We start from the raw sequence: 54,357 nt of genomic DNA, 5'->3' as shown, positions 1-54,357 counted from the left end.
CTTGTTGATGCGCACCGTTCATGCCGATTGGCGCTTTCTCAATCGTGACGTTCATGGCGAGTTTGATGCGGTGATCTGCCTAGGCAATTCCTTCACGCATCTATTTCGTGAGCAAGATCGACGCAAAGCGTTGGCGGAGTACTACGCCGTGCTGAAGCACAACGGCATTTTGATCCTGGATCACAGAAATTACGACCGCTTGCTGGAGGGCAACTCCAAAAGCGGAAAAAGCAACGTGTACTGCGGGAAGGATGTTGAAGTTGGTCCGGAGCATGTCGACGACGGACTGGCTCGCTTCCGCTACGCCTTCAGCGACGGAAGCACTTACCACCTAAATATGTTTCCGTTGCGCCACGGCTATGTAAGACGCCTAATGCGTGAGGTTGGATTTCAACGGATCAATACCTTCGGGGACTACCAACAAGGCCATGACGATCCTGACTTCTATGTGCATGTTGCGGAAAAGGAATATCGCTTTGACACAGACATGACCGAGATTTAGATCATGGCTGAATCTTCTTTTTCAAAGGCTGCCTCCACTGCCGCTGGTTACTACGACAGCAACGATGCCGACCGCTTTTATGCCGAGGTTTGGGGCGGAGAAGACATTCATATCGGGCTCTACAACGCGGAGTCGGAGCCGATTGCAACCGCGAGTCGCCGCACGGTAGAAGCGCTAGCCGCTCTCATTAAGGAGCAGCGCACTGACTCCTCTAACGAGAGCTGTTCCATCGTGGATCTGGGCTCTGGCTACGGCGGAGCGGCTCGCCACCTTTGCCAAAACCCCAAGGTCAACGTAGAAGCCATCAATATCTCTGCCGTCGAGAACACCCGTCATCGTGAACTCAATCATGCGGCCGGCTTGGAAGGTCAAATCCAGGTTCATGACGCCTCTTTTGAAGCCGTGCCTCTTAAGGATGCCTGCGCCGATGTGGTCTGGAGCCAAGATGCCATCCTTCACTCGGGAGATCGCCAACAGGTGATGAAAGAAGCCGCAAGACTTCTTAAGCCCGGTGGCGTGATGGTGATGACAGACCCCATGGCGGCCAACGGCGTGCCCTCAGGGTCACTCTCCAAGATTCTGGAACGCATTCACCTCTCCGATCTGGGCTCCCCAGAGCGATACAAAAGCTGGGCGACCAACGTTGGGCTTCAACGCGACGTTTGGGATGACCGCACGCCAATGTTGATCCTCCACTACAGCCGAGTTCGTGACGAGCTCCAACGGCGTCATGACGAGCTGAAACTGAGCATTAGTCCTGAGTACCTCAAAACCATGAGCGCAGGTCTTGAGCATTGGGTTGAAGGAGGCAAAGCTGGAAGGCTCTGCTGGGGCCTGATGCGTTTCCACAAACCAAAAGAGTGAATCCAATGAACGAACGCAACGCATCTGAGGTCATTGAGAAGCTGGTCGAGGAATGGAAGCTGCAACCCCATCCGGAGGGCGGCTGGTATCGCGAGCTGCATCGAAGCTCTGCTCTTGTGGTTCGCCCTGATCAGCAACAGCGCTGCGCCATCAGCACAATCTTGTATCTCTTGGATGCAGGATCGCTCAGTCGCTGGCACAGGGTGAGCCATGCCGATGAGGTGTGGACCCATCTACAAGGAGCACCACTCAGTCTGTGGTGCCTCGAACCAAAGGCTGATCAGGCCACGCGAGAGGTGTTGTCGATGCACAACCCTGTTCAGGTGATTCCAGCGGATCACTGGCAGGCCGCTAAAGCTGAAGGTCCTTACAGCCTGGTGAGTTGCTGTGTTGGGCCTGGATTCAGCTTTGAAGATTTCACCATGCTCAGAGATCTTCCAGAAAGCGAGCGTCCAACGGCAGCGCTTGTTGATCTGATCTGAGCTCAGATCAGATCAACAGTGAACCCGACTGATTACGCTCATCCCAGCAGGGAGACCCCATGGGCAGCAGCTTCGGAGAACTGTTTCGGATCAGCACTTTTGGGGAATCGCACGGTGGAGGTGTGGGCGTCATCGTGGATGGCTGCCCGCCAAGGATGGAGTTAGACCTTGAGGCCATTCAGGCAGACCTCGACCGCAGACGGCCTGGTCAAAGTCGTATCACCACACCGAGGAAAGAAGAAGACAAGGTCGAGATCCTGAGCGGATTACTGGATGGGGTCACCCTTGGCACTCCGATTGCAATGGTGGTGCGCAACAAGGATCAACGACCTCAGGATTACAAAGACATGGAAGTGGCCTTCCGCCCCTCCCATGCTGATGCCACGTACCAGGCGAAGTACGGCATCCAGGCCCGCAGCGGCGGCGGCAGGGCCTCCGCACGGGAAACGATTGGACGGGTTGCAGCGGGAGCCATTGCCAGGCAGCTGCTCAGAAAAGCCAATGGAACCGAAGTGATTGCTTGGGTGAAGCGAATCCACGATCTCGAGGCGAACGTTGATCCCAGCTCAGTCACACCCGAACAAGTAGAAAGCAACATCGTGCGCTGCCCTGATGCAGGGATGGCCGAAAAGATGATTCAACGCATTGAAGCGATCGGCCAAGAGGGAGATTCCTGCGGCGGGGTGATTGAGTGCGTGGTGCGGCAAGCAAGCACAGGGCTGGGAATGCCCGTGTTCGACAAGCTGGAAGCTGATTTAGCCAAAGCCGTGATGTCACTGCCCGCCACCAAGGGCTTTGAAATCGGATCGGGCTTTGCCGGCACTTTGCTGAAGGGCAGTGCCCACAACGATGCCTTTCTACCCACCAAGGACGGAAGCCTGCATACGGCCACCAACTATTCCGGAGGCATTCAGGGAGGGATCAGCAATGGAGAAGCGATTGTGATCCGCGTGGCCTTCAAGCCAACGGCCACCATCCGCAAGGAGCAACAAACCATCAACGCGGTAGGAGAGGCCACCACGCTCTCAGCCAAAGGACGCCACGACCCTTGCGTCTTACCAAGAGCCGTTCCGATGGTGGAAGCGATGGTGTCCTTAGTACTGGCCGATCACCTGCTCAGGCAGCAAGGGCAATGCAGCCTTTGGTGATCCAAACCAGCCTTAGCTTCTGGCCGGCGACTGGATCCCACTGCTGCTAGCCAACTGTGCTGCCGCTTTCGCCATGCGGCCAGCGGTGGATCGCGCTGAAGTGGACTCAGTAGTCGACTTACGGGCACGGCGCGCCTTACGAGGCTTCCCAACTGACGCCAAGGAGGTTGTAGACGTTTCGGTTGTCTTGGCCACCCGTGCTTTGGCAACCCCTGCAGAGGAAGAAGCTCGTTTTGTTTTGGTTGAGGTTGTGGTGCGAGCAGCGGCAGGCTTTTCAACTTTCACAGCTTTGCTTGTTTTGCTGGCTTGACGCGGTTTGGAAACTTGGCGATTGCGATGACTCAACACCATCACCCATTCCTCATCCGTCAGGGATGCAGGCTTGCTTCCATGCGCAGTGGCTAGCTTCGCCGCTTTCTCAATGTCTTCAATCAGATTGACCCAAGAAGTGGCAAAGCGCTTGTCGGACTGAGACCTTGCGCCGCTTTCAACCAAGGTCTCAACAACACCAGCTGCCGTGACCTTTTTACGGCGACGATTAAAGATCTCTTTCTGCAATTGCGCGATCAGAGCATCCGCCTTGTCGCTCAGCTTGATGGATAACTGAGACATTCGAAATGAATTCACTATCCCATCTGTAGCAGATAAGACTCACGTCAACCAATGGCTTAGGTCGGCGATGGCGTTTGTTGTGCTGAGAACGCCACGACCGAGGGCAATCGCGTCGTAACCAGCCGATAACCACGGATCCAAGTCGGCCACACTCAACCCTCCGGCGGCAATCATGAAGGGCAGATCCCTCATTGGGGCGGAAATCTGCCGGTGATAATCGAGGCCCAGCACCACCGCTGGAAACAGTTTCACAACATGGCAACCAAGAACCCATGCCTGCCGAATTTCGGTTGGCGTCATCACACCAGGGACGAGACAACAGTTGTGTTGCTGGGCCATAGAGACCAGACCCTGATCCAACAGCGGCGACATGGCATAGGGCAGATCAAGATCGATGACCGCTTGGAGACCGCGTTGAGACGTGACAGAGGCCACTCCCAGCTGAAGGGTTGGATGCCGCAGACGAATGGCCGCTATCAGGGCACTCCAGCGAGAGTGATCCATCCAGGCAATTTCAATGTGATGGACGCCCAGATCAACCAACTGATCGAGGCGTTGACACAACAATGACTGCAAAAACGGCCCAAGGAGATCACTCTCCCTGGGCCGCAAAACAATGATGAGTGGCTGACGGCGCAGAGAGGCCATCAACCACTGCTGACGATCAGACGTACTCAGCAATTCGTACATCGCGTCGGATCAAGAGATCCTGAAGTTCCTGTGAATCCACAGTTTCGCTTTCAACCAGCATTTCAGCGAGCTCATCAAGGACAGAACGGTTGTCGTTCAACACCTTGGTGGCACGGTGATAGGCGACGTCGACAAGATCCGACACCTCGGAATCAATCGTGGCTGCCGTGTCTTCAGAGAAATCACGTTCAGCGGCGATATCGCGACCCAAGAACATTCCACCTTGCGCACGGCCAAGAGCAACCGGGCCAAGCTTGTCGCTCATGCCAAAACGGGTCACCATTTGACGGGCTACGGAAGCCACCTGCTGGAGATCGTTGGAAGCACCCGTTGTGACTTCGTCTTCTCCGTAAACAATTTCTTCTGCAACCCGACCACCCAAGGCCACGGCCATCTGGTTTTGAAGATAAGTCCGTGAGTAAAGGCCAGATTCCATCCGTTCTTCGCTCGGGGTAAAGAAGGTCAAACCGCCCGCATTCCCGCGGGGAATGATCGAAATCTTCTGGACGGCGTCGTAGTCAGGCATCAGTGCACCCACGAGCGCATGGCCTGCCTCGTGATAAGCAACCAGACGCTTGCGACGCTCGCTCATCACCCGATCCTTCTTCTCAGGGCCCACCATGATGCGCTCAATCGCATCACTGATCTCGTCGTTGCTCACCTCAGTGAGTTGACGGCGAGCCGCAAGGATGGCCGCTTCATTGAGAAGGTTGGCCAAATCAGCACCGGTATATCCAGGGGTCCGGCGAGCCACCTTGTCGAGGTCCACGTCCTTCGAAAGGGTTTTGCTGCGGGCGTGAACGCCAAGGATTTGGAGACGACCAGCGTAATCAGGCCGGTCAACCGTGACTTGGCGGTCGAAACGACCTGGACGCATCAAGGCTGAATCCAACACATCAGGGCGGTTGGTTGCCGCAATGATGATGATGCCTGTATTGCCTTCAAAACCATCCATCTCCGTAAGGAGCTGGTTCAAGGTTTGCTCTCGCTCATCGTTACCACCACCGAGGCCAGCGCCACGCTGACGACCGACAGCATCAATCTCATCGATGAACACGATGCATGGTGCATTTTTCTTGGCCTGTTCAAACAGGTCGCGAACACGGCTGGCACCAACACCAACAAACATCTCCACAAACTCAGAGCCAGAGATCGAGAAGAAGGGAACACCTGCTTCACCTGCCACTGCTTTGGCGAGCAGGGTTTTACCTGTACCCGGAGGGCCAACTAGCAAGCAACCCTTAGGAATTTTTGCTCCTACAGCGGTAAAACGATCTGGATTCTTGAGGAAATCAACCACCTCAGTGAGCTCAAGCTTGGCGCCCTCAATTCCAGCAACATCACCGAATGTGATCTGCGTGGTGGGCTCCATTTGGACCCTGGCCTTGCTCTTGCCGAAATTCATGGCTTGGTTTCCACCGCCGCCGCCGCCGCCCTGGGCGCGACGGAACAGGAAGAAAAGACCTCCGAGCAGCAACAACGGGAAGATCAAGCTGGTCGCGGCTTGCTGCCAAGCGCCCGGCTGACGTGAAGGCTGCACAGCGATGTCGACGTTGTGATCCGTCAGCATCTTCAGCAGATCCTTGTCCGGAGCGAGGTTGACCTCCGCACGACGACCATCGGTCTCAACAATCTGAGCCGTTCCACGATCGGGAGAGAGCAACACCCTGCTGACCTGATCTTCCTGAACAGATTCAACAAAATCGCTGTACCGCAGCGTGCGTGCCGCCGTTGCAGGGTCGGGGCGATCAAGGAACGCCGTACCCACAACGATTACTACCACTACGAGCAGGACATAAAGCCCCACATTGCGCCAACGCTTGTTCAAGGTTCTTCGCCTCTGATGAAGGAATGTTAATAGAAATCGAAAAAATTAGGAGGCCCGAAGGACCTCAACCACGCTGCGGAACGCAAACCACTCTGGGATCTCCTCGCCACTGCGAAGCATCTTGCGGAATTGGGTGCCGCTGAGCTTTTTGACATGCAGACCGCGGGCCTCTGCATGTTCCGCAGTGACATACCCCTCTTCATCGGTGAAGACGAGATTCAAGGAAGGCACCGTCTCCATCGTCAGCTCAGGAGCACACTCTTTGGCGAAATTCTGCGCGTCATAAGGGCCGTAAAAATCATCCCCAGAAAGAGAGGACTTACATCCAGCCATATCCCGGCCAATGATGAAGTGAGTACAGCCGTAATTCCGGCGAATAATCATGTGCTGCAGGGCTTCACGCGGACCTGCCATATGCATCGCATACGGCAGATAGGCCCAACGAATGCGCGAGTTGTCCACTTCTGCGGCCAGGCGTTCATAGGTCTGGAAGCGAACGGCGCCAGGGATGTCGTCCTGCTGGGTGGGGCCACAGGTGGGGTGCACCAACACGACAGCATTCTCACTGACGTTTTGGGCGTGCAGTGCACGGGTAAAGAGCTCGTAGTGGGCGCGGTGAATGGGATTTCGGCACTGGAATGCCACCACGTCTTCGCCGTCAGGGAGACCGGCGCGCACCTCTGCAGGTGTCTTGCAAGGGAAGACGCGCTCCGGAAGCTGCAAGCCCTGAATCAAGCCACCGAGGTAGTAACGACGGCGCTCTGTGGCGATCATGCGCACCGCCGGGTGCTCTAGCGAGGTGGTGCCGTAACAACCTTTGGCCTCGATAACTTTGTCGGGTTCCCACTTGTCTCCAACGGTGAGAAGAGCGAGGTCCTGACCCTTGTACGTCAACAACACCTTGTCACCAACCGCCACGTCCTCACGGTCGGTATCCATCACGATCGGCAACCCAAACAGGTATCCAGACGTGGTGCGGTGCCCGGCCACAACGGAGTCGTAGTCGGCCTGATGCATGAATCCTCGTTCTGGAGAGAATCCACCCACCACGAGCAGCTCAACATCACAGGCATTGCGATCGGAACATTCAATGCTTTTGGAGGCAGAAGCCTTCAGTGCGGCATGCTCCGTGGCTGACACCATCAAATCCACCAAGGTGCCTCCGTAAGGAGCAATCACCCCGGTGCGCTGCGAGGACGAGGAACTGGCAGTCATCGGCGATTCATGTCTGGATCAGGGATGGCGAAATTCTCCCAGAAGACACAAAAAAAAGAGGGCCTCGGCCCTCCTTTTGAATCAATGCGTCTGAACAGCGGAGGTCAAGCCTCCTCAAGACGGCCGAAGACCTCTCCGCTGATCTTCACGTCAACGATCTCCCGGCCGCCCATATCGGAGTCGGAGGGTTGAATCGCTGTGAACACACCGCCAAACTCACCGGTCTCAGGGTCGATTTTGGTGATTGAAAAGCTCATAATGCCAGTGCCATCGATGTAGCGCTTGACGTTTTCGCTTTCCAGTTCTTCGTAGTCACCACCCAAGGCCATCAGGCCCTGCGGATAGTCCACACCGGTTGTCAGCGCACGACCCTTGGGATCGATGAAGTTGCTGGTGCGGTAGCTGGGTGTGCGGTAGGTGCCGTTGAAGTCGGTACTGGTGGTGAGTGCAGCACCATCAGCGGTGGCTTGAAGGTTTTTGCTGGAGAAGGTGAAGGGAAATTCCTCACCACCAGGAACCAAGACGGTGATCGGCTGGAAATCGATGCCGCCCTTTTCGCTGAAGCTCAGGCCGTCCTCACCAACGATGAGATCACCAAAGACTTCATCCAAACTCGAGGTGTAGCGGGTGAGAATTTTGCCCTCAACGAATTGCGCCTCTTGACGCTTATTCGCAGGCTCGCCTTTGACGAAGACCTGGGAGGGATGCATGCAGATTCCGCGCAGTTCATAAGCAGCGCCAGCCGTCAGGCTGATGGAACCACGGGCCGAATCAGGCAGGGTAGGGCAATCATTGGCCTTGCCCGTATTGCGGATGTCGTCATAGGTGACGTTGGATCGATCTATGGCCTCAGCACCACCACTGCAGGCGGTTACAACAAAGAGACAGAGGGCTAGCACCATGGCCAGCAGGGGACGGATGCGCATAGAAGAAGACTGATTAGCCGGACGAAGACGGTATCCACCGATTTTTCGATCCTACAAGGGGAAAACGTGGGTTCCGGCAAGCCTTTTGCAGCTCTCAACAAGGCTTCGCGTTGCGGGTCCTAAAAGAAGCAAATTGAAACCGATAAAAGCGCCAATTTCACTGTGATTGAGACCGATCTCAGAACATCACAGAGCTGAGTCAACGTCGGGCGAATTGAGGGGATGCGCTGCGGGCAGTTGCCTGGCGATCTCATCCAACAAGCGATTGGCGAGCTCGAGCTTGCACTGGGGTACGCACTGCTCCTGAGTGCCATCACGCCTGAGCAACCAGCCTCCATTGAGATCAGAGCCAAACCCCTGATTGGGCTGATCAATGGGGTTGGCAAACAACAGGTCGCATTGTTTGGCGGAGAGTTTGTGACGGGCACGCTCCAGCAATGAATCAGCTTGACCACTGAGAGCCGCAAATCCCAAGAGCACTTGACCCGGCGGTCGGCGCTCAGCCAAGCCGGCCAAAAGATCTGGCACAGCCTCCATTTCGGCCGAAAGAACGCTGGCCAAGGCGGCCTTCGCGGGTTTCTCCGGAAGCGCTCCACCACGACGGCGCAGATCGGCCACCGCCGCGGCCATCGCCACCGCATCAACACCCGGCTGCAGATCAATGAGTGCCGACTCCATCGCTTGCGCCGACTCCACAGGGTGGCAACACAACCCTTCAAGCCAGGCGTCAGGCAACTGCAAGGGGCCATGGATTAAGTCAACCCGGGCACCTCGCCAACGGGCAGCTTGAGCGAGCATCACGCCCATGCGTCCGCTACTGCGGTTGCTCATCGTTCGAGCAGGATCGAGCGCTTCCACCGTTGGGCCAGCGGTGACGAGCAAGGAACGACCGCTCCAATCACGCCTCAACTGGCGTTCCTGGCTCCCTTGCTGAAGCGCATGCAGAGCCGCCAATTGAATCAAAGCGGGATCGGCCATTCGCCCCTCCCCAATTCGATCACAAGCCAACAACCCAGGCTCTGGCCCTAGGCAGAGCACCCGTTGATCCTGTTGCAAAAGCTCCCAGTTGCGTCGGACTGCAGCATTGCCCCACATGCCTGTATTCATGGCTGAGGCTGCCACCACAGGCCGCTCGCAAGCCAACAACAAAGAGGCCAGCAACCCATCTCCAAGCCCCTGGGTCCAACGGGCCAAGCTCGTGGCGCTTAAGGGAGCCACAACCACGAGATCTGCCCATTCAGCAAGCTCCACATGCAGCGGCCGAGGCTGCGATGGATCCCACTGATCCTGATCTTGCAAACACGGGCGACGACTCAGGCTTGCCAGTGCCACAGGGCTAACAAGGCGAGAGGCGCTAGGGGTGACGACACAACGCACCTCGGCCCCTGCCTTCACCAATGCACTGACCAGAAGTGGGGTCTTAACCGCAGCGATGCTTCCCGATGCCGCTACGAGGAGGCGACGCCCCTCCAGAGGCCTTGGGGCCTCAATCTTCATCGAATGGTTCCTGATCAACTAAATGAACGTATGGACCCGTGAGCTCCGGCCGGTGGATCGCCAAGGCACGCAACAGATGCCAATCATTTAAGCCATCAAAAGGGGTGGGGTAGTCGTCGTCTTCAAGGCGCTTCGCGAGCACAGCCACTTTGTCGTCATCAAACGCGTCCAGAGATTCCGGCGTGATCGGCATGCTGGTTCCCTGAAGCGAAGACCCCATTCTGCCTCGGGCAAGAATGAGAGTGGCGCTAAGTTTCGAGCGACGGGGTCTTAGCTCAGCTGGTAGAGCGCTGCGATCGCACCGCAGAGGTCAGGGGTTCGAATCCCCTAGTCTCCATGCCTTTCAAGATGTTCAATTCATAAATTGAATTGAAGAAGGTGCATCTCGTGACGGCATTGGAGTGGGTCCGTCATTCGCACTTCATCACAGCCAAGCAAAAGCAAAAAGCTCATACAATTTTGCTGAATGGACCAAAAATCAGGCCCTCAAATTACTGGTCATAAAGGCAATTTACAGCAGGATTTTTCACAGGCAAGGAGCGAAAACAGCAACACGGAGCCACCCCATGTTTGTAACAACAGAAACAACCAGGAGCAGACTTTCCTCGTAAGTGTAAAACCCCTATGAATTGAAAAGCACAATATTGGGCTCAGGATGAATACAACGATCCAAGCTCATGCCTTTTCAATGCATCAATTAAGAAATCACTTCATGGATGTCATTGATCTCTTTCCACGATCGATCGTGCAAGGAGAGGTTGAGCCCAACCTTCGCAATCAACTGCTCCTCCATTGTGAGGACGTCCTCCAAAACCCAGAAGCGAGTACCGACGCTTCGATACGCCTCGCTGGCCAACTCAACCAACAACGAGAACTGAATCCAACACAACCCGCCGTTCGGGAACTTTGTGAGTCGGTCCTGCTCGAAGGCTGCGAGCGCTGGATCCGTCACGTGATTGACCAGCAGCCACCTCAGGGACGTGGCCCATGGGTGCCAGGTCGCTACCAACTAAGGCTGATTGACATCTGGCTGAATTGCCAAATGGAGGGCGATTACAACCCGATGCATACCCATGGAGGAAGTTTTTCTGGGGTTGTCTTTTTAAAGGTGCCATCACAGATCAACGGATCAAGTTTTGATGGTCAGCTTTGTTTTCACGGGCCTGAGGAGTATCACCTTCAATCATTTCGTACGGGAATGGCAAGGTATGTGCTTCCCAGCCCGGGCGATTTTTATATTTTTCCAGCCTGGCAACCCCATTCCGTCATGCCTTTCCGGGGGAGCGGAGAACGCTGGTCTCTCGCTTTTAATGTTGTCGCACAACCCACGTCTGGGCATCCACAGCCCCCTGAGCAGAACCAAAACATTTCGCTTTCGAGTCAGCGGCCACGAGCGAAAGGGTTCTGAGATTCAATCTCTCAGAAAATTGCCTTAAGATTAACTTTCACTTTCAAGGACAGCCATGGCCTGGAGCCTTGAAAAGCAACTTTTCCTCGTGAGCGCTTCAGGCGCTCACGAGCTCCAGTCTTTTGCACTGGGGTCTTGCTGATGTTCCCAACAAGCACTCACTTCACAAGACACATCCCCCTGTTTGCCGGCCTTTTGGTTCTTGTTTTGGTCTCAACGCTGGCAAGACCCAGTGCCTTAATGACCTATGGCCTTATTGCACTGGCTGGTGGGCTCGTCCGTCGCTGACATCAATCGGGACAACCATGCGGTAAAAGGGATGTCAGCAAAGCCAATAGACGATGTCGCAATCCAAACGAGAACAGGTGGTCAGCCACCTGCGCTACATCCGCCAAGAGTTGCGAGAAATGCACCAAGGCGTGATGGAAGACGGACTTCTCCCTGAAGCAGGTGAAGTGAGAGGCGTCATGGCCCAGATGGAGGCACTGCTTGAGCTGCTGGAGGGGAAATCCTCTCGCAAAGCGAAGGCCGATTCAGATTGAATGTGGTCAGGCGTAAGTGATTGGCCCAAAGCAAATCTTGTTTCAACAGGAAATGCTCAAAAACCAACAATTGCTACTAGAAATTAATAGAGATCGAGTATTAATAGCTCGGCAGGTTGCCGGCCGGGTGATGGGGATCAATTGGTGGCACACCTGTTACAAAGAAGCTTGAGGGGTTACATTCATGACCGCTCGACTTCAGAAGACTCGGCTTCAAATTAGTTTCGGAGAAGCCACTGCAAGGCTTGACCGGTGGGCTGTCAATCCCTGGAGAAGGGCATCGTTGATGTTGATTGCCCTCGGAGCAAGCTTTGCCTTGGGAAACAGCATTGGAGCCATTGCAGGTGCTTTGGCCTTGATGGATCCAGTGTCCGCGCTGATTACGGTGGGGATCTGGGAGTTCATGGTGCGAACCAGGCGGCATTGGGCACGAGACAAGAAAAAGCATCTTGGACGTGATCTCTTGGACATGTCACGCATTGGGTTGCTCTATGGCCTCTTATTAGAAGGCTTCAAGTTGCTTTAAAGAACTCACAAATCCAGACAATCTTGAAGGGGATTCATAGCCTGGATTTAGATCTGCTGTTCGTTGGAACATGGCCGCTGAGCGTTTCTTCCTCGAACTCGAACCACCAGAAGAACGTCTTCGCGATGCCCCTCATGTGGTGATCGTTGGAGGAGGTTTTGCTGGAGTGCGGGCCTGCAAAGCACTTGCTCAAGCCGACGTGCGCGTCACGTTGATTGACAAGCGCAATTTCAACCTGTTCCAACCGCTTCTTTATCAAGTAGCGACAGGCCTGGTAGCCCCTGGCGATGTGGCGACACCGCTGCGACAGCTTGTTGGCAAGCAGCGCAACGTTCAGGTCCTGCTGGGAGAAGTGACGGGCTTAGACGCCAAAAAGCAGCAGATCCATTTCGGAGACAAAGCTCTCAACTACGACCACTTGGTGCTGGCAACGGGCTCAGGCAGCACCTATTTCGGCCATGAAGAATGGCGCACCTTTGCGCCACCGATGAAAATTCTTGAGCACGCCCAAGAAATTCGTCGTCGCTTGCTGATGGCCATGGAGCAGGCAGAGCAAACACCCGATCCCGCGGCACGCAAATTTCTTCAGACCGTCGTGATTGTGGGAGGGGGGCCGACAGGATGCGAAATGGCAGGTGCCACCTCCGAATTGATGCGCAACGCGATGCGCCGTGAGTTCAAGCAGCTTGATCCTGATGATTCAAGAATCATCGTGATCGACCCGGGCGATCGCTTGCTGAGGGCGATGCCTGAGTCGTTATCGGCCTCTGCGCAAAAAACCCTGGAATCTCTTGGGGTAGAAACTCTCTTCAAAGGGCGGGTTCAGAGCATGCAGCCGGGAGAAGTCACCGTTGGCACTCCAGATGGCGAGCAAATCATTCAAGCCGCAACCGTGATTTGGACGGCCGGAGTGCGCCCGTCTCACCTCGGCAAGACCCTTGCAGGCTCAATCGATTGCGAATTGGATCGCGGCGGAAGAGTGGTTGTTGAAGCCGACTTCAGCGTGAAAGACCATCCAGAGATACGAGTCGTTGGCGATCTCTGCAGTTACAAACACACCTCCACGGGCAACCCACTGCCCGGGATGGCAGGTCCAGCAACCCAAGCGGGTGGCTTTGTTGGCAAAGACATTGCCGCGATCATGAGTGGTAGCAACCGTCCGAACTTCAAATGGTTTGATTTCGGCAGCATGGCCGTGCTGGATCGTGTTGCGGCCGTTGCTGATCTCCGCGGCTTCAAATTCAGCGGGAGCCCAGGTTGGGCGGTTTGGGCAGCCGCACACCTTGCCTTCATGCCCGATCGAGAAAATCGCTGGTCCTTGCTGATCAAATGGATGTTTGCGGTTCTGTCACAGCAACGTTCATCGATGCTGCTCACAGGCATGCCGAGTCAGCACATCGGTCTCGACTCTGCAGACGCACCGTTCCCAATGAAGAGCGGCAGTGGCCCCTCGATTGCCGCTCCAGATGCGGCACTCAAAGCAGCCATGAATTACTACGCCAAGTCCGTCTCGGGAGTGCGTGTTCAGGATGGCGAAGCAGCCCGCGATGAATCCGCTACAGGATCAGACGCCGCTATTAAATAAAGCAGCGCCATCCGGATCGGGATTCCATTGCGAACTTGATCCTCCACCAAGCAAATCGAGCGGTCATCCAAAAGGGCACCGCTCATTTCAACCCCACGATTCACAGGGCCTGGATGCAGCACAGGGCCTGAAAAAGAGCAGCGTCGCAACCGCTCATGGCTGAGCCCATAGTCACGGTGATAGCGATCCAGATTCGTGAGCAGGTGATCGGTCATGCGTTCTTGTTGCAAGCGCAACGTCATCACAGCGTCCGCACCCGACAAGCATTCATCCAGGTTGCGGCTGATCTGCAGCCTTCCACGCTGAGGAACAGGATCAGCCGCTTGCCCAGGCGGAGGAGCATCCAAGAAGTCAGCAAACGCATCGGGCACAAGACTGGGCGGCCCGCACAGCACCACCTCCGCGCCGCAGGCACTGAGAGCCCAGAGGTTGGATCGCGCGACGCGCGAATGCAACACATCGCCAACAATCCCGATGCGCTTGCCCTGCAAGGCCTCGGGTTGAGGGCGATGGGGATCGAAATGGTGCGCAAGCGTATAGAGATCGAGCAAGCCCTGGCTGGGGTGGCTGTGCTGACCATCGCCACCATTCAGCACGACAGTGCGTTCTCCAGCTTGATCCAACTCATGGGCCAACTGCGCGGGCACATCGGTGCAGCGATGGCGAATCACCAACACATCTGCCCCCATCGCCACATAGGTACGCGCTGTATCGAGCAACGATTCGCCTTTGCTCAAAGAGCTGCTCGACGGCGAAAAACTCTGCACATCAGCGGACAAGCGCTTCGCGGCAAGCTCAAAGCTGCTGCGCGTGCGCGTGCTGGGCTCAAAAAACAAGGTGGCAACCAGTCGCCCTTGCAAGGCCGGAAGTTTGCGCGCGCCGGTCACCGGCATCGAGCGAAAACGATGGGCAAGCTCGAGCACGGTGGCGTAGTCGTCTCGCGAGAACGCAGCCAAATCGAGCACATGCCGGTGCGACCAGCCACTCATCGCTTCAACTCCAGAGTTGGAATGAAGGACTGAGGCAAAGCAGGCATCCGATCACCTCGGGCACGCCGGCTCACGCTGCGAGAGGCCTTCAGGTACCAACGCCAGGGCAAATCCTGGGCCTGAGAGATTCCGATCCGCGTGGTGGTCACAAGCTCTGGGCTATTGAGAACGGAGGGCCTTGGGGCCAACCACATTTCATTCTCGCCACAGGCGGAGCTGTTGTCATGACCGCGGCTGATTTGAAAGTGCCGAGACAGCAAACCAGGCCCCGCAGCCACCCGCTCAGGCTCGCCAGGCATGGCAACAGCACGAAGCAACACTCCGTTGGCCCAATCGCTCCGACCCGTCACCACATTCACGCAGTGGTGGATGCCATAGCTCACATACACATAAAACCGCCCCGGCTCTCCAAACAGCGTTTCGTTTTGCGGTGAGCGGCGGCGGTAGCCATGGCAGGCGGGCTCATCCTGGGAATATGCCTCTGTTTCCACAATCACGCCCCAGAGCAAGCATCCGTCGTCTTGGCGTTTCACCAGCCTGCAGCCCACCAATGCAGGTCCCACCACCTCTGCGGGTCGGCAGAAGAAGGATTGAGGGAGAGCTAAAAATTCTCGGGTGATGGGCTGGATGGCTCAAAGAGTTGCTGGAGAGATTGATCCATGGATCCACCACTCCGCTCTATGCATTGTCATCAAGAAAAAGCAATCCAGCTGCGCCATCTCAGATGGAATGTCAACACAACCCGAATGACCAGACTGTCAAGACGCAAACGATGAACGACGAACCCATGTCGGCATCACCCACAACCACCACAAGCCAAATCCAAGCCAGGCGAGACCTGGTATTTCTGGTACTGGCCGGACTCTTCCTCGGCACCCTGGGGATGCTCAACATCTTGGGCCTGACACGATTCCTGGCCCTTGGACAGATTGGTTCATGGCCAATCGTGGTGGCTGTTGGCGCCCTTCCCTACCCCGTCACCTTTCTATGCACCGATCTCATTAGTGAGCTGTGGGGAGAGGAGAGAGCCACTCAAGTGGTGTGGGTGGGTCTCCTACTCAATGGTTGGGTGGTCTTGATTTTGTGGGTCGGAGGTCTGATGCCAGGCCTGAACGGCGCTCCAGAATCCACATTTTTTGAGATTCAACGCCTGGCCTTTGGATCTGTCGGGGCATCGATGGTGGCTTACCTCACGGCCCAATTCGTAGACGTGCGCTTGTTCCACTTTTGGAAAGAACGCACCAATGGCAAGGCCCTCTGGCTCCGCAACAACGGCTCCACCTTGGTGAGCCAGTTAGTAGATACCAGTGCCGTGGTGTTGATCAGCCACTACGCCGCCCATGTGTTGCCCATTCGAGCTGGGGAAGCGGTGCTTCCTCAGCTCGGAGCCTTCATCGCCAGTGGCTATTTGTTCAAAGCCCTCGCGGCTTTCGCTGACACCCTTCCTTTCATCTGGCTCACCGCCTGGTTACGCGATTGGTTAGATATTCAGGGCGATGGCAAGGAAATTGTTCCCTGAGGGCCTTGCCACTCAGGTGACGATCAGCGCACCAAGACAGCTCAGACTGCAAGACCTTGGCATCATGAGTTCACTGACCTCGCAACCATGGACGCCGCCCTCTCTAGCTTCAATCTCGGGACCGTCTTGGTCTTTGGCAGCGGACTGTTCGTAATTGCCACCTTTTATTTCGGGACCCGAGGCGGCTACTACAACACCGACAAGTACGACGGCAACGGCACCGCGCACTAGGGCTCGAGCTGAGCGATCATCAAGCCACTGATCGAGATGGCATGAACGCCACCCTGCCCGGCCCAGCAACCAACACCCAAGCCATTCGTTTAGCTCTCCAAAGTTGGCCCGATGTGGAGGCCTACCTCAAAAGCTGCAAAGGAATCATCATCCCTTTGGGTTCCACAGAACAGCATGGACCCACGGGTGCGATTGGGACTGATGCCCTCACAGCAGAAGCTGTAGCGCTTGAGCTCGGTCGTCGCAGCGGAGTGCTGGTCACTCCTGCTCAGGCCTATGGCATGGCCGAACACCATCTCGGCTTCGCGGGGACGATGAGTCTCCAGCCCGCCACCCTGATGGCGGTGATGCATGACCTTGTGTTGTCGTTGGCCACCCATGGATTCGAGCGAATCTTTGTGGTGAATGGCCACGGAGGCAACATGGCCACGACCAAAGCAGCCTTTGCCCAGGCCTATGGAACGGCCGCCAGCCGAGGGCTTCCGGTGGCATCAAAATTGCGCTGCAGACTCTCCAACTGGTTCATGGCTGGGCCTGTGATGCGCCAAGCCCGAGAGCTCTATGGCGATCGCGAAGGCCAACATGCCACCCCTAGCGAAATCGCTGTGACCCTCCATCTTCACGACAGCCTGATCGCCAAGCAACGGCCCCTCCCTGACCCCGCCCCATGCGGAGCCATTCACGGCCCAGCCGATTTTCGCCGGCGCTATCCCGATGGCCGCATGGGCTCTCACCCCTATCTCGCGACAGCCGAACACGGAGCAGGGTTGCTGGATACGGCGGTCACGGCACTGCGCGAGGATCTTGAAACCTTTCTCTCCGCTACATGAGCAAGATCACCGCCGACGACGTTCGCAAGGTGGCCCAACTTGCCCGTCTTGACCTGCCTGATGACACCATCGCCACCTATACGGGGCAGCTTGAGCGCATTCTCGATTACGTGGATCAGCTGCAAGCGGTGGACACGGAGGGGGTTTTACCAACGACACGTGCTGTGGAGGTGGTCAATGCAACCCGTGAAGACACTGTTGTAGATACAGATGTGCGCCAAGACCTCCTAGATCAGGCCCCCCAACGCGAGGGAGATTTCTTCCGCGTTCCCAAAATCCTCGCGGATTAGGCCCAAAACATCCCAATAGCGGCACGTAGGCGTTACGCTCTAGAAACGCTGACGTGCCGGGGTGACGGCTGTGCGCCGCAATAACGTGAGCCAGGCTCGCCTCAACCTCCTGCTAGGCAGAAGCTTGGCAACCGGACGCATCTTGCTGCCCCTTGGTTTATGACTGCGAACGCCAATCAGAATGTCGTAGAAAAAATTGACAACGTCAGAGCGAGTTTCAAAGATTCCGAGCCTCTGCGGTGATTCTTTTGCGTCAAGAAGGGGCTTGGTCGCTTCATAAGCAGGCTTGTATTCAAACCATGGGATAGAAGGCCAAAGATGGTGCACTAAATGATAATTTTGCCCCATAATCAACCAATTCATCGTCCGGCCCGGATACACACGAGCGTTCTGCCAGCGATTTCTCGACAAGAATGGTCTATGGGGCAGATAGTCAAAAAACAACCCCAGAGTCACCCCCACCATGAGAGCGGGCGCAAACCAGCAATTAAAAATAAAAGGTAAAAAGTCGAATCGAATTGCTGCAGCAATGATCGTAAAAAAGATGGCTCGCTCGAATCCCCACTGCATCAACTCCCAACGCTTCCAAAGCTTGCGCTGAAAGAAGAAAAACTCGTGATAAAAAAACCTTGGGGCAATAAGCCAAAGAGGGCCAAAGGTACTCACGATGTGATCAGGATCATTTTTGGGATCATTCACGTGGGAATGATGTTGCAAATGCACCCGTGTAAAAACGGGAAAACTAAATCCCAACAACAAGGCTGAGCCATGCCCCATCGCTTGGTTGATCCAGGGAACCGGATGAGCCGCGTTGTGACAGGCATCGTGGACAACCGTGCCCTCTAAATGAAGCGCTAAGAATCCGCAGATCAAGAGCAGTGGCAATGGCCAGCCACCGACAAACCAGCCCCAAATCGACAAGGCTGCTAATCCGTACCCCCCTAAAAACAAGCCAACAGTGGGATTCCATACAGAAGGTGGATCCACAAACTCCTTTGGCACTGACCGAAGCCGGGGCGTCGATCCCGAGCTCTCCGGTTGTACGAGTGCCTGAGTCATCGAAAGATTCCTGTGTTGCCTGCTGCTACAAGCAACACCAATCTAGGAAAAGGAATGCCCACCGCGAGACTTGAACTCGCACAACCGAAGTCACTGGTACCTAAAACCAGCGCGTCTACCAATTCCGCCAGATGGGCAGAAGCGAATCCTAAACATCGACCCAGAATGGCGACAACGTCGACACTCGATTCCCCGATGCTGGCCACTCTCACTGGAGACCTCTGTTTGCTGGCAGGCCTTGCCGTGCTGCTGCTGCCACTGCTCGCTACAGAACTGAGTCGTCCCCGCGATGGCGCCTGGGGAGCCGTCGTCCTGCTGCTTGGGCTGGTCCTCGTGACCAGCAGTGATCGCTTGCGGGGCGCTCCCATGCTTGGAGTGGCCTGCGCTGGCTTGCTGATCAGCCGCCTAGGGGCAGAAGTAGGGCAAGCCCGCTGGCAACAACTCAGCGATGAGGAGCGACACAGACTCGGCTCCCGGGAACGCTGGACCACGAGCCTTCAACAACTCACCACCGTTTTGGCCAGCGTTGTGAGCGCAACAACTGACACGCTCAAAAGCTTGAAACCTGCCGCTAAAACCGGAACCAACAAACGTTGGGTGCGACCTGAGCAGCCATCCACAGGCGAAGCAATAGACACTCCTCCCAGCGGTGAGAGCAGTGAGGCCAGCAACGACAAGGACGCCACAGCTGAAACACCAGACACCAATCCACAACGCAAGAAGCTCTGGGTCCGTCCAGATAGCCCAGAACCATCGCCAGAAACACAGGTGGTGAGTTCAACATCCAGCGGCTCTGAAGCCCAGAGCGAAACCAAGGCTGAAACGAGCACTGAAACGAGCACGGACAGCATTGAAGACGGAAGTGCTGACAACGCCATCGAAACAGCCTCAAATACAGCCGCGAGCACAACTGAAAACACAGAACGCACCGACGAAGACTGATAATCCCCTTTGCTGCAGCGCCAACGTGACCCAGCAGACAGGCCAGGACGCTGATAAGCGACCGTCCTACAAAGACACCCTCAACCTGCTGGAGACGGGGTTTGGCATGCGTGCCAATGCCATCCACCGCGAACCGGAACTCCAGGCCTTCTGGAAAGAGAAAGGCATTGACCTGGATCTGGGACGCAACAATCCCGGCCCGGTGTTCACCCTGCATGACGGCCCTCCGTATGCCAACGGCGCCCTGCACATGGGCCACGCCTTGAACAAGGTGCTCAAAGACATCATTAATAAGCATCGCCTGATGCAAGGCCGAAAGGTTCGTTTCGTGCCTGGCTGGGACTGCCATGGCCTCCCGATCGAGCTCAAAGTGCTCCAGGCCATGAGCCAAGAGCAGCGTCAAGCGCTCACCCCGATCAAGTTGCGCAAAAAGGCTGCGGTCTACGCCCACAAGCAAGTTGCAGGCCAAATGGCTGGCTTTAAGCGCTGGGGCATCTGGGCTGACTGGGAGCACCCCTATCTCACGCTGCAAAAGGACTACGAAGCCGCTCAGATCGACGTCTTTGGAACGATGGCGCTCAAGGGCCACATCTACCGAGGGCTCAAACCCGTGCACTGGAGCCCCAGTTCACGCACGGCCCTGGCCGAAGCCGAACTGGAATATCCCGACGGACACACCAGCCCCAGTGTCTACGTGGGATTTCCTGTGGTTGATCTACCCACAGGCCTGCGCAGCAAGCTCAACGAGCAGGGCTTGGACGTCCCCGCAGAGAGCAACGCCCTGAGTCAGTGCCTGCAGGTGGCGATCTGGACCACCACCCCCTGGACCCTGCCCGCCAACCTTGCGGTGTCGGTTAACGATCGCCTCGACTACTGCCTGGCGGATGACGGCAACGGACGGCTTCTCATCGTGGCCGCGGAACTCTGCGATTCCCTCGCCACCAAGCTTGAACGACCACTTCAAGCCAAAGCCACCGTGAAGGGGGCCGATCTCGCTGGCATCACCTACAGCCACCCCCTGCTCGAGCGCCGCAGCGCGATCGTGGTGGGTGGGGAGTACATCACCACGGAATCAGGGACAGGGTTGGTGCACACGGCGCCTGGCCATGGCGTGGATGACTTCAACACAGGGCGCAAGCATGGTCTGCCCGTGCTCTGCCCAGTGGATGAGGCCGGAACCCTCACCGCTGAGGCCGGCCCCTTCGAAGGCTTGAACGTGCTCAAGGATGCCAATGCTGTGATCATCACAGCGCTCGAGGACTCCGGTTCCCTGCTTCTGCAAGAGAACTACAGCCATCGCTATCCCTACGACTGGCGCACGAAAAAACCCACGATCTTCAGAGCAACGGAACAGTGGTTTGCCTCTGTGGAAGGCTTCCGCACTGAGGCGCTAACCGCCATCGATGGCGTGCAATGGCTGCCGGCATCTGGCCGGAACAGGATTGAATCGATGGTGTCCGAACGGGGCGATTGGTGCATTTCCCGTCAACGGACCTGGGGTGTCCCCATTCCGGTGTTTTACCAGCGTGAAACTGGCGATGTTCTGCTCAATGCCGACTCCATCGCCCATGTCAAAGCGCTGATCGCAGACCATGGAGCCGACATTTGGTGGGAAAAAGACGAGGTTGATTTGCTCCCTTCCAGCCACAGCGCAGAAGCGCATCTTTGGCGTAAGGGCACAGACACCATGGATGTGTGGTTCGATTCCGGCTCCAGCTGGGCCTCCGTATCGAGCCAACGCGACGGTCTCAGCTACCCCGCAGATCTGTACTTAGAGGGATCAGATCAGCATCGCGGCTGGTTCCAGTCCTCGTTGTTGACGTCGGTGGCCGTCAACGGCACAGCCCCCTACCGGACCGTTCTCACCCATGGGTTTGCCTTGGATGAGAAAGGCCGAAAGATGAGCAAATCCCTCGGCAATGTTGTGGACCCGATGGTGATCATCGAGGGTGGCAAAAATCAAAAGCAAGAACCCGCCTACGGCGCCGATGTGCTCCGCCTATGGGTGAGTTCTGTGGATTATTCGGCAGACGTGCCGATCGGTGCTGGCATCTTGCGGCAGCTGTCAGACGTCTACCGCAAAGTGCGCAACACCTCGCGCTACCTGCTCGGCAATCTGCACGACTTCGTCCCAAGCCGTGATGCGATCGCCATCAGCGATTTGCCGTTGCTCGATCGCTGGATGTTGCAGCGCACCGCAACCGTGCTCGATCAGATCAGCGAAGCGTTTGAAGCCTATGAATTTTTCCGCTTCTTCCAGCTTCTGCAGAACTTCTGCGTCGCCGATCTTTCGAACTTCTATCTCGACATTGCTAAAGACCGGCTGTACGTCAGCGCCCCCAACGACAAGCGTCGCCGCAGCTGCCAAACCGTGATGGCTCTGATCATCGAACGTCTGGCCGCGGCCATCGCTCCCGTGCTCTGCCACATGGCGGAAGACATCTGGCAGAACATCCCCTATCCCACCGGGACTGAGTCGGTGTTTCTAAGTGGCTGGCCCTCCGTTCCAGAGGAGTGGCGCAATGACAGTCTTCAAGCGCCGATGCGAGAGCTGCGCGAGCTGCGCGCAGCGGTGAACAAAGTGCTGGAAGAATGCCGAAGCAAGCGCAAGCTCGGAGCATCGCTTGAGGCGGCCGTCCGCATCGAAGCGCGCACCCCTGCCCTCAAAGACGCCCTCCACTGGCTCCAAAGCAAGGGGGATCAAGAGGTGGATGGCCTTCGCGATTGGCTCATCGTCTCCCAGTTGCAGATTGGAGGCGAGCCCTGGGCCGAATTGCTGGCCAGTGATGACAACGAGCTCGCCGTGATCGAAGTAGCCCTGTCTCGAGGGGAGAAGTGTGAGCGCTGCTGGCACTACGAAAGTGACATTGGTCAGCACAGCGATCACCCCAGCTTGTGCGGTCGCTGCGTGTCCGTGCTGGAACGGCGCTAGGAATCAGATCCAGCGGTCTGGTTCGCTTAATTGCGCAGGAGGTAGGGGCCCAATCAGCAGCTCCTCCTGCTGAGGGTTCAGTGGACCGCGCAGCAATTCAGCGGTTTGGATCACCGCCCCCTCAGGAAGCACGGTTCGATCCGGATCGAAATCTGTGGGATGGGTGGTGCAACTGCTGAAACCTCGAAAAATCAACACTTCCAGCGCTTCTTCCGCACCTTCAGCACACTGCACCGTTCCTCGCAGTCGCAACACCCGATCGGGGCGATCGCGACTGATCGCTTCAAGGGCTGGCAGCAACGACAACGAATCAGAACTCACCAGCCACCCGTCCCTGGCGCGGCAGGCGCACGAGCAGCCACTGGAGGAGCCCCACCACATACGCCACTAACGCCACATAGCCAATGAATGCGGCAACAGCCTCACTCCACTGACCACCGAAGACGAAATCGAACACACGCTCCGCGACACGATGCAGTCCCTGGGGACCTTCCAGCCAGGCCAAGCACTCAGCACCTGTCAGTTGATCCACACAGCGCAATGCTGTTGCTGACATTCCCGCCGCAAGCACGGCGAATCCAGTGAGTGCCCACCGCCAGATACGAACGGTCAGCGGAAGGGCACTCCCTGGTGCACTGTCGGCCAATTCTTCATTGAGATCCACCCAGAACCACACCGAAACCGCCATCAGCACCGGTGCAATGAAGGCCATCACATATCCGATCGGACGCCGATCGGTGAGCAGCAACACACTGATGGGCAACAGGCTTGCCACTTTCCAGTAGAGACCCAGCAATCGCACCATGGCTGGCTCACGCCGAACCCCTGCCCAGATCAACAGAACAAGCGGAACACCGAGGGCAAAGGTTGCGCCTAAGCGATAGGTAAGCCAAACCAAACTGCGGTAAGGGAGATCAGGCACCAGGCAGGTTCGAGTTGGAGCCATTATCGACGCCATCGACCTAGCCCTCAAGATTGGTAGGGTCCAACACATGGTTCCGTTCAACCCCCTCGATTGGTTCCGAGGCTCCGGAGCCCAGGCCAAGTGCCGCACGGCACTCAGTGGCTGTGCCTCATTGGAAGAGGCAACGAAAGATGTCACCAATCAACTCGGCTCGGAGAAAGGCGATTTAGCCCTGGTGTTTGTGTCCAGCCAATTCGCTAGCGATCTGCCACGGTTGCTTCCGCTGCTCAGCCAGCGACTGCAGGCAGAACACTGGATTGGCTTCGTTGGAGGTGGCGTTGTTGGAACAGATAGTGCCGGGCGATCGCAAGAGCTGGAACAGACCACGGCCCTCAGCATCACCCTCTTAAATCTCCCCGGAGCTCAGCTGAAGCCGTTTCAACTCGACACCGGCTCTCTCCCAGATCTTGATGGGCCGGTTCAAAACTGGCAGGACTGGGTCAGCGTTGACCCGGCAGACAGCCGATCTCTGCTGCTGTTCATCGATCCCAGCTGTGGAGCGATCAATGACCTGATCAGTGGCCTGGATTACGCCTATCCCAACGCAGCAATCATCGGGGGGATTGCCGCCCCCCACAACGCCAGTCATGGATCCCTGCTCTTCGATGGTCAGATCATCAATGGTGCCGCTGGAGTGAGCATCGGCGGCGACTGGGTTCTCGATCCGGTCGTTGCCCAGGGCTGCCGGCCAATTGGTCCCGTGTTTGCGATTGAGCAAGCCCAACGCAACGTTCTGCTTGAACTCAGCGATGGCGATCGTCGCGACACGCCAGTGGCCTGCTTGCAACGGGTCCTGGCCGATCTCAATGCGGAAGACAGAGAGCTGGTGCAGCACTCCCTTTTCCTTGGCGTGGAACGTCGCAATTTGATGCAGGAGTGCCCCAGCGATTTCTTGGTTCGCAATCTCATTGGCGTCGACCCACGCAATGGTGCCGTCGCCGTGGCTGAGCGGGTCCGTCCAGGCCAACACGTGCAGTTTCAGCTCAGAGAAGCCCAGTCATCAAGGCTGGAGGCACGCCAGCTATTAGAGGCCAGCCAAGAACGCTGCCCCTCGCCGCCGCCACTCTGTGGCCTGCTGTTTGCCTGCCTCGGCCGAGGCAGTGGTCTATTCGGAGAAGCCAACGGTGATGTCTCCATCGCTCGCGACGTTCTGCCCGATCTGCCAATCGCCGGCGCGTTCTGCAATGGCGAGATCGGCCCCTTAAGCAACACCACCTACCTGCATGGCTACACCGCTTGCTGGGGCTTGCTCCGCCACGCACCTCTTGTGGCGTCAGCTGAGGACTGATGCGCCAGCACGTCAATCCCCTCAGCCGCTTTTTTCAGTTGCCGCTGGAACTCCCGGCGCCGCAGGAGCTGTTCGAGCATCCCAACCTGCCCATCCATCTCGATATTGGTTGCGCTCGAGGCTTTTTTCTGTTGGAGCTGGCGGCGTTGCAACCCGAGCGCAACCATCTCGGCGTTGAAATCCGCCGGCCCTTGGTGCAAGCCGCTCAACGCGATCGCGACCGTCAGCAGCAGCACAACCTTCATTTTTTATTTTGCAATGCCAATATCAGCCTCGAGGCTTGGATGGCAGCGTTGCCACCAGACCAGTTGCACCTGGTCAGCATTCAGTTTCCCGATCCCTGGTTTAAACAACGCCATCGCAAGCGCCGCGTGCTGCAACCTGCCCTATTGCTCGCCATCGCCTCAGCCCTCCATCCCGGCCGACAGCTTTTTTTGCAAAGTGATGTGTTGGCCGTGATCGAACCGATGGTGAGCCTGGTGGAGCTCTCAAACTGCTTTGCACGCCCCAAAGACGACCAACGGCCATGGCGAACCAGCAACCCATTGCCCGTGGCGACGGAACGGGAGCGCTACGTCCAGGAACAAGGACTGCCCAGCTATCGCGTGCTGTTTGAGCGCACGGATGCCGCGCTTCCAGCATTAAGGGATCTAGAGCTGGCTTGGCAACAGGTTGATAATTCCAAAGACACCGCACCCACTCCCAATGGCTGAGGCTCCGGCCCCACCACCCCTGTTGCTGCGCTGGCAAGGCTTGCTTCCCGCGACTGATCAGCAGCGCAGGCGCCTGAGCTGGTGGGCAAGCATCCTGCTCATGGTTCTCCTCGCAGGACTTCCCTTCCTCACCCGAACAGGGCTCGGGATTGTGGTTCTGGCCTGCGGAGCGCTGTGGATCCTCTGGTCCAGCGTGAGCCAGCCGCAACGCATCGGTGCCATCAGCGCTTGGGTGCTCGTGTTTCTTGGCATCGCCGTGCTGGCCACGGGGTTCTCCCCCGTTCCAGCCGCAGCAGCGAAAGGCCTGATCAAGCTGCTCAGCTACCTCGGCGTCTATGCCCTGATGCGACAGCTGCTGGCCGAGCGCCCGGAGTGGTGGGACCGCCTCGTGGCCGCGCTGCTGGCCGGCGAAGTCCTCACCAGTGTGATGGCCTTGCGCCAGCTTTACGGACCCACCGAGGAGCTGGCGCGCTGGGCCGATCCCAACTCAATCACGGCAGGCACGATCAGGATCTACGGACCCCTTGGCAACCCCAATCTGCTGGCGGGATATCTGGTCCCGATCCTGCCGTTGGCACTCGTTGCCTTGATCCGCTGGCAGGGCTGGGGGGCACGCTGCTACGCAGCTGTTGCACTGGGCTTGGGAGCCACAGCCACCATGTTCAGCTACAGCCGCGGGGGCTGGCTGGGCATGCTCGCGGCCCTTGGGCTGTTGGTCCTGCTGCTCGTGCTGCGTGCCATCCGCAGCTGGCCAAAACTGTGGCGACGTCTCGTCCCGATCGTCCTGCTGGTGGTGGCTGGTGTGGCCCTGGCGATCGCAGTCACGCAGGTGGATCCCATCCGCACGCGGGTTGCCAGCCTGCTATCTGGTCGAGGTGATAGCTCCAACAACTTCCGCATCAACGTGTGGTTGGCCGCAGTGGAGATGATTCAAGACCGCCCCTGGCTTGGCATCGGGCCCGGCAACGCTGCCTTTAATGCCATTTACCCCCTGTATCAACAGCCCAAGTTCAATGCCCTGAGCGCCTATTCCGTTCCCCTGGAGCTGCTTGTGGAAACGGGCATTCCAGGCCTAATCGCCGCGCTCGGGTTGGCTGGAGCCAGTTTTCGCAATGGCCTCAGAGCTCTGCGCTCATCGGCTGCTCTGGCATTGCCCTGGCTGGGCTGCCTGGCCGCCATCGCCGGGCTGGTCATCCAAGGCGCCACGGACACCATTTTCTTCAGGCCAGAAGTGCAAATCATCGGTTGGTTTTGCCTGGCAACGCTGAGTCAGGCCCACAAGACCACCCAGACCGACCCATGAGCGTCAACCCATGAGTGATGCCCTGATCTTGGCTGGTTTCGATGCTGGCCAAACCCATTGCCGCTGCAAGCTGAGCCGTTGGCACAACGGAACCTGGCAACCGCTAGGCGAGGGCAAGGGCACTGGCGTCAGCCACCTCCAAGCCGCCGGGGGCGAAACACGGTTCATGGAGGCCATTCGCAGCAGCCTGCAAGCCGCCAATCCCAGCGGCCTGGAGATCGCCGCTGCGGCCGTTGGGGCCAGCGGAGTGGAGCAGGGCACCGCACTCCAGAACCGCGCCAGAGATCTGTTAGCAGCCAGTCTCGAGCTGCCAAAAGCGCACTGCATCGCCACTGGCGATGAGCGCACAGCCCTGCGCGGAGCGTTCCCCAACGATGCCGGCATTGTGCTGATCAGTGGCACGGGGATGGTCGTGGTTGGACGCAACGACAGCGGGCTTGAACAGCGTTGTGGCGGATGGGGATGGCAACTGGATGGAGCAGGGGCTGCCTTTGATCTCGGCCATCAGGGGCTCCAGCTCAGTCTGCGCATGGCCGATGGCCGACTCCCAGACAGCCCCCTACGCAACCAGTTGTGGGAAGTCCTTGGTTGCCGCACAGCCGCAGAGATCAAGGCCTTTGTTGTGCAACCCGATTTCCAACCAGCTCAGCTCGCCCAATTGGCACCCCTCGTCTCCGCCGCCGCTGAGGCAGGCAATCTTGAAGCCGCGGCCATTCTCAACCGCTCCGGCAATGCCCTTGCTGAAGCCGTTCAAGCGGTGGCGTTATCCCTGGGGCTCACCCAACCCAGGCTCTGCGCTCGAGGTGGCGCACTCCTAAATCTGGCGCCCCTTCAACAGGCTGTGGACGCATCCCTACGCCGTCGCCAGGTTGATGCGCGCTGGGAGGATCGAAATGGTGACGCCTGCGATGGGGCGCTCACCCTGGCTCTTGAACGCTGCTGATCGAGCGGCGCTGATCAAGACGCATTGAGATGCTGATCGGCTGCTGCGGCCAAGCGCGAGGTCCAGTGATCGACCACTGCTTGATCGGCCGCCTCAACCATGACGCGCAGCAGGGGTTCTGTCCCACTCGCTCGCACCAGCACACGTCCGTCTTCAGCCATCGAGGCCTCTGCCTCTTGAACCAGGGAATGGAGAGGTGCACAGTCCGCCCAACCCTTTCTGCGCTCGCGATTCTCGACGCGCACATTCACCAGTTTTTGGGGATAGGCCTGAAAGCTCTGATCCACCCACTCGGCCAAGGAAAGCTGCTGCGCATGGCAGAGGCTCGCGATCTGAAGAGCGGTCAAGACACCATCACCTGACAAACCATGGGCTGAAGACAGGATGTGACCTGATTGCTCGCCGCCTAGGGCTGCCCCCGTGCGGACCATCTCGGCATGCACATGCTGGTCTCCCACCGCTGTCCTGTCCAAACGTCCTCCACGCGCCTGCCAAGCCCTCTCAAAGCCCAAATTCGACATCACCGTGGCCACCAAGCGCTGATCCGGCAGCTGTCTCTGCTCCTGCAAAACCGACCCCCATAGAAAAAGGACATGGTCGCCATCCACCACCCGTCCTCGGCCATCAATCGCCAACATCCGATCGGCATCCCCATCGAAGCCAAAGCCCATGGCGGCGCCCTTCTCGATCACCGCACGGCGTAAAGCCTCAAGGTGGGTGGATCCGCAATTCACGTTGATCCTCGTTCCATCCGGATCACCGTGCAACACCGTGAGATCAGCGCCAAGGGCAGAAAACACCTCGGCGCCGCAGGCTGTTGCCGACCCCCAGCAGAGATCCAGCACGATGGGCACACCATCAAGTCGGTGCTGCCCAACACTGGACAACAAGCTCGCGCGGTAGTCGTCAAGAAGTTCAGGGCGATGGCGTGCCACTCCAGATGCCGCTAACGCAATCCCAGCACCGTCTCCACTACGGAGGCCAGCTTCAATCGCCTGCTGACGTTCAGGGGACACCTTGCTGCCAGTGGCGCCAAACACCTTGATTCCATTGTCTTCCGGAGGGTTGTGACTCGCCGAGACCATCAAGCCTCCGGCGGCTGAATAGCGGCGAATCAAACCGGGCACCGCTGGCGTAGGACACAGCCCCAAGGTCCACACCTCGCGGCCAGACGCCGTCAGGCCAGCGGTGAGTGCCGCGACCAACATGCTGCCGCTGCTGCGCGAATCCATGCCAATCAGCACCGGCCCCTCGGCCTGAAGCACGCGTCCACACCAGTACCCCACCTGAAGGGCCAAAGCCGGGGTGAGCATGGTGTCCACCCGACCACGCAAGCCATCCGTCCCAAAACTGATCTGCGATGGCTTCGGGAGGTGCCCCAAAGGATGGATGGCAGCTTCAGCCATGGAAACTCAATTCTGGACTCAATCTTAAGCCGGGCCTCTGGTTCTAACGCCAACGACGCGGAGCCAGCAATAGCGCCGCTACTTCCAGCAACGCCCAAGCCAACAGCCCTGCCACCAACCAGCCGGGCACAAATTGCAGGGGCCAAAGCCAACGCAATCCCCAGACGAGCAAAGCGAGGCCAACAGCAATCGCACAGCGACGGCGTTGCTCACTCCCTGGGCGCCGCGGCCCTTGCCCCTGTGCCATCCCAATGCCGTGCGCTGGGAACAGAATGCCATCAGTTTCCGGCCGAGGCTTGACCGCTCAACACTCCCGTGGCCTTCTGCTTCTCGCTGGAACTCCACTTCTCACCGTTGCACTCGTCCTCGGCGGACAGACGGTCATGCGCCGCCTGCACACTCCAATCACACCATCCCTTTCAAGCGCTGATCTCTGGACGCGTTACCGCTGGTCGATCAATCCCAGTGAACGGAGAGAAGCAGCTCTTTCTCTTGCGGCGCGCAGCGCCGATTCAGCGGAGAGATCCCAGCGGTTGCTGGCCAATCAGGGCTGGGGCAACGATCCCATCGCTGCCGTCACGCTGAAACAGCAGGCGTTAATCGCAGCAAAACTCGGCCAGCCGTCAGAAGAACAGAAACGTTGGCAAGACTTGCTTCAACGCTTCCCTGAGAGTGCGGCCAGTGCCGATGCGCGTTATCAGCTCGGGCAAACCAACCCAAGGCTTCACGCAGATCTGTTCCGGCAACAACCAGGCCATCCAGCCGCCCTAGCGGCAGCAGCAGAAACCAAAACAGAATCCCCCAAGCAAGCCCTCGCGGCCTTGCATCTAGCCCGATGGGGCGCCCGATGGCCAGGAGCTGCCTCGCAGCTCAGGGAAGCCTGCAACAGGATTAGCGGCGATGGCTTGAACCAAGACGATCGGCTGACGCTCGCCCAAGGGCTGGCGTCCCTTGGTGATGGGAGTGCAGCAGAAGCCTGCCTCCAGGGCACGCCCACCACTCCAGCCAGCGCCTTGGCCATTGGTCGGATCCTGCTCCGAGGCACCGCCGAACAGCAGGAGCGTGGAACGCAGCACTTGCTCGAGCTCGCCATCAACCACCCCGATGATCCGGCGGCGCTCGAGGCAGCGGCGCTACTGAGCGAGCCGCTCAAACCCGATCCCACTTTGTTGGATGCACTGCCGCAGGCATTGCAACAACGTTCCGCTGATGTTGCAGCAGCCCGGGTGCGGCTTGGTGACGGGGCGAACGGTGACTGGGCAAATGCCATGTCCGTTCTGAAGCGCTGGCCGACCAACCCAGCCGCCTGGCAACTGCAGTGGGACTTGGCCCGCGAAGCCCTTTTAAACGATCAATGGACAACGGCAGAAGCACTGCTGAACGCCATTCCGAGCGCAGATCTTCCTGAACCTTTGGCCGCAAGACAGCAGTTCTGGCTGGGGCTCGCACTGGCGAAGCAAGACCAAACAGCGCAAGCCAAAAACGTCTGGGAAACGTTGGTCAAAACGCATCCGAGGAGTTATTACACCTGGCGCGCCGAGGTGCGATTGGGACGGGGAGATCTTCCAGATCTCAATCAAGCATCAGCCTCTCGCTCTGCAGCCCTTGGCGAGTCGTTTCCATCGCACTGGGAGCCATTAAAAAGTGGCGATCCATTCGTGGATCGTCTCTGGCGACTCGGCCAAACCCAGGAAGCATGGGAAACCTGGAGAAACCAACAGCCCCGATCCGATCAGCCATCCAATCCAGAGCAAAAGCTCGTCGAAGGTCGCCTTCGCATTGCCGTCGGCGACGCATGGACGGGTCTGAGTCGTCTTTGGCGCGCCAGCTTGAGACTGGTGAATCAAACCTGCGAAGAGCAACAGCTCCTCCACCGCAGCCAGCATCCGCATCTGCTCCCGGAGGTGTTTGAGACCGCATCCCAAACAGAGGCGGTACGCAGGGAACTCCTCATGGCCATCGCCAAGCAGGAATCTCGCTTCTCCCCAGGCGTGAGCTCACCCGTCGGGGCGATCGGGTTGCTGCAACTGATGCCAGCGACGGCGGAAGAACTGGCCGGCGGCACCCTGAGTAGCGATGAGCTACGCGAGCCAACCCGCAATGCCAAGCTCGGAGCGCGCTACCTCGCGCAATTGCTGGAGCAATGGCAGGGCAACATTGTGCTGGCGATTGCGAGCTACAACGCCGGGCCTGGAGCCACCAGCCAATGGGTCACTCCGCTTCTGGAGAAAGATCCAGAATTATGGGTGGAGCGCATCCCCTATCCAGAAACGCGCCTTTACACAAAAAAAGTACTGGGCAATCTCTGGGCCTATCTCGGATCAGGACGCGACCGCTGCGACAGCGGAAGCCAACGGGTTCGGTAGATCCTGCCCCAACCAGATGCCCACAAGCACCAGCGCCCCCAAGCCCAAGGCCATGACCTGAGGCGAAGGCACCACCTTGATCCGGGTGAGGTCCAAACGGGCCAGCAAGGTGGCAGACGCCAAGATCAGCACATCTGACAGCAAGCTCAAACTGAGCACATAAAGCCCCACCACGATCACCAGCAGCAGGGTCGAAATCAGGCTGAGCACCCGACTGGAGGCCATCAATAACGACAGTTGGCGAAGCAAAAGATCAGGCATCGTGCAGATGAGCACGATCACCAGCGATTGAACGATCTCTACCGTCCAGAACAAGCGGGGCGACACGTTCTGCAGAGCAATTAAGTGCTCGCTCTCAATCGACCAATGGTGGCCAAGGAAAACGGCAACAACAAAGAGCAAAAGCAGCAGGGGGGCCCGCAGCGGTAGGACCAAAAAACGAAAAAAAGACATCAGCAAGCAGCCAACGGTCGACCGATGAAATCACTGATGACATCAGCGAGACAGCAGATCCCAACAACAGAATTGGCTTTTAAACGCTAGCAACAACACACGCATCAGCCTGCCAAAGTGAAACCAATCAAGTCTTCCCGGGATGACCGGCAGTTCCGCCCCCGCCACCCTGACCCCCTTGCAAAAGGGGTTGCTTCTGATCACTGCACTGGTCCTTGCTGCTGGATTATTTCTGCTGCGCAATGGTCTCAATCAGGAAGCGCCTCTCGATCAGCTGGCCAGACAATCCCTGGATCCTGAGGTGGCCCTCACCAACTCCCGGCCCACCGTGCTGGAGTTTTACGCCGATTGGTGTGAGGCCTGCCAAGCCATGGCACCCGCGATGCTTCAAACGGAACAAAATCATGCCGATCAACTCGACGTTGTTTTGGTGAATATCGACAACCCACGCTGGCTGGATTTGACCGATCAATACGACGTCACAGGGATTCCACAGCTCAATTTATTTTCAGCCGACGGCGTGATGCGCGGGCGTTCGCTTGGAGCGAGAACAGCTGACGAGTTGGAATCACTAGCGGTTGCATTGATTAACAATGCGCCTTTACCTCAGCTTGCGGGCGTTGGTTCCACCAGCAGCGTGCCCCCTGCCGAGACAGTTTCAAGCCCAGGGCCCCGCAGCCACAGCTAGACAAAGCATGAACAGTTCAGCGCAGACGACACCAATGGACTCTCGTTTTCGAGTTGACCTGATCGCCGCAACCCCGAACCCGCAACAGTGCGTGTACGTGGGAATGCACCAGGACTACAGCGAGGGCTTCGTCGCGGCCGACCGCGAGCAATGGCCAGATGAAACCAAAGCAGGCGAAATCTGCGTCAAACGCCTCCTAGCCGGAGAACGGGGACATTACGGACCCATGGAGCATGCCCAGATTGTGTTGAACGTGGGCTGGTTTCCGCATTCCGTGATGCAACAGGCACGGACGCACCGGGTGGGCGTCAGTTTTGATGTGCAATCCATGCGCTACACAGGCGAGCGCATCTGTCGGGCGGCACAGGGAGAACTCGATCTCGAAGAGGTGTTTTATCTGCGTCCCGTTGGTGAGTACAGCGACCGCAAGGGAAAGAAATACCTCTACAGCGAGGCTGAACGCCAAAAAGATTTAAACCACTGCAAAATCAGCGCCGATCGGTATCAGGAATTGCTTCAGGCCGGCTTTGCAGAAGAACATGCCCGCGGCATTCTCCCCTTCGATTACAGGCAACATTTTGTGGTGAGCTTCACGCTCAGAGCCTTCCTGCATTTCATGGATCTACGCGCCAAGCTCGATGCTCAGCAAGAAATCCGCGAGCTCTGCGATCTGATGTGGCCCCATCTCAAGGCTTGGACTCCAGAATTTGCAGGCTGGTACGAAAAAACAAGACTGCATAAGGCCCGGCTCGCCCCCTAATGAATACTTAGGAAGCACTTTTCAGGAAGCAATCATGCGCTGACGTTCAGATCTTGGCCAGCGTGACGCGCTCGGGCTGATGCTGATATTTACCTTGTCGGTCGCTGTAGGTGGTCTCACAAGGATCACCTTCAAAAAACAACAACTGGCAGATCCCCTCATTGGCATAAATACGACAATCAGCTCCAGAACTGTTACTAAATTCCAGGGTGAGATGTCCCTCCCAGCCAGCCTCTGCTGGAGTGGTATTCACAATGATGCCTAAACGGGCATAGGTGCTCTTGCCCAGACAAATAACCGTGATGTTGGGCGGCACCCGCATCTTTTCAAGGGCAACACCGAGGCCATACGAATGTGCTGGAAGGATGAAATAGTCCCCATCATCATCGTGATGAATGGGCGTGGATTCAAGATTGTCAGGGTTGAATCGCTTGGGATTCATGATCGTGCCAGGGACATGGCGAAAGATCAAAAACTCCTTAGGCGAGAGCCTCAAGTCGTAGCCATACGACGAGCAGCCAAAACTAAGAACCGGGCTCTTGCGTTGATCCGGATCCAAGTGGCGCACTAAGCCATCTTGAAAAGGCTCGAGCATGCCTGCCCCAGCCTGATCCGTAATCCAGCGATCGTTTTTCAGCATTAGAAACCTCGACGCAATTCCGTGACTTGATCAGCCATCTCCATCATCTCTGCAGGGATCGCGGGCCCGGTCACGATCACATCCATGGCTGATGGCCTTTGCTCTAACACCGACAAGACATCCTCATGGCTCAAATAGCCAAGCTCGATCGCCAAGCCAATCTCATCCAGCACGAGTTGGTCCAACGTGCCCTCTAGAAGATGGGTTTTGCAGATCTCCCAGACCGACTGAACAGCCTCTTTGACCTCGTCATCGCGGCTAGCAGCAGGATCTGAAAGGCATTCCGTCACGGAAGGCCGCAACCATCGGAGCCGATCGCACAGGGTGAGGCTGCTCTGGGGACCTTGTCCCACTCCACCCTTGAGGAACTGAGCGATCAAAACATTGCTACCCAGGCCTGCCGTCCGCAGCGCCTGGCTCAGCACACCAGAAAAACTCCCCCGAAATGAAGCGGTATGCACCTGAAGCTGACCTTCTGGAGCCACCAAATGCAGGGGTGGACGAACTTCTACGGAAGGAAGTCTTCGAAGCCCTGCTTGCTCAAGAGTCCTGTGGTCAACAGTCCGCGACTCACGAGAATGATGGGTAGGGCTGAGGCTGACGGTCATCACATTCGCCGATGTCCGGCAAATCCGGATGTGGATGAATCTAGCGGTGAAAGTGCAAGACACAAGTGCTTTGACACCATCCATGGTGTGCCGAGCCAACTGGCAGGCTCAAAGAACCTCCACACCCTGGGCTCATGACCGACACCTCTCGCAATGACGGACGTCAGCCGGGCGAGCTTCGCCCCTTTTCGATCAGCTGGGATCCCATGGGATTTGCCCTGAGTTCAGTGATCATCCACAGCGGACGCACCGCTGTTCTTTGCAGCGTTTGCCATCAAGAAGGGGTGCCTCGCTGGCGCAAAGATCAAGGCCAGGGGTGGCTCAGCGCCGAATACCGACTTCTGCCTGGATCCACTCCAGAGCGACAAAACAGAGAACTGCTCAAATTGAGCGGACGCACCCAGGAGATTCAGCGCCTGATTGGCCGCAGCCTGCGCGCAGCCATCAACATGGAAGCCCTCGGCGAGAACACGTTGAGAATCGATTGCGATGTGATTCAGGCGGATGCAGGCACCCGCACCGCTGCGATCAGCGGATCTTGGGTCGCGCTTCAACGAGCCTGTGAGCGACTGGTTCAACAAGGAATTCTCAACACCAACCCCGTCCAATCCCAAGTGGCCGCCGTCTCCGTTGGGGTGATTCACAAACGCCCCCTTCTCGATCTCGACTACAGCGAAGACAGCCAAGCCGATGTGGATCTCAACGTTGTGATGAACGGAGCAGGGCATTTGCTGGAACTGCAGGGCACTGCCGAAGGAGCTCCTTTTAGCCGTCAGCAGCTCAATGACCTACTAGACCTCGCCGAGCCTGGCCTCAAGCAGATCATGCACGGTCAGAATTTAGCTCTCTCCAGTAGGTGAAAATGCCGAGTTTCGTGTTCCTTGCTACATGAACAGGAGGGGCTGATCCATAGCATCCCGACATACGAATAGGGACCATGGCCGAGGTCAGCCGCGGCTTCAGCCGCTACGCACCACCAACAATGCGCCCGGCGGGCTCGAGCTTCGGAAGTCCCGCGGTTCCTTCCAGCCGCACGCTTCAAGATGTCATTCGGGGACTCGATGGTGCCAACTCTGAGATGGTGGAACGTGGGAAAACCATCTTTTTCCCCGGGGACCCTGCAGAAAAGGTGTACCTGATTCGGCGCGGGGCCGTCCGCCTTTCCAGGGTTTATGAATCTGGCGAAGAAATCACGGTTGCCCTCTTACGAGAAAACAGTTTGTTTGGCGTTCTGTCGTTACTGACAGGTCACCGTTCCGATCGTTTTTATCACTCGATCGCTTTCACAAGAGTGGAAATGGTCACGGCTCCAGCCACATCAGTCCGGCAGGCCATCGAAGCTGACACCAGTGTGGGCTTGCTTTTACTGCAGGGTCTATCCAGCAGGATTCTCCAGACCGAAACGATGATCGAAACCCTCACCCATCGAGACATGTCATCTCGGCTGGTGAGTTTTCTGTTGGTGCTCTGTCGAGATTTCGGAGTTCCTGGTCAACGGGGCATCACCATTGACCTACGCCTCTCACACCAAGCCATCGCCGAAGCCATCGGTTCCACGCGCGTTACCATCACGCGTCTCCTGGGTGATCTCAAGTCATCGAGCCTGGTGGATATCGATCGCAAAAAGATCACTGTTCTCGATCCAATCGCTCTCGCTAAACGGTTCAGCTGACCATGCAGGTGAAGATGGAGCTCCCGTCCGAACTCTGATCCTTCGTTCACCGTGACCGGCTGGTTCCTACTTCTTGCTCTGCTAGTCCTTGGAGGCGTGCTCTCAACCCTGGGAGACCGCCTTGGTTCTCGTGTGGGGAAAGCTCGGCTGAGCTTGCTTGGACTGCGTCCAAAGCGCACGGCCGTGGTGATCACGGTTTTAACGGGCAGCCTGATTAGTGCGCTTTCACTTGGACTCTTGCTGTTAGTGAGTCGGCAGCTCAGGGTGGGCCTGTTTGAACTCAATGCTCTCGAAGCCAAATTGCGGAGCAGTCGCGCCGACCTCAAAACAAGCAAAAGCGCTCAGAGGCAAGCCAGCAAGGAGCTCACAACGGCACAACAACGAGCGGCAGAACTGCGTCGCACCCTGAAGCCCCTCCAGGAACAAACCCGATCCTTGGAAGCCGAGCGGCAGCGATTGAGCCAAGACGTGAATGCGAAAGATATTGAGATCCAACGCACCGAGCAGGAACTCTCGGCCGTGCGCACGCAAATTCGCAGTGGAGAGAAAGAACTCAATCAACTAGAGGACACGCTCTTGGCGCTGCGGCGCGGAAACGTCGCCATTAGCAGCGGTCAGCCACTTGCCACCGTGACTCTGAAGCTCGAGCGTCCCGATCAAGCAAAAACGGTCATCGATCAGTTATTGCGAGACGCCAATCTTCAGGCCTATCAACAAGTGCTCCCTGGCCAACCCGCGGAAAGACAAATTTTGCTAGTTCCGCGACCTGACATCAAGCGCTTGGAGCAAACGATTCGCAAACCTGGCACCTGGGTTGTGAATATCCGTTCAGCCGCCAATGTGCTGCTCGGAGAAACCGTTGTGTACGCCTTCCCTGAAGTGCTTCCCAATGTCACCGTGACAAGGGAGGGAGAGGTCTTGGCCCGCACCACCCTGGCGAGCAATGAACGCAACCCTGAAGCCGTTCGCAACCGACTCAATCTTCTCCTTGCCTCCACATTGGCCGAGGTGCAACGACGCGGTTCGCTCAGCAAGGGGTTGCAGTTTGATGGCAATGCCATCAATGCGCTTGGCCAAGAACTGATCGACCGCAACGGAGGACTCGCAGCGCTCGAAGCAGTCGCTTTACGACGCAGCGAAACGGCAGATCCGATCGCCATCCAGTTGCGCCTTAGCCAATGACACGCGTCATAGCGCTGGATCCTGGCCGAAGTAAATGTGGGCTGCTGTTAGCAGACATCGCCACGAACACCGTGGTTCAAGGCATGGTGATACCCAGCGCTGAGGTGCTTGATCAGCTTCGATCCTGGATGGTGGACGCTCATGGCGAGGACGATCAGATTGCTGAGCTGGTCATCGGTGACGGCACCAGCAGCACGATCTGGCAACACCAACTTCCCGCAAGCCTGAAGGTCCGCGTCGTGGACGAAACCGGGACTACCTTGCGAGCCAGGGCGCGTTACTGGCAGTTGTGGCCTGCACTGGGCTGGAAACGCTTGCTTCCTTTAGGCCTGCGCATCCCATCTGGCGATCTCGACGCCATCGCCGCGCTCGTCATCCTCGAACATTATTTAGGTCGGTCTTTGCAATGGCCAGGTCCCGATCCACTCAAAAACGCGCCCTCACGGTGAAGGTGTAATCCCCTCCCGGCTCAAGGTCATAGTCAGATTTCACAAGAAAACGAAGAAGCGCGTCTTGAATCAAGGCTCGCCCCAGGGAGGGCTCCACACTCAGTTCGCCACGATCAAAAAACCAGCTGAACTGCCAATTGAAGCCTCCAGCCTGGACGTCTCCTTCCAAACATTGATCCGCAAAACTCTGGCGTTGAACCCGCAGATGGGCGGTGGTAACGGGTAGCGCTGCCATCACGCCTCGGTATTGGTGGGAGCCAGCTGAAGCCCATTGATGTGATTCCCTGCAAGATCGAGACCCTGTCGCTGAATCCTTTCCAAACCATCAACGACCTCCAACAGAACCTTGTCGAGCAGGGGCTCTTCGTCACGACTGAAACTTCCGAGCACGTGCGACACCGTTCGTGCCTTGCGCTCACTGGGATTTTGTCCGGGTGCACCGATTCCAATCCGCAGGCGCGCGAAATCCTGCGTACCGAGATGCTGAATGGTGCTTTTAAGACCGTTATGGCCACCAGCAGAGCCACGGGCCCGCAAACGCAAACGGCCAAGCGGCAGATCCATGTCATCAACGAGGACCAAGAGCTGATGCAGCTCAAACCCAAACCAATCCAATGCTGCCCGAATCGAGCGCCCGCTGTCGTTCATGAACGTTTGGGGCATCAACAACCGCAATCTCTTGTCCCCCACACCCAGATCAGCAAGCTGACCTTGGAGCTTGGGCATAGAACGAAAGCCTCCGCCCTCCCGAGAAGCCAGGCGTTCTAAGGCCATAAAGCCAACGTTATGTCGTGTGTTGGCGTAGCGATTGCCCGGGTTCCCCAACCCCACCACTAAGCGGAGATCACCGCGATTCATCGACTCAATCGGAGGGGGATGTTGGCTCTGATTTTGGAGAAACCACTGGAGTTACAACAGTCTCAACTGGTGCTTCTAGAGCCTTGGCCTGATCCCCTTCGGGTACGGGGTCAGCCATGGCCTTATTGATTTCACGTTCGAACTCCTTTGAGGCCGACTGAAACCCTTTGAGTGTTTTCCCGAGGGTACTGCCGAACTCAGGAAGCCTTTTAGGCCCAAACACCAAGAGAGCGACCGCCGCGATGACGGCCATCTCTGGCAGACCAATGCCGAAAACATTCATGACCTGATGTCAGCCCAGACCCAAGCCATTCCAGTTGACATTGATTCCTTCAAGGATCAGTGACTTGTTGTACAGCTGAAGAATGATCAACAGAAACACAAGGAACAGGGCCATGAAAATGCCCATCACTGGTGTTGTTCCCCAGCCAGGAACAACCTTGCCGTATTCCGAATTCAGGGGGCGGAGCAAATCGCCCAGACGGGTGCGTTGAGCCATGGCAGCGCTGAAGTCTCGGGTGGAATTAAGTCTCGATACTGTAGGGGCTCCGACCCGTAAAGGCGTCGATCCTGTGGAGAGTTGTGATGGAAAGTTCGTCCCCGGCTATGTCAGTGGCGATTGCCGTGCTGGCAGCCCTGCTCGGGTTAACAGGATTGGGGGTCTACACAGCCTTTGGTCCTCCATCTAAAAATCTCGACGACCCATTTGATGATCACGAGGATTGAACGTTCTCCAGTAGCAAGGTGGTGAGCTCGCCAGGGTGCACCTCCCAGACGGTCTTCCTGTCGCTGGACTTGGCGCAGCTCAGCCTCCAATCGCTCCCCGGGCACCAACGCTGACGCGCTGGTCCTGGATTGAGCAACTCAATTTGAACCGCCTTATCGCTTTGCCCATCACCCTGCGCTGATCGGATTGAAATCGGCACCAGGCCGATGGGCAAAGCGGGAAGCCCTTGCCAACGCTGATCCAGCGCAACAGGTCCCATCCATCCGGGCTCCCTGAATCGAATCGCGGCCTGGGCCACACCACTGCGGTTCCAACCCAACATCGCTGGCATCAAGGCCAACCGGTGTCGGTGCCATCCATGATCGGCTGAAGGGTCAGGCCAGGTTGGACCTCGAAGCAGGGACACTCCCAGATGGTTCGCGCTGGCATCGACACCTTGAGGACCATCCAGCAAGACAGCCAACCCACCCCCGGGAGCTTCTGCTTCTGCAGCCAGCCAGGAGATCACAGGCACTTCCCAACGCTCTTGTTCAAAAGGAGTGAAGACTTGTGCTGGTCGCTCGATCACTCCACCACTCGTATCAGCAGCCCAACGCACAGCAGGGCTCTTTAACGGCAATTCCAGCCGCAACAATTCATGGGTCTGCTGCCAGTAGACACTGAGCTGGGCCTCGATCCAAGGCGAATCGGCCTGCAGCAACAGGTCCAAGCGGACCTTGCTCAATCCAGCAACCGTGCGCAGCACGATCCGCGCTGTCAGAGGGCCCGACTCCACGAATTCCGCCGACCAGTTTGCGGCCATCGGCAGCGGATGTTGGCGGTAATCAGCGGCCAGATCCCAAGCGTCCCAGAACTCCCCTCGATCGGAAAAGCGCAGCAATCGCATGGGTTCGCTGAGCTGTGGCACACCATTGGCGTCGCGCAGCTGAATCAGCCCATGGGCGCTCACATCCGCAGACACCACACCATTGCTCAGCCTCCATACCCCCGACGACACCACCTCCACACTCACGGGGTGACGCACGGGCAAGGCCGACCCCAGAGGCGCATGGCTGCGCTGCAGCGGAAGCGCGCAAACGCCTTCGCAACAAGGCAGTTGCACCCAAACTCCACCGGAAGGAGCAGCCTGCTCAGGAAGGAGTTGCCCAGCGCTGGACCAATGCCCTTGAGGCAAGCGCAACAACGGTGACCAGTGCGCAAGGGGCTGCAAGCCGCACCAAGCCCAACGGGAGCGATCGGGATCTGACGCCATCCCGTCTTGATGCGACGAGAACAGATGGCCTAACAGCTGATCTCGGCCACGGGCCGCACGGCGGCGAGCATCACGCCAGATCGGTTCAGCCTGTTCAAACACCTCCGGGATCGATGTGCCCGGGAGGATGTCATGAAATTGTTGGAACAGCAGAGGTCGCCAATCGCTGGCCTGCTCGTGGCTGGGCATCAGAGCCTTCGCCCGAGGCCCAAGCAACGCAGCCGCAAGCTCAGCTTCTCGAAGAAGCCGCTCCAAACTGCGATTGTGACGCTTCTGATCAGGCCGACTGGTCGCGCAACCCCGATGTAGCTCGAGATACAGCTCATCGCGCCAGACCGGCAAGGTGGAGCAGCAAGGCTCTAGGTGATCGAGATAGGCGCGCAGCGTTCCGGGCTGCTGGGTCACAGCCTGCGGCTGTCCGTCCCAAAGCCTTAGCTGTTCCAGCATCTCGGCAGTGGGACCACCACCATGATCGCCAACCCCTGGGAGCCAGATCGCCTGGTCCACCCCAGTGGCAGATTGAAAATCGCGCTGCTCTGTTGCGATCGCGACAGGATCGCCATCGGTGCCGATTCCAGGCAGCATCAGCGCTAAGACCTCCGCTCCTCCGCGGCTTCGCCAGCGAAACAACCGATGGGGGAAGCGGTTGGTGGCATTCCAGGCCAGTTTGTGCGTGCAGAACCAGCGCACTCCGTTGGCAGCCGCCACAGCGGGAAGTCCTGCTGCGAACCCAAAACTGTCAGGCAGCCAAGCCAAGTCATGCCGCCATTCGGGGAAACGCCTCTGGCTGTCCTCCTGTCCAAGACTGAACTGACGCGACAAGGATGCGGTACTCACCAGAACGCAATCGGTTTCGACCCAAGGGCCATTGATCGGCTCCCAGCGACCCTCACGACTGGCCTGCTGAATCCGTGCATGTAAGGCCGGGCGATGGCGTTCCACCCAGGCATAAAGAGCAGGGGTGGAGTGCGCAAAGTGCAGTTCCGGATAACGCTCCATCAGATCGAGAGCAGAGCAAAAGGTGCGTTCCGCCGCTTGCCAGGTATCAGCCACAGGCCAAAGCCAGGCGAGGTCAAGGTGGGCATGGCCCAGCCAATGCACCGCACCCACTGGCTTAGGGCAGGCCGCCAAGTGACGATCAACCAAGGCAATGGCCTCTGATGCCATCGGGTCGCAAGACAACACAGCATCCGGAAGAGACTCTCCTCTTGCCAAGGACAGCTCCAAGGCTTCAGGGAGCAACGCCCGATCCGGGTCGCAGTGAGCGATCAGAGGTTCCTGGACGAGAGCGCTCTGAATGAGAGCTCCATCGTCATGACAAGGACTTCGCAACTCCAGCTGGATCCGCAAGCCCGCACGTTTCCTCCAATCCTCAGGAAGGAGCCAACGGCAGCGGGTATCGAAGAGGTCGCCCTCATGCACCAGGGCCCCATCAACGCGGAGGCGTACGGCATCGGCCCACCAGCTCAACACCAGTCGTTCACAGGACGCGGTGCCCTGCGTCCAGGGTTTTGGACAGACGAGGGTCTGCTCGAGGTGCAACCAGTTGCCACCTCGCGGCCAAATCAAAAGTCCGCGTTCAGCCCAATCAGGACGGTGGTGTCGTCCCCAGGGTTCAGCCAGGACCGGCCGCCGTTCCAGATCACCACGTCGCCACCAGCCAGGGTGCAGATCAACGCGACTCCGACATCGAAACGTTTCAATCCACTCCGATCCCGGGGCTTGCAGTGGCTTCACCATCGTGTTATTTCATCATTCCGCCATAGGATGGCGTTCAAAATTCAGACGCCGGTCGGTTGCCATGCTTGCCCTCAAGATTTCGGTTTATTCCGTCGTCTTTTTCTTTCTCGGCATCTTTGTCTTTGGCTTCCTAGCCAGCGACCCAAGCCGTACACCCAGCCGGAAAGATCTCGAAGATTGAGTCCTAGTCAACAGGGTCACGCCGAGCACTGGTTCGACCTCACGTTTAAAAGCCTTTGCACATGGCAGGATCACTTGCCATTGCTGATTCCTTTTGTCGGCGTTTAGCCCCATCACCAGGATCGCACGATCACTGGCTGTTGCCGCTGCGCTGACGGGAGTTCCCGTCCAATCTCAGCGTGTGGATTCGTTCGCTGATGAGACCGATGCGGTCACTGAGCAGTCAGAGCTTGAGGTTCAACCCTTCAGCGAATTTCCAAAGGATCCCTCTGTAAACGCGCCGATCACGGAGTCTCCAAAGCCTCCAGAAGCGATCAATCTCAAGGCTGATCGACAATCATTTGATGCTCGCCGCGGAGTGTTTGTTGCCGAAGGCAACGTTCAAGCTGAGCTTCGCGGTGGTTTGCTCCAAGCCGATCGCATCGAATTTGACATCAACTTCAACACCCTCTACGCCCGCGGCAGCGTGCGTTTACGCCGAGGATCGCAGTATTTCCAAGCGAGCACGTTCCGCTACAGCCTGATTCAAAACAGCGGAGAACTCAAAGACGTTTACGGCGTCCTTGAACTTGATGAGCTGTCCGCAGGATTCCAATCCTCACCCCAGGCTGTCGAACCTCCGACCAAGCAGACCCTTCCTGTCCTCGAGAGCTCAGGCCTTGGCTTCCCAACCGCTCTTGATATGGAGTTGGGTGGCAGAACCGCGGAACAGATCAGCGATCAGCCGAGCGGAGACAGCATCTGGGAGACAGAGCTCGCACCAACGCTCACCTGGGAAGTCCCGGAACCCGCAGCACCAGACACCAGCACGTCAACGGACTCCGGCATGGCCTGCCCGGTGCCGCTTCCGCCGATCCCCGACTGGCACCCTCACCCGTGGGCCGTGACCGCGTGGGGCGGGCAGATGATTGATTCCAATTTTGGAGACACCTTTCTGTTCAACGGGCGCATGCGCGAGGAATACCTTCTGGGGGTCAGCATGCAAAAGCGGCTTTGGCGCGCTGGACCTTTTGCGCTCGAATTGGAGGCCGATCTGTTCGGCCATCAGGCGTTCAAACAACCTGGTGGACCTTTCAACCAGGCTGTTCCCAATGCCGACACTCCAGAGCAACAGTTCGGAGAAGCCATCCTTGGGCTTGGGGCACGACTCTGGCTTCAGCCTTGGCTGAGCTTTGGGTTTGTGGAAGGAGTCAGTTTCAACTCCTCGGTGAGTAACTACGAACGCACGTATCGGGAGAACTACACCCAGCTGCTGAACTACTTGGCCTTCGAGCTCGAAGCCTCCGTCTCTGATCAGCTCTCATTTGTGGGGAGGATTCACCATCGCTCCGGCGCGTTTGGCACCTATAGCGGAGTCAAAGAAGGAAGCAATGCCTACCTGCTCGGCTTGCGCTACCGCTGGGGCGAAGATCCCATTTCAACCCAAATCGCCGAAGTTCCGCCTCCCTTGGGCTGCCCAGATCCTGATCGCGCCACCCGAGCGCCCCTGCTCACCCTCAACGAAAAGCTCGAAGAAATCACCCTCGGCACAGGTGGGAAGCAAGCCGTCCAGCCCGTTCAACCGCTAGCCCAATCGCGCTTTGCAGGGATGTCCCCAGCTGAACAGGAAGCGCTGCGCGAACAAGCAATCGCGATGATCGATCAAAGGATTAGCAGCATCCAGCTCCAACAACGGTTCACCATCGATCGTCGCTTTGGTAGCAACGATGAGTTTGTAGACCTGTCAAATAATGATGTACAAGAAAGAGCAAAATATGGATCGGTTCGCCCCAACCAACTTCCTTCTTACGGAAAAGCGCAACTGATTGATGGCCAAATCAGCCGCTGGCGCATCCAAGCAGCCCAGGTTTCGCTCACACCTGAAGGCTGGACAGCAGATCGCATGGGGTTCACGAATGATCCCTTCACACCCGCACAAACCAGAATCGACACTGAAAACGTTGTTGCCAAAGAACAACCCAATGGAGACATTCTCATCGAGAGTGCACGCAATCAGTTAATCGTTGAGGAACGACTCCCGATCCCAGTCAGCCGAACGCAACGCATCACAAAAGAAGAAGAGGTTGAAAATCGGTGGGTCTTCGGAATTGACAATGACGACAGAGACGGATTCTTTGTCGGCAGAACACTCAGACCAATTCAACTCAACCCAAAAACACTATTGAGCCTCCAACCTCAACTTCTCTTGCAACGAGCGGTTGATGGCACAACCAAAAGTTATGTCAAGCCAGGCAGCTCAATCGATAGCGGAAAGGTCAGCCAACCCACAACGGCAGGCGACTTATTTGGCCTCGAAGCTGAATTCACCAGTGAGCTCTGGGGATGGACAGCAGAAGCCAACGCTGATATCAGCACGTTTAATCCTGACAACTTCGCCAATGGAAGTCGCTACTGGGGTGAACTGAAAAAGACGGTTGATCTCCCTTGGCTCGGCGACGTTAAGGCCAGACTCTTTTCTGCTTATCGCTATAAGGCCTACAACGGATCCTTAGGAGAAACGGATGTCTATTCCGCCTTCGGCAGTTTCCTCGAAAAAAGAGGAGCGTTCACGGCGGGAAAGCTTTCCAACAACTACATCTGGCGCATCGGAGCAGGAAACTATCAAGCCGAACAATTTGAAAGTGAAAACCTCACCGATTTATGGCGAGCAAATTTCTACGGCTCTCTGAATAGCAGTTACTCAATCTGGAGGGGGGAACCCGCTGCTCTTACCCCTCAAGAGGCTTATCGCTACTCCCCTGTAGCGATTGTTCCTGGATTGACCTTTAGGACCAACATCAATACATTGTTAGCGGCTTACGGTGATGGCGAACGTCAAACCACCATCAGCCTGAGTGGTGGTCCCAGCCTCACCTTGGGTACGTTCAGCAAACCCTTCCTTGACTACACCCAACTGTCGATTACGGGTGGTGGAACCCTTAAGCAGGGTTCAAGTCCGTTCGATTTTGACCAAGCCATTGACCTTGGAACCTTGGGCCTTGGCGTGACACAACAGATTGCAGGACCTTTAGTTATTAACGCTGGCGTTGGCTTAAATATCGATCCTGCTTCAGAGTTTTATGGTGATGTAATCGATTCAAACATTGAGTTGCGCTGGCAACGTCGTGCCTACGATTTTGGCTTCTACTTCAATCCTTACGAAGGCATTGGCGGGTTCCGGTTCCGCCTCAATGACTTCAACTTCACAGGGACTGGAGTGCCTTTCGTCCCCTACAACCCTTCAAACGAGCTCGACAACCGCCCCTTTTAATCTCTTTTTCTAAAAATCTGTGGCTTCGTCATCAGGACCACCGCCATAGATCAAATGACTTCCGGTGAGATCAGACCCTGCAAACTGCATTCCCTCGGTTTGCACTCCAGGGGCATAGGCATTGATCACAACCGAATCTCGTAAGTCGGCATGGCGTAGATCAGTGCCTGAGAGATCGGCATTGCTCAACATCGCCCCCTGCAAACGAGCGCCATCAAGCCTGGAACCACTCAAATCGGCACCTTCAAGATTTGCCCCGTTGAGCTTTGCCCCGCGTAGATCAGCATCACGCAAATCGGCCCCGATCAAATGATGGCCGCGTAGATCCGCATCGCGTAAATCACATCCGTGACAAGCGCCACTCTCAAGCAAACGTTCAAGCGGGGTGCCAAAAGGCTCAACCGCAATCGCTGTCACCGAGCCTGCCTCAACAGCCGAGGGTCCCAGCAACAGGGCCATCGAGCCAAAAGCACACCAGATGCGCTTCATAAGGAATGTCATGACGTCGATGCCGCTTCTTCCTTCATAGACACTAAATCAAGTGTCTGCCGTATTCGTGCAGAACCCATTTAAGTAAGGGAGCCGATCGAGCGTGCTCTGCAGCTCCGCATCCCGAGCCAAAAGCTGCCCCGTTGCATCCCAACGGCCTGAAAGCAGCATGTCGCGCGGTCCTGGATCCACTTCGATCGACCAATGACCAAGATCACTGCTGCAACTGGAGGTCTCCAGGTCGAAGGTCCAGGTTGCTGAAGGGTCTTGGGCCATTGCATCTTGCAAAGCACGCACCTGGTCCTGACTGGCCTTGGCACAAGGGATTCCTAAGGCCAAGCAATTGCCGTAAAAAATTTCCGCAAAACTCACCCCAATCAAGGCACGGATCCCCCAACGCATTAGGGCTTGAGGGGCATGCTCACGACTCGAGCCACAACCGAAGTTGTCATTCACCACCAAAATCGAGGCTCCCTGATGCGCAGGAAGGTCAAAAGGATGGACTCCGTCGAGCTCCTTTCGGTCGTCAGCAAAGACCTGAGCGCCGAGCGCCTCAAAACTCACGCATTTCAGAAATCGAGCCGGAATAATCCGATCGGTATCGATGTCATCACCCCGCAAGACAACGGCGCGGCCCTCAATCTTGGTAATTAGGCCTTGGGGAAAATCGTGGGTCTGCGTCATGAAGGATCAAGAGAAATAAAACAGCAACCAAAACACTGAAATAGTGCGGGAGTCTCCCGCCACAGCCGAAGATCAGACCCCGAGCAAGCGAACATCGCTGACATGACCAGTCACCGCAGCGGCGGCGACCATGGCAGGGCTCATCAGCAAGGTGCGCCCGCTGGCAGATCCCTGGCGCCCCTTGAAGTTGCGGTTGCTGGAGCTCGCACTGATCTGACGCCCCTCAAGACGGTCAGGATTCATCGCGAGGCACATCGAGCAACCAGGCTCGCGCCACTCAAATCCCGCAGCGCGAAACACTTGGTCTAGGCCTTCCGCCTCAGCAGCACGAGCCACCTGCTCGGAGCCCGGAACCACAAAGGCCTTGATCCCAGCAGCCACTTGCCTCCCCCGTGCCACAGCGGCCGCCGCCTTGAGATCACTCAAGCGACCATTGGTGCAACTGCCGATAAAGCAGACATCCACCGGCACGCCGGCAATGGCCTGGCCAGGCTTTAAATCCATATAGCGGTAAGCCTCTTCCGCGATTGGTCGATCGGCAGGATCCAGTTGCTCAGGCTTGGGGACCTGCTCATCCACGCCGATCCCCTGACCGGGGGTAATCCCCCAGGTCACCGTTGGGGCAATCGTTGCTGCATCAAATCTCAGCTCATCGTCAAAGACGGCATCAGCATTCGATGCCAGGGAACGCCACCAACGCGTCGCCCGCTGCCAGGCTTCACCACTCGGTGCGGAAGGGCGGCCCTCCAAGTATTCAAAGGTTGTCTGGTCGGGATTGACATAGCCGCAGCGAGCGCCCCCCTCAATCGCCATGTTGCAGAGGGTCATCCTCTCCTCCATCGAAAGAGCGTCGATTGCCGGTCCGGCGAACTCATAGGCATGGCCAACCCCAGCCTTAACCCCAAGCGAACGAATCACATGCAGGATCAAGTCTTTGGCAAACACCCCTGGGCTCAGCTGATTATCAACCCAAAGGCGGCGGACCTTGAGTTTGTTCATCGCCAAGCTTTGGCTTGCCAGCACATCACGAACCTGAGACGTACCAATACCAAAGGCGATCGCTCCAAAGGCGCCGTGCGTTGACGTGTGCGAATCGCCGCAGGCCACCGTCATGCCGGGCTGCGTTAGTCCCAGCTCCGGCGCAATCACATGCACGATTCCTTGACGACCACTGCCAATCCCATTGAGCACGATTCCATGCTTGCTGCAGTTGCGTTCCAGGGTGCTGAGCATCTCCTCCGCCAATGGATCGGCAAAGGGCCTGGCCTGATTCGTGGTGGGAACGATGTGGTCCACCGTTGCCACCGTTCGCTCCGGACAACGCACCTTCAATCCCTTGTCTTCCAGGGCCACAAAAGCCTGAGGGCTTGTGACTTCATGGATCAGGTGCAGTCCAATCAACAGCTGGGTGGAGCCACCAGAGAGTTCCGAAACGCGATGAAGATCCCAAACTTTGTCGTACAGGGTTCCGCTGCTCATTCCCACTCGATAATTCACTCAAAACCCTAAAGGCAAGCAGCGTTCAATCCAATCCACTGGATCTCGCCCTCCAGCCCTCTTTCTGCTCGCCCTCCTCCTAAGAGTGAGCCAGCAAGCGCAAGCGAAGACAATTCAAAACCTCACCAGCGCTAACGGTCCGGATCCACTCCCGACCACGGGTGGGGCCCAAGAGCAACATCTCACTGCTGCATCCATCCGGCCCAGCGACACCAACAAACACCAATCCCACGGGCTTTTCCAGCGTTCCGCCATCAGGGCCGGCGATTCCCGTAATCGAAAGCGCCCAATCCGATCCGGTGAGACGACGAACACCCAGCGCCATCGCCTCGGCCACTGGCGCACTCACGGCACCGTGCTGCTCGAGCAGCTGTTCAGGCACGGATAACAGATCTCGCTTGATGGCATTGGCATAGGAGATCACCCCGCCCAGCATCACGGCAGACGCGCCGGGCACCGCTGTGAGCTGAGCGCCTAACCCTCCCCCCGTGCAGGATTCAGCCACAGAAAGGGTTTGGCCGGCTTGCGCCAGCCGCTTCAAAACAACAGAGGCCAGCGAATCTTGATCCACGCCAAAGCAAAGGTTGCCCGTGCGCTGGCGCAACTCATGCTCGGTTTGATCCACCAGCAGCCAAGCCTTCGAGGGCTCATCAGCGCAAGCCGTAATCCTGAGCTTCACCTCTCCGCGGCCGGCATAGGGCGCAACGGTGGGGTTAACCCCATCCAACAGATCGGCCACCTGTTCGGCCAACGTGGATTCACCGATTCCCCAGAAATGAAGCAGGCGGCTCACAAACACACCTTTGGAGAGCCCAGACGAGCGGAACCAGGGCGCGGCCGTGGCCTTCCACATCGCTTTCATCTCACTGGGCACTCCCGGAAACGTGAGAACGGTGAATCCAGGCACCGGGGTCCAGATCATGCCGGGAGCGGTTCCCGTTGGATTGCGTAAAACCTCAGCTCCAACAGGCAAGAGCGCCTGACGACGGGTTTCAGGTCCAGGGGTACGACCGCGGCTAAGGGCTTTCTCTTCGATGTCAGACCAAACCTCGGCTCGTTCTTCCAAAGGAACAGAAAACGCAGCTGCAATCGCCTCCGTGGTGAGATCATCCGGGGTTGGTCCAAGCCCACCGGTCACGATCAACACGCTGGAGCGTTGCGCGATCTCCTGAACCAGGGCAATCAGGCGATCGCGGTTGTCGCCCACAACGGTTTGGCGAAAGTGGGGGAGGCCAAGGGAGGCAAGCTCCTCCGACAGCCAACGGGCGTTGCCGTTGAGGATGTTGCCAAGCAGAAGCTCCGTCCCAACACAGAGGATCTCAACACCAGAGCGGTCCGAGCGATCAGCCATGGCGATCAGGGTCTGAAGGTTCCAAGCCTGAAGGCTCAACTGTCGCCTCGAGATGACGCTGACGATTGATGGTCACAACCGTGGCCACAAGGATGGCCGTCGCCAGCCCAAGCCAGAGAAAACGCATTTCCACATTGGCCACCACCATGGCCAATGACGCCAGCCATTGCGTAAACACGTAGATCAAAACAACGGTGCGGCGATGGCTAAAGCCAGCACGAAGAAGGCGGTGATGCAGATGGCGTCGATCTGGATAGAAGGGGGAGCGACCATCGCTGAGACGCCCCATAATCACGGCCGACATATCGGCCAAGGGCAACGAAAGAATCAACAACGGCAGCAACAAGCTCACCGTTGTGAGCCCTTTCGCAGGGCCAACAATGCTTACGGCGGCAAGGGTGAACCCCAAAAAATACGATCCACCATCACCCATAAAAATGCGAGCTGGATTGAAGTTGTGGCGGAGGAAACCAAGGCAACTTCCAGCTAATGCGGCAGCAAGAAAAGCAGCCGCTGACTGATGGAGTGAAAAACTCACTGACACCAAGCCAACCGCTGCGATTCCAGCAACACCTGCGGCTAAACCATCAAGGCCATCGAGCCAGTTGATTGCATTGGTGATCCCTACCAGCCAAATCACAGTGGCGACCAAGCTGAGCAGGTCAGGAAGGAGCAAAGCTTCAGAGCTGCTGGCTAACCAAGGCAGATCAATCGCTCCAATCCGAACGCCCTGGGACCAAACAACCACCGAAACGGCAACCTGACCTGCCAAGCGCGGCCAAGGAGACAGAGCAAACAGATCGTCGGAAAGACCGATCACGAAAAAACAGAGAGAGCCAGCAAGCGTGGTCCAAATGAGCTGGTCACGGGCCGGAGCCAACAGGCCAAACCCGCCCATCCACCACGTCACCCCAAGGGACAAACAAAAGCCCAGGACTAAGGCGATACCCCCCAACCGCACCATGGGGGTGGTGTGCTGCTTGCGCGAATCAGGCTGATCCGTGAGACCCAATCTCAAACCCAACCCCCGCACCAAGGGGACAAGCAGAGTCGTAATCACAGCAGCGACCACAAGACTCGCCGAAGCGACTGCGAGAGGAGTACTCGCGAACGTCACAAAAAACTCCGGCGGAAGGTCACCAAAAAGGATCTTTTAGAAGCGAATCTTAGGCAAAAAAAAGCTGAGAGACACGGCTGTTAAGGCCCTCAAGCGAGAGCCGGTTCCAGAGCAGGGGCATAGAGCGGAAACCGCTTGCAGAGATCACCAACTCGCTCCAAGCAACGCGCCTGAATGGCGTCATCCTCAGGGTTCAGAAGGCGATCAGCGATCACATCAGCAACCTCTTGGAAGGCCTTCTCATCGAAGCCACGGGTGGTGAGAGCAGCCGTTCCCAAACGCAAACCACTGGTCACGAAGGGCGACTCAGGGTCAAAGGGAACCGTGTTCTTGTTGGCCGTGATGTGCACATCACTCACCAAAAGATCAGCCACCTTGCCGGTCATCCCGATGCTGCGCAAATCGAGAAGCACCACGTGGTTATCCGTACCACCACTCACCACATCAATCTTTCGCTCCTGAAGTCGTGCCGCGAGTGCCTGAGCATTGGCAACAACCTGACGGCTGTAAGTCTTGAAGTCGGGCTGCAACGCTTCGCCGAAAGCCACGGCTTTTGCGGCGATGACGTGTTCCAGCGGTCCACCTTGCGAGCCTGGGAACACCGCCTTGTCAAATCGGCGTGCGAACTCTGCATCGCGACAAAGGATCAAGCCACCACGGGGGCCGCGTAGGGTTTTGTGCGTGGTGGTGGTGACAACATCACAGTGAGGTACTGGGCTGGAATGCACCCCAGCAGCAACGAGGCCGGCGATATGGGCCATGTCTGCCAGCAGGTACGCACCCACTTCGTCCGCGATCGAGCGGAACGCAGCAAAGTCAATCGCGCGTGGATAGGCCGAATATCCACAAATGATCAGCTTGGGCTTGTGCTCCAGAGCCAGCTGGCGAATGGCCTCCATATCAAGGCGCTGCGTCTGTTGATCAACGCCGTACTGGACCACGTTGAACCACTTGCCGCTCACATTGACCGGTGAACCATGGGTGAGGTGCCCCCCATGGCTGAGATCCATCCCAAGGATCGTGTCACCGGGCTGAAGCAGGGCAAGAAACACAGCAAAGTTTGCCTGAGCTCCGCTGTGGGGCTGAACATTCGCCCAAGCCGCATCAAAAAGTTGCTTCGCTCTTGAGATTGCCAATTCTTCAATGGCATCCACGTGCTCACAGCCGCCGTAGTAACGCTTGTGGGGCAACCCCTCGGCGTATTTATTCGTCAACACCGAACCCTGAGCTTCCATCACCGCCTTGGAGGTGAAGTTCTCCGATGCAATCAACTCAAGATGCGTCTCCTGACGCATCTGCTCTTGATCGATCAAACCAGCAATGGCAGGGTCTGCAGCCTTTAGAGATGCATTAATCGGGGCTGCGGAGCGGTCTGTCATGCGTTTCGAACACCAATGCATGAATCGTAGGGAATAGGCCCCTCGCAAACACGAATCTTCAAAAAAAAACTGCCTTATCGGCAGTTTTTAGAAGCGCGCCTGGAGAGATTCGAACTCCCGACCCTCTGATCCGTAGTCAGATGCTCTAATCCGCTGAGCTACAAGCGCTTGGAAGCCACCATCTGACCGTACCAAGGCACCCTTCGTCAACCAACGGACATCAACACGTCAAAATCAACGCAGTAACGAGGGTCATCACATGCCGCTCCGCTGGTACGGACCCGCCGATCCGAACAATGCCACCTACAGGCATTTCAACAGGGTGGTGAATTTCTGCCTCCACGCCGGAGGGTTTGCCGCTGTGAACAGCGGCCTCTGGTTTGTGCAAGAAATGCGTCACCCCTGGAGCCATCTCGACCTCTGGACAGAGGCTTGGCTGGGGGCCTTAATAATTCACCTGCTGGTCGTGATTCGTCTGCGCCCTGGCAAAGACGCAGACACAGACGAAAGCTGAGTCAGCATGCAATCCGCCGCTCCGACACCACAACGATGACTCTGGACTCAGCTGACCTCCGTTCCCTCACCTCAACGCTGGCGGACCGGCTTTACATCCAGGTGGCTGGATGGCATCTGTATTTAGGTGATGCCGGCTTAGCCGAAGCCCTTGCGATTGAATGCAGCGCGCTGCTCGACCAAGGCGCGGTCGTGGCTGCACGACAAGCCCTGGAAGCTGTTCAAGTGCCCATTGGTGGAGGGAGCACGCGATTACCGATGGCACGTCTGTTGCCGTCCTCTCAACTTTCGGACCTCGAGGAGATTCTCGAAGGACACTGCCGATAAGGTTGCAACGTTGTTGGACTCTGCCGTGCTGATCATCGAGGTCACCAACGCCCGCGATGTGGTCCGCCAACGGATCGGCCGCCTTGGCGAACGCTTGATCGGGAAGGTTGTCGATCCCGAGGCCCAGGTTGAAAAAGCTCTCATCCAGGAGATGGAAACCGCCTTTCGCGACTTTGGGATTGAAGCGCGCATCCTTTCCGTGCAAGGGCCCCAGCTCGTTGGCCGCCAACATCTCGAGTTACCGATTCAGGTGAGAGAAGACCGAGAGGTGCGCCTCAACGACGAATAAGGCGACGCGTCAGGCCTTGGCTGATCTCGCGAACCTCTTGAACGTTGAATGCTTGCCCTAGGGCCATAAACACCAAAACGCCAAGGGATCCTGAAAGTCCGACCTGCAGGAGACGGCCCACAAGATCAATCGGCCAACGCACCCCTTGGCTCAAGCACCAGGCCACGATTCCAGCGCCTACGGCGGCAACCATGAGGCGCAAACCATCCAGGCCCCACTGTTTTAAAGGCAACACTTTCAGCCGATGCTGCAGGGCCAACAACAGGGCGACGCAGGTGAGCACATTGATCAAGACGGTGGCCAGCACCAAACCCGCTGCACCGAAATTGAAGGGAAGTTGAGGCCCCCAAGGCGTTGGACCACCCACCAGGGCCCAGTCGAAGACGACATTGAGCCCAATACCGATCACCGAAAGGCGAAACGGTGTTGTGCCGTCGCCAAGGGCGTAAAACACGCGCACCAATACATCTCTGCCGAGATAGGCGGGCATGCCAAGTCCATAGGCCATCAACAAGCCCGTTACGAGCTCCACCGCTCCTTGATTGAAGGCACCCCGCTCGTACACCAACGCGACGATGGGAGTGGCGAGGGCCAGGAATAAGGCGCCAAGGGGAAGCATCGAAGCCGTCGACAACATCAAGCCCTGACGAAT

61 protein-coding genes and 3 tRNA genes (2 of these 64 cut by a window edge) are annotated in these 54,357 nt (G+C 57.4%); 32 read left to right on the top strand and 32 right to left on the bottom strand.

Features of this window, described 5'->3' with window-relative positions; all coding sequences use genetic code 11:
- The 4 genes in view from SynSYN20_RS01990 to aroC are tightly spaced (at most 59 nt apart) and all read left to right on the top strand, a layout consistent with a single transcriptional unit that may run on beyond the window.
- On the top strand, positions 1-502 hold the 3' portion of the coding sequence (locus tag SynSYN20_RS01990) for a class I SAM-dependent methyltransferase (RefSeq protein WP_186524527.1). The gene continues 341 nt to the left of window position 1, outside the view; the window shows 502 of its 843 coding nt (coding positions 342-843); its start codon lies off the left edge, out of view; the stop codon is at positions 500-502.
- A gap of 3 nt (positions 503-505) precedes the next feature.
- The gene (locus tag SynSYN20_RS01985) at positions 506-1,366 is read left to right on the top strand and encodes a methyltransferase domain-containing protein (RefSeq protein ID WP_186524526.1); all 861 of its coding nucleotides are present in this window, start codon (positions 506-508) and stop codon (positions 1,364-1,366) included.
- A gap of 5 nt (positions 1,367-1,371) precedes the next feature.
- Entirely contained in the window at positions 1,372-1,848 is a 477-nt protein-coding gene (locus SynSYN20_RS01980) for a cupin domain-containing protein (protein WP_186524525.1), read from the top strand.
- 59 nt (positions 1,849-1,907) lie between these two features.
- The gene (gene aroC / locus SynSYN20_RS01975; RefSeq protein ID WP_186524524.1) at positions 1,908-2,996 is read left to right on the top strand and encodes a chorismate synthase; all 1,089 of its coding nucleotides are present in this window, start codon (positions 1,908-1,910) and stop codon (positions 2,994-2,996) included.
- A gap of 12 nt (positions 2,997-3,008) precedes the next feature.
- Here the strand turns inward: aroC and SynSYN20_RS01970 are convergent, their stop codons facing one another.
- From SynSYN20_RS01970 to SynSYN20_RS01940, 7 genes are all read right to left on the bottom strand, one after another.
- Entirely contained in the window at positions 3,009-3,608 is a 600-nt protein-coding gene (locus SynSYN20_RS01970; protein ID WP_186524523.1) for a hypothetical protein, read from the bottom strand.
- A gap of 39 nt (positions 3,609-3,647) precedes the next feature.
- Positions 3,648-4,298, bottom strand: coding sequence for a bifunctional 4-hydroxy-2-oxoglutarate aldolase/2-dehydro-3-deoxy-phosphogluconate aldolase (locus tag SynSYN20_RS01965; RefSeq protein ID WP_186524522.1), 651 nt, complete (start codon positions 4,296-4,298; stop codon positions 3,648-3,650).
- A complete protein-coding gene (gene ftsH3, locus SynSYN20_RS01960; RefSeq protein WP_186524521.1) occupies positions 4,273-6,126 on the bottom strand; it encodes an ATP-dependent zinc metalloprotease FtsH3 in 1,854 nt (617 codons plus the stop codon). Before ftsH3 ends, SynSYN20_RS01965 begins: the two co-directional genes overlap by 26 nt.
- Before the next feature lie 45 nt (positions 6,127-6,171).
- Positions 6,172-7,341, bottom strand: a complete 1,170-nt coding sequence (gene sat, locus SynSYN20_RS01955) for a sulfate adenylyltransferase (RefSeq protein ID WP_186524520.1) — start codon at positions 7,339-7,341, stop codon at positions 6,172-6,174.
- A 104-nt stretch (positions 7,342-7,445) separates the two neighbouring features.
- Positions 7,446-8,267 (bottom strand): photosystem II manganese-stabilizing polypeptide, encoded by an 822-nt coding sequence (gene psbO, locus SynSYN20_RS01950; protein WP_186524519.1) that lies wholly within the window; start codon positions 8,265-8,267, stop codon positions 7,446-7,448.
- Positions 8,268-8,453: 186 nt separating this feature from the next.
- On the bottom strand, positions 8,454-9,764 hold the full coding sequence (gene coaBC / locus SynSYN20_RS01945) for a bifunctional phosphopantothenoylcysteine decarboxylase/phosphopantothenate--cysteine ligase CoaBC (protein ID WP_186524518.1): 1,311 nt from the start codon (positions 9,762-9,764) through the stop codon (positions 8,454-8,456).
- Complete coding sequence (locus tag SynSYN20_RS01940; protein WP_186524517.1) at positions 9,754-9,984, bottom strand: DUF2555 domain-containing protein; 231 nt, start codon at positions 9,982-9,984, stop codon at positions 9,754-9,756. Before SynSYN20_RS01940 ends, coaBC begins: the two co-directional genes overlap by 11 nt.
- 44 nt (positions 9,985-10,028) lie before the next feature.
- Between SynSYN20_RS01940 and SynSYN20_RS01935 the strand changes: the two genes are divergently transcribed.
- The 6 genes from SynSYN20_RS01935 to SynSYN20_RS01910 all read left to right on the top strand — a co-directional run bounded on the left by SynSYN20_RS01935 (position 10,029) and on the right by SynSYN20_RS01910 (position 13,825).
- Positions 10,029-10,101, top strand: a tRNA-Ala gene (locus SynSYN20_RS01935).
- A 375-nt stretch (positions 10,102-10,476) separates the two neighbouring features.
- Positions 10,477-11,172, top strand: a complete 696-nt coding sequence (locus SynSYN20_RS01930; protein ID WP_186525382.1) for a putative 2OG-Fe(II) oxygenase — start codon at positions 10,477-10,479, stop codon at positions 11,170-11,172.
- A 141-nt stretch (positions 11,173-11,313) separates the two neighbouring features.
- Positions 11,314-11,460 (top strand): hypothetical protein, encoded by a 147-nt coding sequence (locus tag SynSYN20_RS01925; RefSeq protein WP_186524516.1) that lies wholly within the window; start codon positions 11,314-11,316, stop codon positions 11,458-11,460.
- A gap of 53 nt (positions 11,461-11,513) precedes the next feature.
- Complete coding sequence (locus SynSYN20_RS01920) at positions 11,514-11,714, top strand: hypothetical protein (RefSeq protein WP_006853639.1); 201 nt, start codon at positions 11,514-11,516, stop codon at positions 11,712-11,714.
- Positions 11,715-11,898: 184 nt separating this feature from the next.
- Positions 11,899-12,240 (top strand): DUF565 domain-containing protein, encoded by a 342-nt coding sequence (locus SynSYN20_RS01915; RefSeq protein ID WP_186524515.1) that lies wholly within the window; start codon positions 11,899-11,901, stop codon positions 12,238-12,240.
- A gap of 70 nt (positions 12,241-12,310) precedes the next feature.
- Positions 12,311-13,825, top strand: a complete 1,515-nt coding sequence (locus SynSYN20_RS01910) for an NAD(P)/FAD-dependent oxidoreductase (protein WP_186524514.1) — start codon at positions 12,311-12,313, stop codon at positions 13,823-13,825.
- On the opposite strand, the gene SynSYN20_RS01905 is transcribed toward SynSYN20_RS01910, so the two are convergent.
- Positions 13,765-14,814 carry an aspartate carbamoyltransferase catalytic subunit gene (locus SynSYN20_RS01905; protein ID WP_186524513.1) on the bottom strand — a complete coding sequence of 350 codons (1,050 nt, stop codon included), beginning with the start codon at positions 14,812-14,814 and terminating at the stop codon, positions 13,765-13,767. The two genes, SynSYN20_RS01910 and SynSYN20_RS01905, sit on opposite strands and share 61 nt — an antisense overlap.
- On the bottom strand, positions 14,811-15,380 hold the full coding sequence (locus tag SynSYN20_RS01900; protein ID WP_255476331.1) for a DNA-3-methyladenine glycosylase: 570 nt from the start codon (positions 15,378-15,380) through the stop codon (positions 14,811-14,813). Before SynSYN20_RS01900 ends, SynSYN20_RS01905 begins: the two co-directional genes overlap by 4 nt.
- A gap of 206 nt (positions 15,381-15,586) precedes the next feature.
- Here SynSYN20_RS01900 and SynSYN20_RS01895 point away from each other — a divergent pair, with 206 nt between their 5' ends.
- On the top strand, positions 15,587-16,333 hold the full coding sequence (locus SynSYN20_RS01895; RefSeq protein WP_186524512.1) for a queuosine precursor transporter: 747 nt from the start codon (positions 15,587-15,589) through the stop codon (positions 16,331-16,333).
- A 12-nt stretch (positions 16,334-16,345) separates the two neighbouring features.
- On the opposite strand, the gene SynSYN20_RS01890 is transcribed toward SynSYN20_RS01895, so the two are convergent.
- Complete coding sequence (locus SynSYN20_RS01890; RefSeq protein WP_186524511.1) at positions 16,346-16,633, bottom strand: hypothetical protein; 288 nt, start codon at positions 16,631-16,633, stop codon at positions 16,346-16,348.
- Here SynSYN20_RS01890 and SynSYN20_RS01885 point away from each other — a divergent pair.
- The gene (locus SynSYN20_RS01885; protein WP_186524510.1) at positions 16,606-17,394 is read left to right on the top strand and encodes a creatininase family protein; all 789 of its coding nucleotides are present in this window, start codon (positions 16,606-16,608) and stop codon (positions 17,392-17,394) included. The two genes, SynSYN20_RS01890 and SynSYN20_RS01885, sit on opposite strands and share 28 nt — an antisense overlap.
- Complete coding sequence (gene gatC / locus SynSYN20_RS01880; protein ID WP_186524509.1) at positions 17,391-17,684, top strand: Asp-tRNA(Asn)/Glu-tRNA(Gln) amidotransferase subunit GatC; 294 nt, start codon at positions 17,391-17,393, stop codon at positions 17,682-17,684. Before SynSYN20_RS01885 ends, gatC begins: the two co-directional genes overlap by 4 nt.
- Before the next feature lie 39 nt (positions 17,685-17,723).
- Here gatC and crtR read toward each other — a convergent pair whose 3' ends face one another.
- Both crtR and SynSYN20_RS01870 read right to left on the bottom strand, forming a co-directional pair.
- Complete coding sequence (crtR, locus tag SynSYN20_RS01875; RefSeq protein ID WP_186524508.1) at positions 17,724-18,743, bottom strand: beta-carotene hydroxylase; 1,020 nt, start codon at positions 18,741-18,743, stop codon at positions 17,724-17,726.
- Between the two features lie 55 nt (positions 18,744-18,798).
- Positions 18,799-18,880: transfer RNA gene (locus SynSYN20_RS01870), tRNA-Leu, on the bottom strand.
- 28 nt (positions 18,881-18,908) lie between these two features.
- Here SynSYN20_RS01870 and SynSYN20_RS01865 point away from each other — a divergent pair.
- Positions 18,909-19,685 (top strand): Ycf66 family protein, encoded by a 777-nt coding sequence (locus SynSYN20_RS01865; protein WP_255476330.1) that lies wholly within the window; start codon positions 18,909-18,911, stop codon positions 19,683-19,685.
- Between the two features lie 25 nt (positions 19,686-19,710).
- Positions 19,711-22,617 carry an isoleucine--tRNA ligase gene (gene ileS / locus SynSYN20_RS01860; RefSeq protein WP_186524507.1) on the top strand — a complete coding sequence of 969 codons (2,907 nt, stop codon included), beginning with the start codon at positions 19,711-19,713 and terminating at the stop codon, positions 22,615-22,617.
- A 3-nt stretch (positions 22,618-22,620) separates the two neighbouring features.
- Here ileS and SynSYN20_RS01855 read toward each other — a convergent pair whose 3' ends face one another.
- Positions 22,621-22,938: a hypothetical protein gene (locus SynSYN20_RS01855; protein WP_186524506.1), complete on the bottom strand. Its 318-nt coding sequence runs from the start codon at positions 22,936-22,938 to the stop codon at positions 22,621-22,623.
- Positions 22,928-23,539 carry a DUF3177 family protein gene (locus SynSYN20_RS01850; protein ID WP_186525379.1) on the bottom strand — a complete coding sequence of 204 codons (612 nt, stop codon included), beginning with the start codon at positions 23,537-23,539 and terminating at the stop codon, positions 22,928-22,930. The genes SynSYN20_RS01855 and SynSYN20_RS01850 overlap by 11 nt, the downstream gene beginning before the upstream one ends.
- A 70-nt stretch (positions 23,540-23,609) precedes the next feature.
- Between SynSYN20_RS01850 and SynSYN20_RS01845 the strand changes: the two genes are divergently transcribed.
- Genes SynSYN20_RS01845 through SynSYN20_RS01830 form a run of 4 tightly spaced genes read left to right on the top strand, consistent with a single transcriptional unit; the run spans position 23,610 to position 27,828 of the window.
- Positions 23,610-24,869, top strand: a complete 1,260-nt coding sequence (locus tag SynSYN20_RS01845) for an FIST N-terminal domain-containing protein (protein ID WP_186524505.1) — start codon at positions 23,610-23,612, stop codon at positions 24,867-24,869.
- Positions 24,869-25,582 carry a tRNA (guanosine(46)-N7)-methyltransferase TrmB gene (gene trmB / locus SynSYN20_RS01840; RefSeq protein WP_186524504.1) on the top strand — a complete coding sequence of 238 codons (714 nt, stop codon included), beginning with the start codon at positions 24,869-24,871 and terminating at the stop codon, positions 25,580-25,582. The genes SynSYN20_RS01845 and trmB overlap by 1 nt, the downstream gene beginning before the upstream one ends.
- Entirely contained in the window at positions 25,575-26,885 is a 1,311-nt protein-coding gene (locus SynSYN20_RS01835; RefSeq protein ID WP_186524503.1) for an IctB family putative bicarbonate transporter, read from the top strand. Before trmB ends, SynSYN20_RS01835 begins: the two co-directional genes overlap by 8 nt.
- A gap of 10 nt (positions 26,886-26,895) precedes the next feature.
- Positions 26,896-27,828, top strand: a complete 933-nt coding sequence (locus SynSYN20_RS01830; RefSeq protein ID WP_186524502.1) for a BadF/BadG/BcrA/BcrD ATPase family protein — start codon at positions 26,896-26,898, stop codon at positions 27,826-27,828.
- Between the two features lie 14 nt (positions 27,829-27,842).
- On the opposite strand, the gene glmM is transcribed toward SynSYN20_RS01830, so the two are convergent.
- Together glmM and SynSYN20_RS01820 are read right to left on the bottom strand one after the other, a co-directional pair.
- Positions 27,843-29,234, bottom strand: coding sequence for a phosphoglucosamine mutase (glmM, locus tag SynSYN20_RS01825; protein WP_186524501.1), 1,392 nt, complete (start codon positions 29,232-29,234; stop codon positions 27,843-27,845).
- A 43-nt stretch (positions 29,235-29,277) separates the two neighbouring features.
- Positions 29,278-29,481, bottom strand: coding sequence for a hypothetical protein (locus SynSYN20_RS01820; RefSeq protein ID WP_186524500.1), 204 nt, complete (start codon positions 29,479-29,481; stop codon positions 29,278-29,280).
- A gap of 25 nt (positions 29,482-29,506) precedes the next feature.
- On the opposite strand from SynSYN20_RS01820, the gene SynSYN20_RS01815 reads away from it, so the two are divergent.
- Positions 29,507-31,600, top strand: coding sequence for a lytic transglycosylase domain-containing protein (locus SynSYN20_RS01815; RefSeq protein ID WP_186524499.1), 2,094 nt, complete (start codon positions 29,507-29,509; stop codon positions 31,598-31,600).
- On the opposite strand, the gene SynSYN20_RS01810 is transcribed toward SynSYN20_RS01815, so the two are convergent.
- On the bottom strand, positions 31,556-32,053 hold the full coding sequence (locus tag SynSYN20_RS01810; RefSeq protein WP_186524498.1) for a hypothetical protein: 498 nt from the start codon (positions 32,051-32,053) through the stop codon (positions 31,556-31,558). The two genes, SynSYN20_RS01815 and SynSYN20_RS01810, sit on opposite strands and share 45 nt — an antisense overlap.
- Positions 32,054-32,195: 142 nt before the next feature.
- Between SynSYN20_RS01810 and SynSYN20_RS01805 the strand changes: the two genes are divergently transcribed.
- Positions 32,196-32,741 (top strand): thioredoxin domain-containing protein, encoded by a 546-nt coding sequence (locus SynSYN20_RS01805; RefSeq protein WP_186524497.1) that lies wholly within the window; start codon positions 32,196-32,198, stop codon positions 32,739-32,741.
- Positions 32,742-32,775: 34 nt separating this feature from the next.
- A complete protein-coding gene (thyX, locus tag SynSYN20_RS01800; protein WP_186524496.1) occupies positions 32,776-33,501 on the top strand; it encodes an FAD-dependent thymidylate synthase in 726 nt (241 codons plus the stop codon).
- 46 nt (positions 33,502-33,547) lie between these two features.
- Here the strand turns inward: thyX and dcd are convergent, their stop codons facing one another.
- Both dcd and SynSYN20_RS01790 read right to left on the bottom strand, forming a co-directional pair.
- The gene (gene dcd / locus SynSYN20_RS01795) at positions 33,548-34,141 is read right to left on the bottom strand and encodes a dCTP deaminase (protein ID WP_186524495.1); all 594 of its coding nucleotides are present in this window, start codon (positions 34,139-34,141) and stop codon (positions 33,548-33,550) included.
- Positions 34,141-34,749: a cob(I)yrinic acid a,c-diamide adenosyltransferase gene (locus SynSYN20_RS01790; RefSeq protein WP_186524494.1), complete on the bottom strand. Its 609-nt coding sequence runs from the start codon at positions 34,747-34,749 to the stop codon at positions 34,141-34,143. Before SynSYN20_RS01790 ends, dcd begins: the two co-directional genes overlap by 1 nt.
- Positions 34,750-34,883: 134 nt before the next feature.
- Here SynSYN20_RS01790 and rph point away from each other — a divergent pair, with 134 nt between their 5' ends.
- The 4 genes from rph to SynSYN20_RS01770 all read left to right on the top strand — a co-directional run bounded on the left by rph (position 34,884) and on the right by SynSYN20_RS01770 (position 38,052).
- Positions 34,884-35,609, top strand: coding sequence for a ribonuclease PH (gene rph, locus SynSYN20_RS01785; RefSeq protein WP_186524493.1), 726 nt, complete (start codon positions 34,884-34,886; stop codon positions 35,607-35,609).
- 77 nt (positions 35,610-35,686) lie between these two features.
- The gene (gene ntcA, locus SynSYN20_RS01780) at positions 35,687-36,421 is read left to right on the top strand and encodes a global nitrogen regulator NtcA (protein WP_186524492.1); all 735 of its coding nucleotides are present in this window, start codon (positions 35,687-35,689) and stop codon (positions 36,419-36,421) included.
- A gap of 51 nt (positions 36,422-36,472) precedes the next feature.
- A complete protein-coding gene (locus tag SynSYN20_RS01775) occupies positions 36,473-37,603 on the top strand; it encodes a DUF3084 domain-containing protein (protein WP_186524491.1) in 1,131 nt (376 codons plus the stop codon).
- A complete protein-coding gene (locus tag SynSYN20_RS01770; RefSeq protein WP_186524490.1) occupies positions 37,600-38,052 on the top strand; it encodes a resolvase in 453 nt (150 codons plus the stop codon). Before SynSYN20_RS01775 ends, SynSYN20_RS01770 begins: the two co-directional genes overlap by 4 nt.
- Here SynSYN20_RS01770 and SynSYN20_RS01765 read toward each other — a convergent pair.
- From SynSYN20_RS01765 to psbH, 4 genes are read right to left on the bottom strand one after another with little or no spacing between them, the layout of a single operon-like run.
- Positions 38,030-38,287 (bottom strand): DUF3146 family protein, encoded by a 258-nt coding sequence (locus SynSYN20_RS01765; RefSeq protein ID WP_006853677.1) that lies wholly within the window; start codon positions 38,285-38,287, stop codon positions 38,030-38,032. The two genes, SynSYN20_RS01770 and SynSYN20_RS01765, sit on opposite strands and share 23 nt — an antisense overlap.
- Positions 38,287-38,910, bottom strand: a complete 624-nt coding sequence (gene pth / locus SynSYN20_RS01760) for an aminoacyl-tRNA hydrolase (protein ID WP_186524489.1) — start codon at positions 38,908-38,910, stop codon at positions 38,287-38,289. Before pth ends, SynSYN20_RS01765 begins: the two co-directional genes overlap by 1 nt.
- Before the next feature lie 4 nt (positions 38,911-38,914).
- Entirely contained in the window at positions 38,915-39,193 is a 279-nt protein-coding gene (locus SynSYN20_RS01755; protein ID WP_186524488.1) for a TatA/E family twin arginine-targeting protein translocase, read from the bottom strand.
- 9 nt (positions 39,194-39,202) lie between these two features.
- On the bottom strand, positions 39,203-39,409 hold the full coding sequence (gene psbH, locus SynSYN20_RS01750; RefSeq protein WP_006853680.1) for a photosystem II reaction center phosphoprotein PsbH: 207 nt from the start codon (positions 39,407-39,409) through the stop codon (positions 39,203-39,205).
- Positions 39,410-39,495: 86 nt separating this feature from the next.
- On the opposite strand from psbH, the gene psbN reads away from it, so the two are divergent.
- Entirely contained in the window at positions 39,496-39,636 is a 141-nt protein-coding gene (psbN, locus tag SynSYN20_RS01745; protein ID WP_006853681.1) for a photosystem II reaction center protein PsbN, read from the top strand.
- On the opposite strand, the gene SynSYN20_RS01740 is transcribed toward psbN, so the two are convergent.
- Positions 39,624-42,629, bottom strand: coding sequence for an alpha-mannosidase (locus tag SynSYN20_RS01740; protein WP_186524487.1), 3,006 nt, complete (start codon positions 42,627-42,629; stop codon positions 39,624-39,626). The genes psbN and SynSYN20_RS01740 overlap by 13 nt on opposite strands.
- Positions 42,630-42,690: 61 nt before the next feature.
- On the opposite strand from SynSYN20_RS01740, the gene SynSYN20_RS01735 reads away from it, so the two are divergent.
- On the top strand, positions 42,691-42,810 hold the full coding sequence (locus SynSYN20_RS01735) for a photosystem II reaction center protein I (RefSeq protein WP_006042333.1): 120 nt from the start codon (positions 42,691-42,693) through the stop codon (positions 42,808-42,810).
- Between the two features lie 93 nt (positions 42,811-42,903).
- On the top strand, positions 42,904-46,059 hold the full coding sequence (locus SynSYN20_RS01730; RefSeq protein WP_186524486.1) for a DUF3769 domain-containing protein: 3,156 nt from the start codon (positions 42,904-42,906) through the stop codon (positions 46,057-46,059).
- Positions 46,060-46,068: 9 nt separating this feature from the next.
- On the opposite strand, the gene SynSYN20_RS01725 is transcribed toward SynSYN20_RS01730, so the two are convergent.
- From SynSYN20_RS01725 to SynSYN20_RS01695, 7 genes are all read right to left on the bottom strand, one after another.
- Positions 46,069-46,560, bottom strand: a complete 492-nt coding sequence (locus SynSYN20_RS01725; RefSeq protein WP_186524485.1) for a pentapeptide repeat-containing protein — start codon at positions 46,558-46,560, stop codon at positions 46,069-46,071.
- 36 nt (positions 46,561-46,596) lie between these two features.
- Complete coding sequence (leuD, locus tag SynSYN20_RS01720) at positions 46,597-47,232, bottom strand: 3-isopropylmalate dehydratase small subunit (RefSeq protein WP_186524484.1); 636 nt, start codon at positions 47,230-47,232, stop codon at positions 46,597-46,599.
- A gap of 72 nt (positions 47,233-47,304) precedes the next feature.
- Positions 47,305-48,711, bottom strand: a complete 1,407-nt coding sequence (gene leuC, locus SynSYN20_RS01715) for a 3-isopropylmalate dehydratase large subunit (RefSeq protein WP_186524483.1) — start codon at positions 48,709-48,711, stop codon at positions 47,305-47,307.
- Between the two features lie 97 nt (positions 48,712-48,808).
- Positions 48,809-50,080, bottom strand: a complete 1,272-nt coding sequence (locus SynSYN20_RS01710; RefSeq protein WP_186525378.1) for a competence/damage-inducible protein A — start codon at positions 50,078-50,080, stop codon at positions 48,809-48,811.
- On the bottom strand, positions 50,073-51,197 hold the full coding sequence (locus tag SynSYN20_RS01705) for a glycosyltransferase family 4 protein (protein WP_186524482.1): 1,125 nt from the start codon (positions 51,195-51,197) through the stop codon (positions 50,073-50,075). The genes SynSYN20_RS01710 and SynSYN20_RS01705 overlap by 8 nt, the downstream gene beginning before the upstream one ends.
- Positions 51,198-51,286: 89 nt before the next feature.
- Complete coding sequence (glyA, locus tag SynSYN20_RS01700; protein WP_186524481.1) at positions 51,287-52,576, bottom strand: serine hydroxymethyltransferase; 1,290 nt, start codon at positions 52,574-52,576, stop codon at positions 51,287-51,289.
- A 94-nt stretch (positions 52,577-52,670) separates the two neighbouring features.
- Positions 52,671-52,744 (bottom strand) — tRNA-Arg (locus SynSYN20_RS01695).
- 91 nt (positions 52,745-52,835) lie between these two features.
- Between SynSYN20_RS01695 and SynSYN20_RS01690 the strand changes: the two genes are divergently transcribed.
- The 3 genes from SynSYN20_RS01690 to SynSYN20_RS01680 are packed head-to-tail and all read left to right on the top strand — an operon-like array spanning position 52,836 to position 53,705.
- Positions 52,836-53,090, top strand: a complete 255-nt coding sequence (locus SynSYN20_RS01690) for a hypothetical protein (protein WP_186524480.1) — start codon at positions 52,836-52,838, stop codon at positions 53,088-53,090.
- Between the two features lie 35 nt (positions 53,091-53,125).
- Positions 53,126-53,416: a DUF3181 family protein gene (locus tag SynSYN20_RS01685; RefSeq protein ID WP_186524479.1), complete on the top strand. Its 291-nt coding sequence runs from the start codon at positions 53,126-53,128 to the stop codon at positions 53,414-53,416.
- Between the two features lie 25 nt (positions 53,417-53,441).
- Positions 53,442-53,705, top strand: coding sequence for a cytochrome-c oxidase (locus SynSYN20_RS01680; protein ID WP_186525377.1), 264 nt, complete (start codon positions 53,442-53,444; stop codon positions 53,703-53,705).
- Here SynSYN20_RS01680 and murJ read toward each other — a convergent pair.
- Positions 53,692-54,357, bottom strand: the end of a protein-coding gene (murJ, locus tag SynSYN20_RS01675; RefSeq protein WP_186524478.1) for a murein biosynthesis integral membrane protein MurJ. Its footprint extends 942 nt past the window's final position; 666 of the gene's 1,608 nt are visible here — the last part of the coding sequence; its start codon lies off the right edge, out of view; the stop codon is at positions 53,692-53,694. The genes SynSYN20_RS01680 and murJ overlap by 14 nt on opposite strands.

The organism is Synechococcus sp. SYN20 (genome assembly GCF_014279555.1).
GTDB lineage: Bacteria > Cyanobacteriota > Cyanobacteriia > PCC-6307 > Cyanobiaceae > Synechococcus_C.
This window is presented reverse-complemented; position numbering and strand designations above follow the sequence as displayed.

Excerpts from the sequence above, each read along its gene's own strand:
- ntcA (WP_186524492.1), top strand. The coding sequence starts at position 35,687 with ATGGCCGAGGTCAGCCGCGGCTTCAGCCGCTACGCACCACCAACAATG.
- coaBC (WP_186524518.1), bottom strand. The coding sequence starts at position 9,764 with ATGAAGATTGAGGCCCCAAGGCCTCTGGAGGGGCGTCGCCTCCTCGTA.
- SynSYN20_RS01765 (WP_006853677.1), bottom strand. The coding sequence starts at position 38,287 with ATGGCAGCGCTACCCGTTACCACCGCCCATCTGCGGGTTCAACGCCAG.
- SynSYN20_RS01805 (WP_186524497.1), top strand. The coding sequence starts at position 32,196 with ATGACCGGCAGTTCCGCCCCCGCCACCCTGACCCCCTTGCAAAAGGGG.
- SynSYN20_RS01690 (WP_186524480.1), top strand. The coding sequence starts at position 52,836 with ATGCCGCTCCGCTGGTACGGACCCGCCGATCCGAACAATGCCACCTAC.
- thyX (WP_186524496.1), top strand. The coding sequence starts at position 32,776 with ATGGACTCTCGTTTTCGAGTTGACCTGATCGCCGCAACCCCGAACCCG.
- SynSYN20_RS01790 (WP_186524494.1), bottom strand. The coding sequence starts at position 34,749 with ATGACCGTCAGCCTCAGCCCTACCCATCATTCTCGTGAGTCGCGGACT.
- SynSYN20_RS01685 (WP_186524479.1), top strand. The coding sequence starts at position 53,126 with ATGACTCTGGACTCAGCTGACCTCCGTTCCCTCACCTCAACGCTGGCG.
- SynSYN20_RS01920 (WP_006853639.1), top strand. The coding sequence starts at position 11,514 with ATGTCGCAATCCAAACGAGAACAGGTGGTCAGCCACCTGCGCTACATC.
- SynSYN20_RS01725 (WP_186524485.1), bottom strand. The coding sequence starts at position 46,560 with ATGACATTCCTTATGAAGCGCATCTGGTGTGCTTTTGGCTCGATGGCC.
- crtR (WP_186524508.1), bottom strand. The coding sequence starts at position 18,743 with ATGACTCAGGCACTCGTACAACCGGAGAGCTCGGGATCGACGCCCCGG.
- SynSYN20_RS01915 (WP_186524515.1), top strand. The coding sequence starts at position 11,899 with ATGACCGCTCGACTTCAGAAGACTCGGCTTCAAATTAGTTTCGGAGAA.
- sat (WP_186524520.1), bottom strand. The coding sequence starts at position 7,341 with ATGACTGCCAGTTCCTCGTCCTCGCAGCGCACCGGGGTGATTGCTCCT.
- psbH (WP_006853680.1), bottom strand. The coding sequence starts at position 39,409 with ATGGCTCAACGCACCCGTCTGGGCGATTTGCTCCGCCCCCTGAATTCG.
- pth (WP_186524489.1), bottom strand. The coding sequence starts at position 38,910 with ATGAATCGCGGTGATCTCCGCTTAGTGGTGGGGTTGGGGAACCCGGGC.
- SynSYN20_RS01815 (WP_186524499.1), top strand. The coding sequence starts at position 29,507 with ATGCCATCAGTTTCCGGCCGAGGCTTGACCGCTCAACACTCCCGTGGC.
- psbN (WP_006853681.1), top strand. The coding sequence starts at position 39,496 with ATGGAAAGTTCGTCCCCGGCTATGTCAGTGGCGATTGCCGTGCTGGCA.
- SynSYN20_RS01980 (WP_186524525.1), top strand. The coding sequence starts at position 1,372 with ATGAACGAACGCAACGCATCTGAGGTCATTGAGAAGCTGGTCGAGGAA.
- SynSYN20_RS01770 (WP_186524490.1), top strand. The coding sequence starts at position 37,600 with ATGACACGCGTCATAGCGCTGGATCCTGGCCGAAGTAAATGTGGGCTG.
- SynSYN20_RS01755 (WP_186524488.1), bottom strand. The coding sequence starts at position 39,193 with ATGAATGTTTTCGGCATTGGTCTGCCAGAGATGGCCGTCATCGCGGCG.
- SynSYN20_RS01830 (WP_186524502.1), top strand. The coding sequence starts at position 26,896 with ATGAGTGATGCCCTGATCTTGGCTGGTTTCGATGCTGGCCAAACCCAT.
- SynSYN20_RS01865 (WP_255476330.1), top strand. The coding sequence starts at position 18,909 with ATGGCGACAACGTCGACACTCGATTCCCCGATGCTGGCCACTCTCACT.
- SynSYN20_RS01970 (WP_186524523.1), bottom strand. The coding sequence starts at position 3,608 with ATGTCTCAGTTATCCATCAAGCTGAGCGACAAGGCGGATGCTCTGATC.
- aroC (WP_186524524.1), top strand. The coding sequence starts at position 1,908 with ATGGGCAGCAGCTTCGGAGAACTGTTTCGGATCAGCACTTTTGGGGAA.
- SynSYN20_RS01905 (WP_186524513.1), bottom strand. The coding sequence starts at position 14,814 with ATGAGTGGCTGGTCGCACCGGCATGTGCTCGATTTGGCTGCGTTCTCG.
- dcd (WP_186524495.1), bottom strand. The coding sequence starts at position 34,141 with ATGCTGAAAAACGATCGCTGGATTACGGATCAGGCTGGGGCAGGCATG.
- trmB (WP_186524504.1), top strand. The coding sequence starts at position 24,869 with ATGCGCCAGCACGTCAATCCCCTCAGCCGCTTTTTTCAGTTGCCGCTG.
- SynSYN20_RS01845 (WP_186524505.1), top strand. The coding sequence starts at position 23,610 with ATGGTTCCGTTCAACCCCCTCGATTGGTTCCGAGGCTCCGGAGCCCAG.
- SynSYN20_RS01965 (WP_186524522.1), bottom strand. The coding sequence starts at position 4,298 with ATGTACGAATTGCTGAGTACGTCTGATCGTCAGCAGTGGTTGATGGCC.
- psbO (WP_186524519.1), bottom strand. The coding sequence starts at position 8,267 with ATGCGCATCCGTCCCCTGCTGGCCATGGTGCTAGCCCTCTGTCTCTTT.
- SynSYN20_RS01835 (WP_186524503.1), top strand. The coding sequence starts at position 25,575 with ATGGCTGAGGCTCCGGCCCCACCACCCCTGTTGCTGCGCTGGCAAGGC.
- SynSYN20_RS01810 (WP_186524498.1), bottom strand. The coding sequence starts at position 32,053 with ATGTCTTTTTTTCGTTTTTTGGTCCTACCGCTGCGGGCCCCCCTGCTG.
- leuC (WP_186524483.1), bottom strand. The coding sequence starts at position 48,711 with ATGAGCAGCGGAACCCTGTACGACAAAGTTTGGGATCTTCATCGCGTT.
- SynSYN20_RS01735 (WP_006042333.1), top strand. The coding sequence starts at position 42,691 with ATGCTTGCCCTCAAGATTTCGGTTTATTCCGTCGTCTTTTTCTTTCTC.
- leuD (WP_186524484.1), bottom strand. The coding sequence starts at position 47,232 with ATGACGCAGACCCACGATTTTCCCCAAGGCCTAATTACCAAGATTGAG.
- SynSYN20_RS01925 (WP_186524516.1), top strand. The coding sequence starts at position 11,314 with ATGTTCCCAACAAGCACTCACTTCACAAGACACATCCCCCTGTTTGCC.
- SynSYN20_RS01930 (WP_186525382.1), top strand. The coding sequence starts at position 10,477 with ATGGATGTCATTGATCTCTTTCCACGATCGATCGTGCAAGGAGAGGTT.
- SynSYN20_RS01940 (WP_186524517.1), bottom strand. The coding sequence starts at position 9,984 with ATGGGGTCTTCGCTTCAGGGAACCAGCATGCCGATCACGCCGGAATCT.
- SynSYN20_RS01985 (WP_186524526.1), top strand. The coding sequence starts at position 506 with ATGGCTGAATCTTCTTTTTCAAAGGCTGCCTCCACTGCCGCTGGTTAC.
- rph (WP_186524493.1), top strand. The coding sequence starts at position 34,884 with ATGACCGACACCTCTCGCAATGACGGACGTCAGCCGGGCGAGCTTCGC.
- SynSYN20_RS01895 (WP_186524512.1), top strand. The coding sequence starts at position 15,587 with ATGAACGACGAACCCATGTCGGCATCACCCACAACCACCACAAGCCAA.
- SynSYN20_RS01710 (WP_186525378.1), bottom strand. The coding sequence starts at position 50,080 with ATGGCTGATCGCTCGGACCGCTCTGGTGTTGAGATCCTCTGTGTTGGG.
- SynSYN20_RS01910 (WP_186524514.1), top strand. The coding sequence starts at position 12,311 with ATGGCCGCTGAGCGTTTCTTCCTCGAACTCGAACCACCAGAAGAACGT.
- SynSYN20_RS01740 (WP_186524487.1), bottom strand. The coding sequence starts at position 42,629 with ATGGTGAAGCCACTGCAAGCCCCGGGATCGGAGTGGATTGAAACGTTT.
- glmM (WP_186524501.1), bottom strand. The coding sequence starts at position 29,234 with ATGGCTGAAGCTGCCATCCATCCTTTGGGGCACCTCCCGAAGCCATCG.
- gatC (WP_186524509.1), top strand. The coding sequence starts at position 17,391 with ATGAGCAAGATCACCGCCGACGACGTTCGCAAGGTGGCCCAACTTGCC.
- SynSYN20_RS01885 (WP_186524510.1), top strand. The coding sequence starts at position 16,606 with ATGAACGCCACCCTGCCCGGCCCAGCAACCAACACCCAAGCCATTCGT.
- SynSYN20_RS01820 (WP_186524500.1), bottom strand. The coding sequence starts at position 29,481 with ATGGCACAGGGGCAAGGGCCGCGGCGCCCAGGGAGTGAGCAACGCCGT.
- glyA (WP_186524481.1), bottom strand. The coding sequence starts at position 52,576 with ATGACAGACCGCTCCGCAGCCCCGATTAATGCATCTCTAAAGGCTGCA.